We start from the raw sequence: 56119 nt of genomic DNA, 5'->3' as shown, positions 1-56119 counted from the left end.
CGCGAGCTGGGGATTTTCATGCAGCCGACGGGGGATTTTCTGAACGTGCTCAAGATTAAGCCGCCGATGGTGACTTCGCGGCGGAGCGTGGATTTCTTTGTCGACATGCTTTCGAAGGTGTTGGGTGAAGGGTTGTAGGGCTTGCCCGCGATGGCGTCTCTGAAATCGACGCAAAATATCGATTGTTATCGGCTTTTTCTGGGTTTTTTTAGACGGAAGGCATGTGATCAGCTTTTAAAGCCGATATTTATCGGCTATAAAGTCGTCATTGCCTACCTATAAAAAGACCCAGGAGATGATTCATGAGCCGTATCGTTACCGTCGCCGCTACCCAGATGGCTTGTTCCTGGGACCTTGAAGCCAACATCGAGACCGCTGAGAAGCTGGTCCGTGAGGCCGCGGCCAAAGGTGCGCAGATCATCCTGATCCAGGAATTGTTCGAGGCCCCGTACTTCTGCCAGAAGCCGAACCCGGATTACCTGCAATTGGCCACGACCGTTGAAGACAACGTCGCGATCAAGCACTTCCAGAAAGTCGCCAGGGAACTGCAAGTGGTGCTGCCGATCAGCTTTTACGAACTGGCCGGCCGCGCGCGTTTCAATAGCATTGCGATCATCGATGCCGACGGCTCCAACCTCGGGACTTATCGGAAAAGCCACATCCCGGACGGCCCTGGCTACCACGAAAAGTATTACTTCAACCCGGGCGATACCGGTTTCAAAGTCTGGAACACCCGTTACGCGAAGATTGGCGTCGGCATTTGCTGGGATCAGTGGTTCCCGGAGTGCGCCCGCAGCATGGCGTTGCTCGGCGCGGAAATCCTGTTCTACCCGACTGCCATCGGCAGCGAGCCGCACGACAAGACTATTTCTTCCCGTGACCACTGGCAGCGCGTGCAACAAGGCCACGCCGGCGCCAACCTGATGCCGCTGATCGCCAGCAACCGCATCGGCAACGAAGAGCAGGACGGCTACGACATTACTTTCTACGGCTCGTCGTTTATCGCCAACCAGTTCGGCGAGAAGGTGCAGGAACTCGATAAGACCGAAGAAGGCGTACTGGTGCAAAGCTTCGACCTCGACGAACTGGAGCACATCCGCAGCGCGTGGGGCTCGTTCCGTGATCGGCGTCCGAACCTATACAATGCGCTCAAAACCCTCGACGGTTCCCTGGAGTCCTGAGCCTGATGACCACTTTAAACAGCACCCCGCGCGCCGACGGCTTCTACATGCCCGCCGAGTGGGCGCCACAAACCCAGACCTGGATGATCTGGCCCGAGCGTCCGGATAACTGGCGTCTGGGCGGCAAACCGGCGCAAGCCGCGCACGTCGCGGTGGCCAAGGCCATCGCCCGTTTTGAACCGGTGACCGTCGCGGTGTCCGCTGGCCAATACGAAAACGCCCGCGCCCGCCTCGATGTGCCGAATATTCGCGTGGTCGAGATGTCCAGCGACGACGCCTGGGTCCGCGACACCGGCCCGACCTTCGTGATCAATCACAGCGGCGAAGTCCGTGGCGTGAACTGGGACTTCAACTCTTGGGGTGGTTTCGACGGTGGTCTGTATTCGCCGTGGAATCGTGATTCGCAAGTCGGCGGCAAGATCCTCGAGATCGAGCGCAGCCAGCGTTACCGCACCGAGGGCTTCGTGCTTGAAGGCGGGTCGATTCACGTCGATGGCGAAGGCACGCTGATCACCACCGAAGAATGCCTGCTCAACCGCAATCGCAATCCGCACCTCAACCGTGCCGACATCGAAGCGGTGCTCAGCGCCAATCTGGCGGTGGATAAAATCATCTGGCTGCCGGACGGTTTGTTCAACGACGAAACCGACGGCCATGTGGATAACTTCTGCTGCTACGTGCGTCCGGGCGAAGTACTGCTGGCCTGGACCGATGACCCGCAGGACCCGAACTACCCGCGTTGCCAGGCGGCAATGAAAGTGCTGGAAAGCAGCACCGACGCCAAGGGTCGCCCGTTCACGGTGCACAAGATGCCGATTCCGGGGCCGCTGTATGCGACCGAAGAAGAATGCGCCGGTGTCGATCCGGTGGACGGGACTCAGGAGCGCAATCCTACGGTTCGCCTGGCGGGTTCCTACGTGAACTTCCTGATCGTCAACGGCGGCATCATCGCGCCGAGCTTCGACGATCCGCTGGATGGCCCGGCCAAAGAGATTTTGCAGAGCCTGTTCCCGCAGCACGAAGTGGTGATGGTGCCCGGCCGCGAACTGTTACTGGGCGGCGGTAACATCCACTGCCTTACCCAACAACAGCCCGCACCGCACAACGAATGAGTGCAGTTGTAACAGCCTGAGTTGATTGCATAATCAGTCTCACAAACGTTTTCCCGTTTCGCCTTACAGAAAGCCCGCAGCCCGTCAGGACCGCGGGCTTTTTTGTATCCGCTTATCGACAGCTCCGAAACATTGGCACAGCTCTTGTATCTGTCATGGGGCAAAACAGGGAGGGGAGAACGGCGACGTTCTGTCATAAACCTTGGATAAGTTAGCCGCTCACAAACCGGGAGAGAGCGCTGAAATGAACGCCGAAGTGAACGTAGTGAGCGAGCGGACATTGCATCCCCTGGCAGTCAATAGCGAATCGCTACAGATCCTTGCGCACTGGTTGAAATCCAATGGAACGCGTCAGATCAGGGAACCTGATCCGCGCCGGATGATGATCGAGCGCTACCCCGCTGGTTTATTCAGCGAAGCGGAGCTGGAAGCGTTGTGGGATGTGATGGAAGGATAAGAAGAACAACAACGGATTGATAAAAGCGCTGCCGGGAAGGCGGCGCTTTTTTTATGGGCGAAGATCGTTCCCACGCTCTGCGTGGGAATGCAGCCCGGGACGCTCTGCGTCCCAAATGGACGTGGAGCGTCCGTTGAGGCATTCCCACGCGGAGCGTGGGAACGATCACGTTAGAGCAAGGTGTTTAGAAGCTGTAGGTTCCGGTCACAACCAGGCTGCGCGGCTCACCCGGCTGAATCTGATACTGGCTGGTGGACGACGCGTAGTAGTTCTTGTCGCTGATGTTATTCAACGCCGCGCGCAAATCCCAATCTTTCTGCCGGAACCCGGCCAGGGCATCCCAGCGGCCATACCCCGGCAGGACCGTGGTGTTGAGGTTGTCGGCGTAACGCTCGCCGACCAGGGTCAGACCGGTTTCGGCGTACCAGCCCATTTCCGGCTTCCAGGTCAGGAACAGGCTGCCGTTGTGCTTGGCCACGTTTGTGACGCGTTTGCCTTCAAAACCATTGTTGTCTTTCACGACGGTAGCGTCCTGCACGCCCACGCCACCGCGCACGTACCAGTTGCCACCAAGTTTGCCGGTACCGGTCAACTCGATACCACGGGAGCGTTGCTCGCCGGTGAGCAGGGTGATGGTCGGGTTGAGCGGATCGCTGGTGCGGCGGTTGTAGAGTTCCAGTTCGTAGATCGCCAGGGTGGTGCTCAGGCGATCGTCGAGCCAGTCGCTCTTCACCCCGATTTCCTTCTGCTTGGTCAGTTCCGGGCTCAGGTCGTTGCTGTTGCCGGTCGCTCCCGGGGTAATGCCGATCAAACCACCGCCCACCGGCGAGAACGTCTTGGTCCAAGAGGCGTAGAAGGAATGATTCGGCAGCGGCGTCCAGACGATTCCTACACGAGGGCTGGTGCTGTGGCTGTCACGATCCTCGGAAATGTCCTTCAGCTTGTTGGTCGACTCGATGTCGAAGGTGTCGTAGCGCAAGCCGGCCAGCAGTTGCCACTGATCGTTCAGGCGCAGTTGATCCTGCACGTACACCGCACGGCTTTCGACTTCGGTGTGGCTGTCGCTGAATGTCTGCATGCGACCGGTGTGGCGTAGATCGCGGTTCGGGTTGTACAGGTCCAGCGCCGGAACCGGCGAACTGCCCGGCCCGGAAGTCGCGGCGTTGTACAGCTTCGGATCGCGACGCTGGCTGCCGATCTCGATACCGGTCAGCACGCGATGTTCAAGGCCGAAGGTGTCGAAGCCACCCTCCAGTTCAACGTTGTTGAAGACGTTGCGGGTGGTCAGGTCCTGTTGCCAGTGCTGGCGCAGGACTTTGTTGGTCTTCGGGTCGTAACCCGTCGAGTAGGTGTTATCGAAATCGCTGTCGAGCTTGAACACACCGAGGGTGTGGCGCAGTTGCCAGTTGTCGCTGAGTTCATAGCTGAGTTTCGAGCGTAGGGATTGTGACTTGTCGTCGATGAAATCGTGATCGTTGCCGTAGGTCGTATCCCGCCCTACATCCGCCGGGCGTCCGTTTACCCCAGGGATGCCGCGATCCGGCGTACGGTTGTAACGGCTGTATTCGTACTGCACCAGCCAGTTCAGGTCCGGCGTCAGTTGCCAGTTCATGGACGGCGCGAACAGTTGGCGATTGCCACTCACGCCATCGCGGAAACTGTTCTGATCCATGTTGCCCATGTTCAGGCGCAGGCTGATGTTCTCGGTTGGATCAGTGCTCAAGTCTGCATACAGGCTGCGCAAATCGTCGCTGCCGCCCTGGGCCTCAATAGTCGAGCGGCGGCCGAACTCCGGTAGCTTGCTCACTCGGTTGACGATCCCGCCCTGGCTGCCCCGGCCATACAACACGGCGGCCGGGCCTTTGAGCACTTCGATGCGTTCGATGTTGTGCAGGTCGCGCACGTATTGACTGTCGTCACGGATGCCGTCGAGGTAGAAGTCGTTGCTGGCGTCGAAACCACGGATGCGCAGGCTGTCGAAACGCGTGTCGGCGCCGCTGCTGACGTTGGGGATGCCGCTTAGCGCAGTGCCAAGGTCGTAAGTGCCGTAGTCCGCGATGTTGGTGGTTTTTATCGAATCGATCGCCTGAGGCACATAGCGCACCGGCGTTGCTGTGCGGGTGGCAGTGCTGGTTTCTTTTACCCGTGGGTCATCCGCTTCGGCTTCGGCACTGATGGACGTTTCAGGCAGCGTTGTAGGAGCAGCGTAGGAAAAACCGGCAGACAGCAGAGCAGAGAAGCCAAGGCTGTAGGAAGTAAGGCGAAAAGGGGCAGGCATTGAGGAACGCATCCGTAGGATTTTTAGGCAATAGCGTGTAGGGCGCGAATGGTAATGCTTGCTATTTACTTTCGTGAGCTATTCCTAATACGTATCCCGGAATGATTGTTTCTATTTGTGTCGATGCTGATACGAAAGCTCGGCGAAGTGATTCGACCGATTCATGAAACAGTCTGAAAACCAATCCAGCGTTTTTCCGAAACGATCTGCGGACTAGTCTGCCGGCATTGCGTTTTCCTACCTTTGTGCCGGAGCTTTCCCATGAACCTTCACTACATTTACGACCCGTTGTGCGGCTGGTGCTACGGCGCCGAACCTTTGGTGCAAGCGGCCCAGATCGTCCTGCCGGTGATCGCCCACGGCGGCGGCATGATGACCGGTGCCAATCGCCAGACCGTTTCGCCACAACTGCGCAACTACGTGATGCCCCACGACCGGCGCATTGCCGAATTCACCGGCCAGCCGTTTGGTGAAGCGTATTTCGAAGGTTTGTTGCGCGACGAAACGGCGGTTTTTGATTCCGCTCCGCCGATTGCCGCCGTGCTCGCCGCCGAGCAGATCGCCGGGCGCGGACTGGAATTGCTGGGGCGTTTGCAGAGCGCTCATTATCTGGAAGGACGGCGCATCGCTGATGAAGCGGTCCTGTTTGAGCTCGCGACAGGCCTGGGCCTCGAACCGCACGCCTTCGAGAGTGCTTTCCACGCAGCCGATACTGAGCGCCATATCAAAGAGAGCCGGGCACTGCTGGCCGACGTCGGCGGTCAGGGTTTCCCGACTTTCGTTTTGGAATTGAACGGCCAATTCACCTTGATCGACATCGGCCCGTGGATCGGCAAACCGGAAGCCTTCGCGGCGTGGCTGCGTCAATCGCTTCCCGCACCCGCCTCGGCGCCCGAGTTTCAAGCCTGTGGCCTTGGCGGCTGTATCCACTGAAATCTTCCGAAATCATGCAACTGAAGCTCGCCGCCAAGGGGTTTCTTAGACGATTTTTGCCTATTCTCAGACGATTCATGAAATTGACACAGGCTTAAGGGCGCGGATAGGATCCACGCCAACGCCTGTGGCTAACCGCCATGACTCACAAAACAATAAAAAGGCCCGCCGCGATTTTTCGTGGGCGGGCCTTTTTGTTTCGGGGTGAAAAAAGAGCGCAATAGCGCCATTTCAGCCGTTCGGCACAGCGCGTATCAACCAGTAATAAGGAAAACAAAATGTTGAATAAGCGAATCAGCCTGATCGCTCTGGGGATGTTGAGCGCTACACAGGCCATGGCTAACGACCAGGCCGAAACCAAGGGATTTGTTGAAGACAGCAGCCTCAAAGTGCTGCTGCGCAACGCCTACATCAATCGTGACTACAAGGACGGCAACCCGGATAGATCCGAGTGGGGCCAAGCGGCCATCGGTACGTTCTCGTCCGGTTTCACCCAAGGCACCGTCGGTGTCGGCGTCGACGCTTTCGGTCTGTACGCACTTAACCTGGAGCGCAGCGAAGACCGCAGCGGTGCCCAGGGTATCGACTTCTTCAAGAAGGGCGACAGCGGCAACCCGGCCAACGACCTGTCCAAGGGCGGCGCAGCGGTCAAATTCCGTCTGTCCAGCACCACGCTGACCTACGGCGACCAGATGCCGGAATTGCCGGTGCTGAACTACGACAACTCGCGCCTGCTGCCAGAAAGCTACACCGGCACCCTGATCACCTCCAAGGAGATCAAAGGCCTGGTCCTGAACGCCGGTCGCTTCACCGCCGAGTCGCGTAAAAGCGCGGAAGGTCGTGACAGCGGTGGCTTGAAGTCGATCAACGTGTTGGGCGGCAGCTACCAGTTCACCGAGCAGTTCAAGGCTGCGGTCTACGCTTCCGACGTCGAAGACGTGCTGAAGAAGCAATACGTGAACGCTAACTACGTGTTCCCGATCGACAAGGATCAGTCCCTGACCCTGGACTTCAACGGCTATCGCACCAAGCTGGACAATTCCTACGTCCGCGAAAACGGTATCACCGGCGACGACAACAAAATCTGGAGCCTGGCCGCGACCTTCGCCACCGGCCCGCACTCGTTCACCATCGCGCATCAGCGCAGCACCGGCGACAGCAACCTGGGCTACGCCTACGGCGGCTATCAGAAAGACCAGGGGCGTGTCGGCGACGGTGGCAACACCATCTACCTGGCCAACTCCTACTGGTCCGACTTCAACGCCGAAGACGAACGCAGCTGGCAGCTGGGCTACGGCCTGGACTTCAGCACTTTCGGTATTCCGGGCCTGAGCTACAACGTGGCTTACGTGCGCGGCGACAACATCACCACCTCTACCAGCGAGGGCGGTACCGAGCGCGAAATCTTCAACCAGTTCAAGTACGTCGTGCAAAGCGGCCCGGCCAAAGACCTGAGCGTGAAGTTGCGCAGCTCGATCCTGCGTGTGTCGCAGAAGTCCAGCGAGTACAACGTCAGCGGTAACGAACTGCGCGTGTTCGTCGATTACCCGATCAACATCTTCTGATGATCAATTGAGTGGCTAACACTCAATAAAAAACCCCGACTGGCTCGGGGTTTTTTTTTGCGGCATTTTGGTGGAAACGTTCTAAAAGCGCTTTTTTTGGCATAAAAACGTCAATTCAAACGATCTTTTTATGGCGCTTCAAGCAACGCTTGAGATGCCTGAAATTCTTTCTCATGGACGCAAATCCTGCACCTAATAGATTAGGCCGCTCAATGCAGCGGAGACTTGTAATGATCGTGTTAAACAGAGAAGTTGGCGAATCGCTAAGACGCGACAAATTTGTCAACGTCCAGGGTGGTGACTTCAATCTCTACGGTCATTTTGCCGACTTCGTCCGACTGACCAAAAGTTGGGAAAACATGGAACCGGACAGCTACTACGGCCAGGCCGAATCCGGTATGCGTTTTCGTCGCTACAGTGACTTCGAATACAACCCGGTAACCCGCGAGCTGACGCAACTGGAGCATCGGGCCTATGTTCAGTCCAAGGCCAACAACAGCTACGTCGGCGGCATGGTTCGCCACTTCCAGGACTTCTCCGACGAAGTGATCAACTCGCCGGTAATGCGCAGCCTGATCGACATCGATTTTGAAGTGTATAAAAACGTGCTGCCGCCGGAGTTGCACGATGAAATCTGGCAATGCCAGATCCATCAGATCCGTATCGAGATCAAGCCAGGCAAGCAACTGGAAATCACCCCCGAAGGCATTCATTGCGACGGTTATCCGTTCAGCGGCGTGCACTTCTGGGGACGCAACAATGTGGACGGTGCCGAAAGCCGTCTCTACAGCGCCCACGAAGAGCAACTGGCGTCGACGACGTATCAGGAAATCCTCGACACCACGTTCTTCCTCGACCGCGACATGCGCCACTACGTAACCCCGGCCCGCAATACCCATTCCCACGACATGGCGTACCGGCAAATCCTGGCGATTTCCTTCTCGCGGCCCGGGACCGCTTTCGACATTGTTCGCTGAACAGCTCGACCCCATGGACAGCCCCTCCACATCAGTGATGATGTGGCGGGCCAACGCAAAGGATGCCGTGCGCCTGGAGCGCTTCTTTCGGCAGTTCGACGAAGTGTCGTTCTGCGACTGGCAGGATGCCAAATGCCTGCGCGGTGTGTTGGTGCAGAAAACCACCACCGCGTACCTGGCGCTCGACCTCAGCGGCGAAGTGGTCGGCGCGGTGCTGGGCGGTATGCTCGGCAGCCGTGGCACCATCAACCACTTGGCGGTGAGCCCGCTTTATCGCGCCCAAGGCGTGGGCCAGCGCCTGGTGGAAGCGGCTTCGGCGGACATGAAACGCGTGGGTGTACTGCGGATGTTCCTGTTCGTCGACGATGCTAACCTTGCCGGCAAACGTTTTTGGACTGCCCAGGGTTTTTGCGAGCCGCGTGGCGAAACGACCTTTGAGAGGGACCTATGAATGAGACGTCCAGCAGCCAGCCGCTGATGGTCGAGCCACAGCCTTCGCGCACGTTTGCAGAAGCCAGTCCGGTAGTGGCCGGCTACTTCACGGTGTCGTTTGTGTTTGGCTTGATGGCCGTCAACGCGGGGTTGCCTGTGTGGTTGCCGGTCGCAATGTGCCTGTTCGTGTATGCCGGGGCTTCGCAGTTCGCCGCGTTGGCGCTGATCTCCAGCGGCGCCTCGCTGACCACGATTATCCTCACCACGTTTTTGATCAACGCGCGGCACATGCTGATGTCGGTTTACATGGCCAAGGCCTTGCGGGCGTTGGGGCTAAGTCGTTTTGAGCGTTGGTGTTATGCCGGCGGACTGACCGATGAATCCTTCGCTTTCCACAGCGTGAAACTGGGCAGCGGCGCGCCGGTCAATGTGCGTTACCTGATCGGCTTCAACCTGTTTTGCCACACCTCGTGGGTGCTTGGTGGATTGCTCGGGGCGATCTGCGCGCAGTACGCGTCGCACTTGATCAAATATCAACTCGACTATGCCCTGACCGCGATGATGCTCTACGTGCTGGTGTCGCTGTGCAACACCCGCAACAAGCTGATCGCCGCACTGGCCGCAGTCGCCTGCATGGGCGCCTTGAGCCTGGTCGGCAGCTCGCCATTCAACGTATTTATCGCCACATTTGTGGGTTGCGGGGTGGGTGTATGCCTGACCAAACGTTCCTGATCCTGGTCGTGGTGCTGATGATGGCCGTGACCTTCCTGCCGCGCGCATTGCCGCTGCAGGTGAACACCGACCACTGGCCACCGTTTGTTGCAAGGGCGTTGGAATACCTGCCAGTGGCGATCGTCGCTGCGATCAGCCTTACGCCCTTGTTGATCAAGGACCAGCATGTGCAGCTCGATCGCCCGGAATTCTATGCAGCGATTCCGACGTTGTTATGTGCGTATTTCAGCAAAAACCTCTTTCTCAGTGTGGCGGTCGGGACGGCTGCGTACATTGCGCTCGGCTCGTTCATGTAGGCGCAAGTCGACCACATCGCTCAAGGCCTGGCCCGACAACTCAGGGTTATTGACCGCCAACCGCACTTCGAGGAAATCCTCGAAACCGGGGAAAATGGTCAAGCCGTTACGCTGTGCGGCGTCGCGAGACACCATGCCGATGCCGTCCATTTGCGGGATCAGCGACAGGGTCAGGGTTTCGCTGCAGGAATAAATCATCCGTTGGCCGGTTTCGTAGTTGCCGAGGCCGGCGTCGAGAAAGCGCAGGAAGCTGTGGGAATACGGACAATCATCCGCAGGACGAACCTGAAACTTGTCGCCCAGCATCACCAGCGGATCGTTTTCCTGACCACAGTGAGCGCCGACCACCTGAACGTGTACGTCCGGCAACAAAATGCTCGGCATCCCCGGTTTTTGCGGTCCGATCAAAACGGCCAGGTCGAAGTCTTCATTCTTCAACTTGCTCAGATTTTCCATCGACTCGGCGTAGGAGAATTCCAACTGATGGTCAGGAAACACCTCAAACAGGCGTCCGATCATGCGCCGGTTGAAGTCCTCCGACAGCGTGGTATTCAACGCCACCTTCAGCGTGCGCTGGCCGGGTACCTTCAGCGCCGCGACTTTCTCTTCCATCTGCCGCGTCGCCACCAGGACCTTGTCCATATACGGCGTGAGCTCCGTGCCCTGCGCAGTCAGGGTCAGGCCCTTGTTGGAACGTCGAAACAGGCGAAAACCAAACTGCTCTTCGACCTTGTTCAACTGCGCGGCCAACGCCTGCACGGTCAAACAGGAATGCTCTGCCGCCGCCGACAACGAGCCGGTCTGCACGATGCGCATGAGGTTGCGTAAGGTTCTGCTATCCATGGGGTAATGCCCTCTAAAGTGGGCTGGCAATTGTTGTGTACTTAGCGGCCGATCCTGCACCTATGCCGGCTATATTCCTGCACCTGAGCATAGTTGTCGCGGGTTTAGTAGCGAATTGATTCCGCAGCCGATGGCTGGAGGCTTACACAGGATCGGGGTTTTTGGTGATGGTGGGGTGATTGGGATCAAAAAAACGCGGGAGGTGTGCGTCTTTTCGATTAGGTGCAATAAAGGCTCTTTATTCGCTTATGGATTAAATTCACATATTTATCCGTATCTGTACTAGTCTGACTCTAGACATTGCTACGGAGGCGATCCCATGCCTACCTCATCACCCGCCCTCAGCCCACAGCAACAACTCGACTCCCCCGAAGCCGGCCGGGTTGCGCTCAAGTTCTTCTTCAACCTCATGGAACGTTGGGGTTGCAGCGCCGAGCAGCAACGCACGCTGCTGGGCAAAGTCGGCAACACCACGTTCTACAAGTACAAACACCTACCGCCCAACGTGCGTCTGCCCCACGACACCCTGGAACGCATTTCCTACCTGATGGGCATCCACAAAGCGCTGAGCATCATCTTCAGCAATAGCCGCGAGCGCGCCTATAAATGGGTCAGCAGCCCGAACACCGCCGCGCCGTTTAACGGCCAAACTGCTTTGGACTACATGCTGGTCGGCCGCGTGGTGGACATCGCTGACGTACGCCGCTACCTCGACGGAGTGCGCGGTTGATGGCGCCGGAACTGGCCGATCCGCAATGGTCGCGAGCCTATCGGATCGTCAACAGCTGCTTCCCGCCGATCTCGTTATTTGAAGATGTGCTCGATCCGGAAGACCTGCCTACCGCGTACGCCCTCGAAGCACTCACCAACGACCGATTGATGGAAGAGGCCGGCGTGCTCTCCCGGGTGCGTCCTGAGGATCGAATCTCTGGACCCGGCTCCACGCCGGTGATGGCTGCGTTTACGCATATCGGCAAAACCAGTCGCTTTACCGATGGCACATTTGGCGTCTATTACGCCGCTAGCAGCCAGGCTGCGGCTATCGCCGAGACGAGCTATCACCAGGAACGGTTTCTCGCTGCGACCAATGAGCCAGACCTTGAGTTGACCATGCGCACTTACGTCAACAAGGTCGTCAAACCGCTACATGATATTCGCCAAAACTATCCGCAGCTTCATGATCCAGACCCGACTGCTTACGGCCCGTCCCAGGCGTTCGCTCGGCAACTTCGCGAAACGTTGTCATGGGGATTGCTCTACAACAGCGTTCGGTTGCCGGGGCATGAGTGTGTTGCGGCGTTTCGACCGCCGGCGGTGTCGATTCCGAAGCAGGGGAAGCATATTCGGTATGTGTGGAGTGCGAGCAGTCGGAGGATTTCGTTTGTGTTTGAGGTGAGTGAGGTTTGAGTGGGAGGGGCAAAAATTGTTAGATCTTGAGACTGCTTGGCCGGTTTCTAATCGTTTTTAAGCAAAAGGTCAGTTTTGTAATCGTTTTTATGCAGGGATAATCGATTTTATGCATGGAGCTCAAATTTTTAATGATTCCAGCACGCAAAAAGCCCCGATTGATTCGGGGCTTTTTTATGCGTGCGCGACTACGTTGGACGGCGGTTGTTACATGGTGCGTCGAGAACCTTCACCACGTCATCGATGATCGCCTTGCTCATTTCCTGCAAATAATACGACGCCCAGGCATGCCGGTCGGTTTCGCGAACCATGGCAGCGTCAGAGGCGAGCAGTTTGGCGACGTGGAGCAGGTTGGAAGCATGGGAAAGGGCTTCGATCACCGGGACACCGGAGTTGATGCGAAACAGCGCTTCGTTGGCGTGGTAGGAGAACGGGGTGAGGCCGATGGTTTTCAGGTCTTGAGGGATGGTCATTGGGCACCTCCGGTTTTTGGGCGGTGGTGGGTGATGACCGGTGCAGCAGTGGCGCAAATTTTGGACGGACTGATGGCAAGCATTAGCAAAACTCCTACATATAAGTGAGAGCTGCCACGTTCGTTCTCAGGCGAATGGGTGACAGCTGTGCGCAGGCTGAGAACCGGAAATGTAGGAAACCGGCAGACCCGAAGGCCTCCCACGCACAGCCGCCATAACACGGAAATGCAGGCACAAAAAAACGCCGACAATCGTGATTTGGTGGCGCTCGTGCGCCTACATATTACCCGGGTTCTCAGGCCCGGTCGCTGAATTGGCAGCGACGGCTTGAAGGTAGCTTGAGGCGGGAGGATGCGCAATTGTGGCGAGGTGGTGGCGTGGGGTGAACGGTTTAGTGTTTTTTATGGCTGAGCAATAATTATTGCCCGGGCATAATTTTGATAATTTGGATGACCTACCAATAGGGTTGTCGATTTGCTCGAGGAGCATCAGCAATGGATGTAGAACTGAATCAGTTTCAGAAGGATTTGCTGGAATCTGTGCGTGAGATGAAAACGAGACAAGTCCTTCCTGCCGCTGAGAAAGAAGACTTAAACAGTGAGAAACGGTTCGAATCGCGCAGAGACACGTCGCCAGAACGCGTCGAAAAAGCTGAGAAATAGCGACAAGTAACCTGGCGGATTACATGAAACGGAAATGATTGCGAAAAAATGGAGATTGGCCGATTCAACATTTTTGAAGCAAACAGTTTTAGCGCCTGCCGCTGCCGTAATCATTACACCAAGTAACTAATGAAGTACCCACCCCCACCTTTATCCCCCTGACCCAACCTCCTACATTTATCTCCAACGCCTCCCCCTCATCCCGACGGGGCAGGTCACTGGAGATTCCCTCATGCCTTTCGTCAGCGTTCGCATTACCCGCGATGGCGTTACCTCGGAGCAGAAAGCTCAGGTGATCGCCGAAATCACTGAAACCCTGCAGCGCGTCCTCAAAAAGGATCCGCACCTGACCCACATCGTGATCGAAGAAGTCGACACCGATAACTGGGGTTACGCCGGCATCTCCACCACCCAGTACCGCAAGCAGCTGGCTGACGCGGAGGGCAAGTCATGACCGCGACTGTCGCTATCGATTTCATCTCCGACGTGGTGTGCCCGTGGTGTGCGTTGGGTGCGACGGCGTTGGAGCAGGCGATCGAGAACGTGGCCGGTGAGGTGTCGGTCGAGTTGACTTACAAGCCTTTCGAGTTGAACCCGGACATGCCGGCAGTCGGCGAGAAAGCGGTCGAGCATTTGATGCGCAAATATGGACGCACCGCCGAAGACGTCGCCGCCGGTAAAGCGACGCAAATCGCTCGCGGCGAGGCCCTCGGTTTCACCTTCGATCTGGAGAAGCGCAGCCACTTCTACAACACCTTTGATGCGCACCGATTGCTGACGTGGGCATTGCGGGAAGGGCGGCAGGTCGCACTGAAGAAAGCTTTGCTGCGTGGCTATTTCACTGACGGCCAGAACCTGAGTGATCGCGAGACGCTGGTTCGACTGGCGGCAGAAGTGGGGCTGGATGCGGGGTCTGCCCGTGAGGTTCTGGCATCCGGAGCGTTCGCCACGGAAGTGCGTGATCTTGAGGAGTTTTATCGCGAGCGCGGCATCAATTCGGTCCCGGCCATGGTGCTGAACGGCCGTCACCTGGTGTCCGGTTCGCAGTCGGTCGAGTACTACGAACAGATGTTGCGGCAAATGGCGCAGGCGCCTGTTGAAGCCTGATTCATCACTTTTTCAAACCATCATTTATTAGTTGAGGTTCATCATGAGCAACTCGAAAAAAGTCATCGTTATCACGGGCGCTTCCCAAGGTCTCGGCGCCGGCATGGTCAAGGCGTTTCGTGATCTGGATTACAAGGTGGTCGCCACTTCGCGTTCGATCAAACCGTCCACCGATCCGGACATCCACACGGTGGCGGGCGACATCGGCGATCCGGCAGTAGCCCGGCAAGTGATTCGCGAGGCGATTGAGCGCTTTGGTCGTGTCGATACTCTGGTCAATAACGCCGGGATCTTCGTCGCCAAACCGTTTACCGCTTACACCGAAGAAGACTACGCCGCGGTGCTGTCGGTGAACTTGAATGGCTTCTTCTACATTACCCAACTCGCGATTACCGAGATGGAAAAACAGGGCAGCGGTCACGTCGTCAACATCACCACCAGCCTGGTGGATCACGCAATTGACGGTGTGCCATCGGTACTGGCGTCGCTGACCAAGGGTGGCTTGAACGCGGCGACCAAGTCCTTGGCCATTGAGTACGCCAAGCGTGGGATTCGAGTGAATGCGGTGAGCCCTGGCATCATCAAGACGCCGATGCACAGTGAAGAAACCCACGCGGCCCTGGGCGCACTGCACCCGGTCGGGCACATGGGTGAAGTCCACGACATCACCCAGGCGATCGTCTATCTCGACACTGCAAACTTTGTCACTGGCGAGATTCTGCACGTCGATGGTGGGCAGAGCGCGGGTCACTGAGACCTGGTTTCACTCGCCGCTTAAACGCCAAAGCCCTCGCATTTCTGCGAGGGCTTTGTTGTGTTCAAACATGCTCTTCCACGCGTTCAACCCTTTGGGTTCCTTCTATCCATTCCATCGCGTCCGCGCAGCGGAAGGCGTGTCGCCCGTTGATTTCGAGCGCCGAGGTGAAGAACAGCTGGCCAACGGTGAGTTCACCGACCGCATAAATATGCCGTGCCGAGCCCATCCTGCCCTGAATGCGATAAGTGTCCGGGTCGATGCAGATTCCGCCCATCGGATGACAGGTTGCCGTGCCGTTCTTCAGGAGCGAGGCCAGCAACGTCGACTCCAGCAAGTTGGCGTCCCGCGGGAAGCCGATCGCGTAGATCACGCGGTTATAAACATACGCCCAGCCAATCCCCCGAATGGCCAGTCCCTGTGAATCATCTGGCGCGGGCGCGGCGAATGAGCCGGCTACGAATTCGAGCTGGCCACTGCGAAGGTAACTGAGGATCTTGCGCGCGTTTTCCACCGGGATCGAGACGCGGTAGGCCATGAAGAAGCTGAAATACTCGCTCATGAACCTGGCTTGCGCGGTGTCGTCCAGCGACTGCCAAAGGTACTCAATGAAGCCGTTGGTCGCGTAGAGGATGGCTTGCCAGATACGTGGCGATTGCGAGAGCGTGATCTCGTTTTCGATGAAGCTGATGACGTCGGTCGGAGGGGCTGGCAAGGGGATCACGACGCTTGCCGAGGTCGGGTCCTGAGCGGCCAGTTCCTTGCGAAACAGCGCGACCAGGTCGCTGATCTGCAAGGGCCCATTTTGCGCGACGAGCGCGCGGATGCCTTCCTGGGTCAGGTGCTTGAGTTCGACACGTTCCTGGGTGCCGCGAGCCACAGGGAAATAGCCACTGCGCGAATGCATGCGAATCACACCGCGATGCCCGCCTTCGATGAGCGCGATCACGGTATCGATAGCGCTCAATCGCGCGCCGATCACCGCCACGCGTTCATCCGGGGAAATCTTTTCGAGAAGGCGCGAAACCGGATAAGGCGTATCCAGCGAGCGCTCGTCCTGCTGGCCGGGATCGGTTTTCTTGCTCAGGGCGCCACAGAACAGGAAGACCTTTTCGGTGCGGATGCTCAACCCGCAACGCGTGCGCACGGTCTCCGCGCTATCGATCAGGTCGATCGCACAGACCTCTGCATTCATCAGCACTAACTGACAGCCTAGGGAGGCGCCGCGCAGCACGATTTTCTTGAGCTGATCCTGCAAGTAAACGCCGAACAACGCCCGCGGCGCATAGCTGTCCGGTAGCGGGTTAAAGGCGGGGAACGCACGCCGCCACGCGGCTGGATGTTTTTCGAGCCAGCCCTGGAAATGACCTGGGAGATGGGGGTAGGGCGTAATCAGGCTGGTCTTGGTGTTGAGGATGTTGCTTTCGAGATCATCCTCATAGGCCGCACCGCGTCCGAAGTCATCGCGTTTTTCGAAGAGATAAATGGTTCCGGCCGGAGCGACACAAGCCGCGACGCGATCGAGGTGACGCTGCAGGAAGGCAATGGCCGTCGCGCCGCAGCCGACGATTGCAAAGGCATTTTTCATCAAGGTATTTCCTTATATAAAACCGCTTCCCTACGTTCGCTTCGGCTTGGCAGGAGAGGGGCGGCGGCGCGCCACCACCCTTTCCCAATGAAACGCTGAGCTGCTCGCGGTCACCCGCAACGCACGAACTTCACCGACAGTCACGACAGGGCTGCCAGGAACTCTTTCAAGCGCACGACGCCGGACTTGACCTGCCCGGCATTGCCGGAATACGACAATCTCGCGTGGCCGGGCGCGCCAAAAAAGCTGCCGGGGATCAGCGCCACGCCGTATTCCTCCAGCAGCACGGAGCAGAACGCTTCGTCATCCGCAATCAATCGGCCCCGGTAGGATTTGCCGAGGGTTTGGCTGATATCCATAAACAGATAAAACGCCCCCGAGGGTTCGCAAAACCTCAGGTGCGCGGCGCCCTGCAAGTCGGCGAGCAACGATTGGCGTTGCGCGAGCAAACGGTCCCGTGCCGCGTGGGAAAACGTCTGGTCGCCACCGAAGGCCGCCGCTGCCGCTGCCGCTGCGATGGGTGGAATGTTCGAGATCGAATTGGAATTGAGCGTGGTGACCGCATCGGCAATCCGTGGATCGGCCGCCAGCAGGCCAACTCGCCAGCCCGGCATCCCATAGAGCTTGGATACGCTGTCGATCTTGATGATGCGGTCGCTCAAGTCTGGCGCCACCGACAGGAGGCTGGGGCAACTCTCCATGCCGTAGACGAAACGCTGATAGACATCATCCGAGATGATCCACACATCCTTTTTGCGCAACACCTGCGCCAGAGACGCGAGTTCGGCCGCGGTATAGACGGCCCCGGTAGGGTTGCCAGGCGAGTTCAGCATGACCACCCGCACCTTGTCGCAAAGCGCGCTTTCAAGGGCTTGCGCCGTCATCTTGAAATCGGTTTGCGCCGAGCAACTGACGTTGACGACACCGGCTCCGACCAGGTCGGCGATGTCGAAATAGGTCGGCCAGCAAGGGGTGGAAACAAGGATCTCGTCGCCGGGGCGAATGATCGCTCGCAGCACGCTGAACAGAAGGTGCTTGGCGCCGAGGCCGGCCACCAGGTTCTGCCTGGAATACTGGGTAAAACCCAAGTCATGCAGATAGCCCAGATACGCCGACAGCAGCGCCTCGTCGCCGCGGCTCGAGCCATATCCGCCGGTGTCTTCGTTGGCCGCCCTGACAGCGGCCTCGACGATATGAGGGGCGGGCAGGAAGCCCGGCACGCCGACGCCGAGATCGATGACCGGCCGCGGCGCTTCCCTGACCTTTTGGGCGACACCGAGAATAGGGCAAAACCGCGCAAATTCGAGATCTGGCGAAAGAGTAGGCATGGCAATGTCTCCTTTACGCTGAGTCAGGCGGCGCGCTCGGCCTGGCGGCCTCGAGCCATGAGCGCAGCCATGTACGTTGCCGTCGCCGTGATGATGTCGAGGTTGCCCGCGCTTGGATCGAGGAAATGCCCCGCGCCTTCGACCCGCACCATGGTGAACAAGCGGCCTTCGCTGTAATGGAGGTCGACGATCACCTCATACCCCGGCACGGCCGATTGAACCTGGGCCACGGCACGCTCGACTTCGCGTCGAGTCGCGGCCAGATCGACGTCGTCGATCAGCGCCGAAACCGCGGTCTGCATGTAGACGTTGGGTTTGGCGGGATTGACGTTCAGGATCGCCTTGACGTCCTTGCACCCGGTGAAATGGATCAGCGCATTTTCAGTCGTGGAGATGTAGTTGCTCAGGTTACGCCGAGTGGCCGGGCCGGCGCTTTCGGCACTGATCGAGGACACGACTTCGATATAGCGCACACGCGGATTGGCCCGGGCGATGGCCGCCGCGAGCGGGATGGACGCCTGGCCGCCACAGGTGATCATGTTGATATTGCTGGCCCCTGTCAGCTCCATTCCATTGAGGGAGGGAACGCACAACGCGCCGAGGGCCGCCGGGGTCAGGTTGATGATTGTTTTTCCGGCTTCGATCAGGCGGGACGCATGGGCTTCATGGTCTGCCGCCGAGGTGGCATCAAAAACAAGATCGAATTCGTTGAGGTGTTCGAACAGACCGTCGACGCCGTTCGCGGTCGTCGCGACCCCGCGCTCGCGCGCAAAAGCGAGGCCGGATGACGCCATCGAGCGACCGGCAACCAGCGTGCAATCCAGGTCCGGGTGGGCGAGCACCTTGCAAAGTACATCGCAACCAATATTGCCACTTCCGATAATGGCAGTTTTCAAAGACATTTTAGCTCCAGAGTCAGGCGACGGCGGGTTGAGAAAGGCGGCTTGCCACCGAGATGATCAGGTCCTCTTGGCCCGCCACTGCATTGCATCGCGCAAGCTCTTCGTAGATTTTTCGAGGCTCGACACGAAACTCGGACGCCGCGCGGGTCACGTGCTTCTCGAACCCGCTGCAGACGCCATAGAGGCCGCTGATCAGATTGGCGGTCTTCACAATCGTGGGGGTTTTGACGGGCGCGAAGTCTTCGAGACTCTCGACGGCCCGGCAAAGATCAAAGACCTTCACTCCGGTCTCGAATGTGTAGCGCTCGAGCACCGCGCACAAAACCTCCAGCTGGGTATTGCCGGCTCCCGCGCCGAACCCGCGCATGCATCCGTCAATGATCGTCGCACCGGCCTGGGCGGCAGCCAGCGAGTTGGCAATCGCCAGGCCAAGGTTGTTGTGGCCATGGAAGCCCACGGGAATGGCGAGCTCCCGGACCAGCAGGCCGATCTTTTCCCGGGTGCTGTCAGGGTCGAAGTGCCCCGCGGAATCCATCAAGACCAAGGCGTTCGCGCCGTAGGCCTGCTGCTTGAGTGCCTCTTCGAGCAGTTTCTCCGGGCTGGCCATGTGGGTCATCATCAGGACACCCTGTACGTAGGCGCCTTTGGCACGTGCATGCTCGATATAGCTTTCGGTCAGGCTGGCCTCGGTGCAATGGGACGCGATGCGCAGCACGTCGACCCCGATCTGCAGTGCCATATCGATGTCGCTCAACCGCGCAAATCCGGGGATCAGATGGACCCCGAGTTTGGAGTGAATCAGGTTGGCCCGTGCCGTTTCGAGCATCTCCGCATCCTTGTGCCGCGCGATGCCGAGTTGCAGAGAAGAGGCCCCCAGGCCGTTGCCGTGGCCCACTTCCACAACGCTGAGCCCGCATCCGTCCACGGCTCGGCAGTAGGAGGCAATGTCCTCCAGGCTCAGGGAATGGGAGACCGCATGATTTCCGTCGCGCAGCGTGGGATCGTGAATTGCAATGGCATGAGTCATCGAGATCAAGTCCTTATCATTCGAAGTGGAGAGGCAATCACTGTTCAGGCTGAGGGTTTTCCTGCAACAGCCGCTTGGGAAGGAACACGGGCGAAATATGGATGATCGACATCCGTACGACGTGATTGAGCATCACGAAGGCCGGATCAAGTTTCAGCAGCAGCGCCGCTGCCGTCATGACCTCGACACCACCGGGAACCCAGGACATGAACAGGGCGAGGAAGGGCTTGCCGGTCAGCTTGCTGAAGGCAAAGGCGACCAACAGCGTCGTGCAGAACGTCAGGGCAGTGACCACCAGGCCTGCGCGGATGTAGCGCACGAAATCCTTGAAGGTAATGTCCTTGAGGCGAATACCGATCAGGCCGCCCAGCAGAATCAGCGCGACGATCGCGAAGGGATCGGGAACGTGCAGATTGGCTTGAGGAAAGCCGACATTGACCGCGGCGGTGCAAATCAGGCCGGTCAACATGTAAGGCGCGGGAACGTCAAAGCGCTCCAGCAGATAGCCAAGGGCGACAGCCGCGATCGCAGGCGGGATAACACCAAGGTAGTTATCAAAGGAGCCCAGGACTGGCGCCGCGCTTTCGGCATGTCCGCCGGCGATGATCGTCACGACCAGCAGCAGCGCGAGCAAACGAATAATGTGCACGAACGCGATGCGTCCAGAGGCGGGGCCGTCCTCCCCGGAGACGGTCATGACAGCGGCCATCGCGCCCGGAATAGAACCCAGCAGGCTCTCGATATGGCCCCATTTCTCCATGCGTCGTAACCAGTTGTAGCCGACGAAGATCTGCGTGGTCATGCAGATGAGAAGCCCGACCAGAATGCTGAAGTCGGTCAATTCACGCATCATCGAAGCGGTGACGATGGAACCGACGCTGACCCCGAGCAGAAGCTGGACGGTTGCCACGAACGGGTAGGGCATCCGCATCGGCACGCCCATTTTGCTCAGCGCCGTGACCACGCAGATCGCACCGATCAACTCGCCGAGCGGAAGCCCGGTCATGTAGCCGATCCACGCCCCGAAGGCCGCCACGGGAATGGGGATAAGGCTTTCAAACAGAGTCTTCATTGAATTTCCAACTTATCTGAAGGCGTGACAATTCCATCCAGTCCAGGAAGGTCAGCGCATTTATTTGGAAAGGATGCGAGGTGCCGGTCTAGACCGCTTGCGCGATTTCGCTGCCGGCCCAGTCGCAACGCTCATGGAACCAGCTCTCGACCTGTTGAAGCTTCTCCCGCAACTCAGCCTCATCCCGCCCCGCCACAATGGCGTTCAGGATCTCGGAGTTGGTGAATTCCATACCGCCATAGGCCGTCATCTTCTTGGCTGAAATGCGGTATTCCAGGACACCGTCGAGCGGGCAGTTTTCCGGTACGTCGCGCAGGAGGCCGACGCGTGGGGGAATGCTGATATGTCCGACCATCCGCAGCGGTGCGGCCAGTGGTTCGGGGCGATAGAGCGGATCACGGAGCGCATGCAGCAGGGTCATCCGCGGATCAATGCCCCAGGCATGAGTGAGTTCCTGATTGAAGAAAACCCCACCCAACCGAGAGGCAATTTCGCAGAGAATGATCTCGCCATCTTCGGCCACGAAAAGCTCAAGGTGAAACAACATGGTCGGCTCGGACGGCAGCACATCCTCGACGAGCAACCGCGAATAACGGACCAGCCGATCACACATCGGATTGTCGGAGTTGAGCATGTGCAGGTCATGGGATTTCCCGCCGAGGAAGTCCAGGGCCGAGGTCATGACGCGCACCGGGGAAATCAGGATCGGCTGTCCATCGATGTAGAGCCCGTTGACGATGTAATGGCTGCCGTGCACAAACTTTTCGATCATCAGGTTGTGGAACGTGCTGGAAGTGCGCTCGGACAGCCACTCCCTCAACTGCGCCATGTGCCTGATCACTTCCACGCCGTTCGAGCCGCGACCGTCTCGAGGCTTGATGACCACCGGGAAATCGAACTGCTCACTGAAGCGAACCGCCTCGGTGGCGTTGCCGATCGACGCCATTTCGGCGATCGCAAGCCCGCAATCCTTGGCGCGTTGCTTCATCAGGAACTTGTCCCGGTACAACATCGCGCGGCCTTCTGCGCCCTGGCTGACCCCGAGCCGATCATTGATGCGCGCCACCCGCAGCACATCGACCTCGGCCAAGGCCACGCATAGAGGCGTCTCGAGTCCCCGCGCGATCTGATAGGCATCGATCTCGACGAGCGCGTTGTCATTGAAGTTGTCGAAGAGCTGGTAGCGGACCTTGTCGCCAAGGTGAGCGGCAATCTCTTTGGTTCGAGAGGTGCAGCTCAACAGGATGCCACCGCGGCCAAGCGCGGCAGACCAACTCGCGGCGTCGTGCTGGAGAAGAATTTTGGGCGGGCAAAAAACGATCAGCTGCATATGGCCTTCCTGGCAATCTGGCATAGCGTGTAAAGCTCCAACAAAAATTGATCCAAACCCTCGACGTGGAAGGGCAACGGTACTTTCTGTTACTGAAGTAGAACGTCATCCGTTCGTGGCGCAGGCTTGATGCCTGGAAACCATCAATGCCTCCAGGCACATCAAATCCATGCCAACTCCGGTGCTTGGAAACATCCTGATGAAAACTTTATTCGCAGGCCAATACCGTTTCGGTCGTTATTGATACCCGAGACCTGGTTGTTCAATAGGGCAGGTGCCGTCACCGGTGTTTGTTCTATTCGTGGTATCGGCTCGACCGCTGACGCGCAATCACGCGCACAGCCCGCTAAAGCAGTGTGGGTCAGGCGAGTTTTTGAGGGTGTCGAAGAAGGGGGAGCGCCGACGAGGCTGCCGAAACATTTGAATGTGGACGTTTTGTGGACGTTTTCACGTTTTGACGTGAGAGAGTTCCGAAGCCCAGAAACGACAAAGCCCCTGCATTGCTGCAGGGGCTTTGTTTTGTGTGGTGCGGCACCAGGAGTCGAACAGCGCTACAACCCATTGTAAAAAAACATATTTGTTATATGTGTTTTTTATTCTATCTCTAAATGTATCCTTTTTGATGGGGCTATCTGTTGGCGATATTCCGGGCCAGAACGAGCAGTCCCCTATCATTTATAGAATTCGTTTCAGGCCTTTGGGTCTACGGGGTCGTATAAAAAGGACTTTAGTATTTCCGAGAATTTCGTTATTTCGTCAATGTAGATACGGCACAAGTACTCAAAGATTTGAGCTTCTGACATTAGCCGTCTACTAGTTAACTTGCTGAACATGTCTTTGTCGTCATGAAACGTAAGACCGGCGGACACTCGTACTAGTTCTTCTGCACCTGACAGATAATCCTCGTAAATTTTCTTCTCCACGCTGCTAAGAGGGATGCAATGAACATTCTTAAAATTAAGAGTGTGCTTTTGGTCTGCTTGGTCTCCATCCAGTATCGAAATTACGTTATCTTTTGTCGACAGAAATTCTTCGTCAGCATTTCTTTGCATTAAATTAACTACATTGGGCGCTCCGCCAATGTAAATAATTTTGAATCGATAAAAAGTTTCTGCGCAAAATTTATTAATAATGAATTCTAAAAAGCGCTGCAGTACTTTGTCTTCAGTTAAGATGTATTTGTCCCATCCCTCGAATCCAAATAACAAACTTTTGATGAAGTTGTAAGAGACTGGAAGTGGGCTTACAATTCCGTCTACCTCCTCCAAATGAAATAGCTCGCCGTACAGCAGTGTCTTCATTAACGGGAGGGAGTGCGTGGTGAAAAAAATGTTAACCTTATACTTTTCACAGAACTCTCGTAGCTTTCCAGCTAGTTTTGTTTGTGCGGCAGCATCCAGTGAAATATCTATTTCGTCAATAGCAATGAGTTTTGCCCCGCCCTTTATTTTTCGATAAAGGCTGATGAGAAAAAACTCTCCGGAGCTCAAGTAGTCTTCTCGGATATATTTGCTATCGTCTAACAAAACGCAATAATAGTTTGTTTTTTTGATTTTTATCTCTACTAAGGTGTCAAATCTTGAAGTAGAGTAAATCTCATTCAGCATTTTTATAAGCTCTAACGGACGCTCATGATTATCCAATACGATAGATCGTCGAATATCTAGGTCAGCTGAGATGATATTTTGGAAAAAGTTAAACCTCTGGCCATATGGCATAGGCAATTCGGCATCAATGCTTGCCTTGATTTCGTCTGGTATTATATCTTTTGAGTTGAGTGTCCTGATCTCCGGATCATAATAAAAGCTATATTTATCATCTTCTGCAGTATAAATTACGGCGCTGTCTGTATTGAAGATGCTAGCCGGGGATGTCCGTGCAAATGTGTCAGCAAACTGGAGGTTTTGAATAGCCTTGACTAACGTGGTTTTGCCTGCGCCGTTTCTTCCTACGATACAGGTTAACTTGCACGAACTCAGGTCTAAATCTACAAGCATGTTTCGAATGTGTTGAATGTTGGAGATCTGGATTCTCAACTTCATGGCTACTTCACCGTGCCGCGAATGAACGCGTCAACAACTGAAGTTCCATATTTTTTCCGTAGTTTATTTAAGTAGTGGGGGTCGGTAGTGTTTACGTAGTTCAAATAACCCGATATCTGTAAAAGGCCAACACTGTTGTCTCCTTTTAGTTTTGAACTTTCTGATTCTAGTCTATCATTGAATTTGGTTTTATCACTCGCGTAGAAGTGAAGTAGAACCTCAATTGTATTTTTTAGTTTTGAATCAATGGTGACGGCCCCATTGGGCAAAATAACCATCCCCAAAATTTTTATTTTATTTCCTACAGACGAAAATTTGGTTTTGCTGAAGTTTAGGTTTAGCTTCTCGCCGAAACACTCTTTCAGCATTTCTCCAACTGTAGTATCGATCCCATATAGTCGGGTGTCCCCACTGCTAGACAAGATAATGTCGTCAGAATATCTAGTGTAAATTAGATTTTGAGCGATACAGTAATCTTCAAGTATGCTGTCAAATTTTTGAAGACACGCATTGCTAATGATAGGGGATGTTGAAAACCCAATGGGCAGCATGTCATTTACGGTTGACATTTCTATAATTCTATCTAAATATCTGTCTATGTCGGAGACAGGTATAGAGTCGAAATTGTTTTTTACTGTTTCTCTTACTAAGGCGCTATCAATACTGTTAAAAAAGCTTTTCAGGTCTGTTTGAAAAAAATGACGGCTGCCGGCATGTTTTTGTACTGCACTTGCAACGTTCACTCCTTTTCTGTAGGAATAAACAACATTTTCATTTACTTTTAAAAATTCAAAGACAAATAAATTTAGAAATTTATGGTAGGCCTTCAGTTTTTCGTCGGTCTTGTATAGTTCCATGCCTTTGAGGGTGGTTACTTTATAGCGTGTTGTTATATCTCCCGCCAAAAAATCCTGGAAATCATGTTTTCCATGATACATGGCGTCAAATATCGAGCTTAATTCTTTCTTTGCCATAACAGCCCCTCAAACCTTCGACTCACTATTTGTTACGCGAATTTTTTATTCGTGACAGCAAAACTAATACTGTTGTGGTGTTTGCCTCAGTCTATATATGTACAGCAGACTATGGATTCAGGCTGGGGTCACTGTAACAAAAAAAAGGCGCATAAGCAGGTATTAAGCCAGAATGCACCATAAGTGCACAGCTAATTGAACAGTTGAAAGTGATCTTTAGGTGCAGGCAGGAAGGGGGTTACGGGTAACGCAAATTTTACTGTTCGTGCGGCTTCCCTCAATCAGCAGATTGGGGAAGTCACACAAAAGTAACTCGGATACAGGCCTTTAGAGGTCAGCTTGAGACTGGAGATGCTCCTAGTCACTGACATGAAGAGATCCTAAGCCGCATTCCCAAAAAAAACAAGGGTAGGCAGGTCATCCCTGAGTTCTAGCTCTGAGATATGTACAGTCATATTCTGTGAGTCTAAAGCTGACCCAGTGCTGATGTACGTCGCCTGCCGAGACGAATGTCCGCTATTGGGTCGTTTCTGCCGAACTCCTATTTTTTTTGCGATGGTCGGTCTTTACGTCCTCTATGGATGGTGGAACTGCACCTATCACTTTGAATTGCCAAGGCTTCCCTAGACGAGCAGTGATCAACTGCATGGTCAGTAGATAGTAATAGCGCGTTGATTCGGCGTGTTGATTGAGGTGGTTTTTTAGAAACCATGCGAGATGCTTTCTCTGCCAGGCCCATGGGTTCTCTCAGTGCCAGCGATCAGAGATCGCCGCTTGAATGGCCTTTGCTTGGCGTAGGTGACGTTCGCGAGTGGCATGCGACCCGGTGAGAACGCCCGCCAGAAAAATCTCCATATCGAATGGCTTGCTCATGCTCGAGCGCCAATGTACGCCGATACAACGTCGATTCGACCGTGCCCCAGCTCATAGCTGATTTGTGCTCGAGCCTTCTGATCGAGGTGGTAACAATTGCCTCCATTGATGGGGGCGGGATGAAGGGTGATTTGCTCGTAGCGTTCGCATGCATAGGCCGCCCGCAGTTCGTGGAAGCCTTTGAGGTTGTGCGTGTGGAGGATGTCTCGAGCGGGGCGAACAGTGCCCTGTAAGAAATCCTGGTAGCTTTCGTGCGGAGCTAATACGTTGCGGCTAGTGTCAGGCGAGGCCTGTTCGGCAAACCTCAGGGCATCACGAATATGATTATCTACCCCGATCCAGCGAGGTGCCGAAGCACCTGCGCGACCACCTTTGGTGCCATCCTGGATGTTGATCTTCCCGTATTGTTCGGACTCGCGCTTCAGGCGCGGAAGGTCGGCTAAAATCGCCTCGCGCAAGCGCATGCCGGTGGCTCGCGCCAACTGCGCGATGGCCGCAGCGCGCGGCATTTGGCGTTCGCAGAGCACGGCGACGAGCCGCTTCACGTGTTCGCGGTCTTGGCCTTGCGGCACCGAGCGACGAACATTGGTGCGCTGCATTTCCAACGCCTTGCTCGGACTCGGTACTTTCACGTACTGATCACCGCGAAGCGCTGCCATGGTCCGGTTCACGCTGGATAATCGATTTTGTGCGGTGGCGATAGCGAGGTCGCCGCGCTCGACTAAGTGACTCAGATGCGCCGCGTAATCCGACAAGATCTGGCGATCTATCTGCCGTGCATCGTTGAGCCCTGGTCCATCGTCTGAGCGGCACCAGCGCACAAACGCCTGCCAGCGATCGCTGTGCGCTTTGACCGTGCCGTAATGCCCTCCGCCGAACATGTCTTTTAACGCCTGCGGTCCGGCATAACTCAGTTGCCGACCATACCCAAAATTACGCCCATCCCGTCTACCGACCAATCCCATGACCATACTCCTCTCGAAGCCACACTTGTAAAACCTTCCCCACATCATCCCGCCAAGAATGTTGAGTGTTATCAGGGATCAAGGCCCCTGCGACCTGTGAGGGTTGTCCACTAACGCGGGACTGGCGGCTCCTTACGACCGGGAGCTTGGGCATCTCATGATCTGGCCTCCTGAGCACTTCCGAAGAAGTGGGCGGGTGGAGGCTGCGCTGGCTGACGAGACCAGCGCCGCGAGATCCTGAGTCGGGTTAAGGCAGTGAAGCGATGACCGGGGCATGCCTGACTGTCAGTCAGGTGAAGTCCATTCCGTGGATTGCGGCACCATCATCTGCATCGCTGTTGCTGGTGACTTCGGTGTTTGTCACGCCGATTGTCACGAGGGGAAATGCCGCAAAGCCTTGTACGAGGTGGGCTGCAGCAGCGGTAGGAGCGCCCGTCTCTTTCCGGAAGAAAGAGACGGGCGCAGGTTGGCGCAATGAAATGGCCAAGCGGATAGGTTGCTGCGGGGCAGTTATGAAAGAGTATGAGTTGCCGCAGTGGGCACACTGATAAAAGTAGGCATCCATCACATCGCTGTGACCGTGCGAGCCGCCGGACGCTAATCGCACTTTGGGTGAACCACCACGGTGTGGCGTAGCCTCAAAGGTTCTGACAACCTGGGTTGCTGTCAACGACAGTGCTTTGCCCGATCTTTTCTACGCCTGTGGATAATTTGGGTCAAGGCTCGAATTATTGGGAGTTCTGCGGTTGTGGATTAAATTATCCACCGGTGGAAATCTGTGGTTTTCCACAGACGATTATCTAGAATTTGATTTTTTAATAAGGTCCTCCCAAGTCGGGCGGCTACGCAGCCCGGCTTGGGAGGACCCATATGAAAGCGGTTGAAGGAGCGCAGGAGTGGCTTGGGATTTTCCGGTCTGCTTTTGAGTGGCAACGACCAACTAGAGATCTTAACAAACAGCATTTGCTCCTATTGAGGATGTCACTGGACATGATGATGTCAAAATAGTAGCGTAGCGCGGGATTTCACAAGAAGTCGGGTAGGACAAGACTCGCCGCAATACCCATCGTTAATAATGTTTGCAAGGATGAAACATGAATTCCGCTGCGCTTCTTTCGAAAGAAGAGATCTATGAGAAATTTCCACAAATTAAGTTGCGTTACCAAATAATTGGAGATAAAGCCATTGGCGAGGCCAGCGGTTTTGGCGCGGTATGGTGCGCAACTGATAAGTGGGTGAATTCTCTTGTCGCGTTAAAGATAAGTGACGGCGATTTACTCGCTGAGGTAAAATTGTGTAGGGATATTGACGGTGAAACCGTCCGAGTCTTCGATTTTTATAAAAGCGAAGATGGTTGGCATGCATTCGCGATGGAGCATCTCGGCGGATCTTGGGTCACGCTATCTGCATACATATCGAGGCATCGTTATAAAAATAATGATATCCAGCATTATTTTGATTCTTTTGAGATTATCCGTTCGGTGCTTCATGGCTTAAGTTCCTTGCATGGGAAGCCATACCAGCGATTGAATTCTGTTATTCATGCGGATATAAAGCCTGCAAATTTGTTTGTGTTGATCAATCCCAAAAAACGCCCGCACACCGTGTTCCGCATGCCGTCCTATATGGATATGATTAAGATAATAGATCTCGGAGTTGGAGTTGGCCGAGGGAAAGAGTTGCGAGGTTATACACCAGCATATCGACCTGAGGGCATGACTCAGGCGGCGCATGGTTATGACCTTTATGCCGTAGCAGTTTCGTTTGTCGAACTTTTGACCGGTCGAAGACCTACACATCAGCAAATGGGTGATAAACGGCGATTACGAAAAGCTTTAGCGAAAAACTCATCAGGCTCGGAGTATATAGATAATCTTGCAATTGATTTCGTGACCACATGCAAAAATGCAGCAAGCCAGAATGCCACAACCGCAAAAAAATTAATAAAAATTCTTGATGAAAAACTTTTTGATAAAGAATCGCTTCGTTTGATGAGCCTTCGAGGTCTGGTTAAAAACGGTGGTGATGATAGTACTAAAGCGGATTTTGCGAAAATTTTGTACCCCATAATTGCAAGTTATTGGGGGTGGATGCGCCGCACCGAAAAGCGGTGTGAAGTAGTGAAAGACTTCGTTGATGACCTCCTTAAGGATGGAATAATATTCAAAGGTAGCAATTTAAAGAGATACCGTGTTGCTCGAATTATTGTTTAAACTAAAAGAGAGAAGTTTATGAAGTGTTATTTTCAAGATTGTAACGAGGATGGAGAGACGAAGGAGCATATCCCCCCTCGCTCTTTTTTTCCAGAAGGGGAAAAATTGCAGTTGCTTACTGTCAGGTCTTGCAAAAAACATAATAACGCCAAATCGACAGATGATATTTATGTTCTAGCACAGATATGTATGAATGCCTCGCCGAGCAATAGGGCAAGAGAGGTGTTTCTTAGTAAAGTTGCGCCTCAGTTATCCTACAATAATTACGCATTACGCAATCTATTGGCAAAAGGCGCAGTTCAATCGGAGTGCGGAGCAGTTAAGTATCACGTCGACTCTTCGCGGTTTGATGATTTCTTTACTGCTCTTTCATGTGGAATAATCTTTAAGTCCTGTGGTTCGTCGCTGCCGGTGAACTATAGTCTTTCACATGTATATCATAATTTCCAAAATGATTCGGATGTTCAGTTGCGTAATTTAGAAGATGCTATTGGTAGATTTTACTCCGGTAAGCCGATGGATTTTATGGAGTTCGGCGATCCCGAAACAAAAAATGAAAAAATCTATACTGTGACTATATTCGGTATCCCAGGATTTAAATCAAGTATCACACTTGTTCATAATTTTTTTGGAACCTTTAAGGTTACGTCAATGCTAACGAATTTGATCAAGGTTGGGGTGTAGCAAAAAGTAATAAATAACAGTTCAGTAAGCTATAGAGGTCTTCGTATTTCCTTTCTAGGAGCTAGGTGTTATACGGTTGACTGTTTTGGGTTGTTTTCTCCATCGCGTATCGCCTAGTGTGTTCAAGATTTATATCCGATTAATTGTCTAGAATTAAATTGTTTAGTGAATCGAATATGACGAGGTGTTCGATTTGCTACGGTGGCCTAGGGAATGCATTTACGCGATCGACCCACGTTTTACCTTCATCCGGGTGACGTTGGTGCCAGTCTGATTAGCAAACTCGTGGGGAGTGACATGCTCCTGCCGGTTGGCCTCCAAGTACCGGCTCCACCAGTTCATGATCAGCCTGCGCTCCTCAATGAACTCGGCCTTGTGGATGTAAGCGGCGCGGACGTTGTTGCGTTCCTTGTGGCTCATCTGCCTTTCAATGGCGGTCTCGGACCAGAGTCCTGACTCGATCAGTGCGCTGCAGGCCATCGAACGAAACCCATGCCCGCAGATATCGGTTTTGGTGTCGTACCCCATCGTCCGTAGCGCATTGTTCACGGTATTTTCGGACATGGGTTTCCAGGGTTTGGCATCACCTGCGAAGACCAATGCGAATTTACCTGTGAGTGCATGGATTTTTTCGAGTAGCGCCACTGCTTGCGGCGATAAGGGTACTAAATGGATATCCCCTGCCATCTTCGTACCCCTTGTGGAAAAGGGTACTCCCTCCAACGCGGGTCGAGTGTCCGGTACTTCCCAGGTGCCGCGCTTGAGGTCGAACTCGCTCCAGCGGGCGAAACGCAGCTCGCTGGATCGTACAAACACATGCAGCGACAGCATCACCGTCAGACGGGTAAGTGCCCGACCTTTATAGGTGTCGATCCGCTCCTGCAGTTCCGGCAGTCGCGATAAGGGTAGAGCGGGGCGATGGACCACCCGCGGGGCCTTGATCGAGCCTTCGAGGTCGTAAGCAGGGTTTATGGTGATAAGCCGGAGGCGCTTTGCCTCGCGCATAATGCTCTGCAGGTAGTTTTGTACCCTTAAAGCAACGTCTATCGTTCCGCGCTTCTTGATCGCTTCCAAGGGCTGCATAAGGTCATGGGTGTCGAGATCAACAATGGCGCGTGCGCCGATCAGCGGGAATACGTGGGTTTTGAGGCGGCTCATCACAGTCTTGGAATGGCCTGGTGCCCACTTGGCCGACATTTCCGTATGCCAGTCGAGCGCAACGCTTTCAAAAGTTCTGCCTTTGATTACGGCTTCCGCCTTGGCTTGGTGTTTGGTCTCTATGGGATCAATGCCATCCGTCAGCATTCGCTTGACCTCCAAGCGCTTGCGGCGCGCATCGGCGAGGCCAATGACGGGGTAGTTGCCGAACGAGGTCAGTCCTTCCCGTCCGTCGGGTTTGACGTAACGGAGCCGCCAGCCTTTGCGGCCATTGGGTTGGACTAGGAGGTAGAGGCCATCGCCATCGAAAAGCTTGTAGGCGCGGTCTGTAGGTTTTGCCAAGCGGCAAGCTGCGTCGGAGAGCGGAGCTGTGGTGCGCGACATAAGGGTACTCCCTTTTATCGAAGTGACCTGTATCCCAAACTCTACCCTTAAAACGGTTGGAATCCACCAGTTTCTGACGGAAACCGATGGAACGCCAAAACGAAAAAACCCGCCAGAAGGCGGGTTTTTCGGGGGTTTCAGAGATTTTGAAAGCCTTCTCTGGAACCTTGTATGGTGCCGGCACCAGGAGTCGAACCCGGGACCTACTGATTACAAGTCAGTTGCTCTACCAACTGAGCTATACCGGCGTGTTAGGGCGACGATTATAGCGATTGGATTGGTTCTGTAAACCCCTGAATTCAGACTATTTTTACGCGGCCTTCAGGTTAGCCTCGAACCAGGGCTTTCCTGAGTTTCTGAAGGGTGCGCCAGCCCCGGCTATTTTGCATGGCGCGCAGCTGCGCTTCGGCGGTTTCGGCGCGTTGTAGGGCGATGGTGAGTTGCTTTTCAGCGTCCGGATCAGCGGCGCTGAGCGGGTGGGCGAGGGCATGACCCCGACACAATTGGAAGTTGTCGAGGTTGCACGGCGGGATGTCGAACGCGGGTTTGAGGTCAAGATGTTCGTTGGGCAGGAACCAAGTGTTGATGCCGTCGAACAGGACGGCCTGATAACCGGCGTCGGTGACGAGGTGTTCCCAGGTGTGGTCGCGGGCCCATGGGGTTTCGATGAGGATGATCCAGGGGCGCCAGGTGGCGAAGTCCATGCCGCGCAGGACGGTTTCTTCGTGGCCTTCAACGTCGATTTTCAGGAAGTGGATGGGACGGTTCCGCGCGTATTGCTCGCAGATGGAGGTGAGGGTGCGGGCTTTGACGGTTTGGCGGTGGATGTCCATGCCCAGGGCTGTACGCTCTTGCGCGGTGGCCGGGTCGACGGTGGAGAGGCCGGTGCCGGGGATGCCGTAGAAGGTGAGATCTTCGGCGCTGTCGCTGGCCACGCATTGCAGGTTGGTGTCGTTGGGCCGTTGTTGGCACAGCGCATCATGGAAGGCTTGCATCGGCTCAACGTTGATGCCGGTCCAGCCGCGGTCGTAAAAGGCTTTGGTCACGGAGTCGTGGGTGGGGTCATTGGCGCCGATGTCGATGTAGAAGCCGTTTTCGAACTGTTTGAGGGCGCGCCACAGGCGGATGTCTTCGAAATTCTGTGCGTAAGAAATGAACGTCACTGTCGCTTCCTGTCATTCGCTCGTGGCCGCGCTGTTGGCGCCCTTGGCCTCTTTTATAGCAAGGGTGGGTGCCAAGTGCGATTTTCCTTTCATGGCGTCCGGTATTCGGCGGTTATGTCGTTTCGATTGAATGCTTATGCACAACGCGACGCCTGATGAGCAGGCTCAACGGCGCTTTTGTGGACTCGTTCTCATTTGTTCGCAAATCCCTGTTTTTAGGGTTTTTTATTTATATGTACGAAAAATGAACAGTTGTGTTTCAGCCGCGAAACAGCGCATTTATTGGATCCACGAGAATTTCATCAACAGAGTTATCCACAGGCTGCGACTGTTTAAGGGCGTTCGGCCAGAAGCAGGAAGTTGCGCGGTGTGAGCGGGGTTTCGCAGAAGGTACCGAGACGAACGGTGTAACCCTGCTCGGCGAGGAAAAGTGCCCGATCAAGTACCAGCCACAGCTCCAGAGGACGTCGGAAAAGGCCACGCAGCAGCTCCAGATTGCGCACTTCGGCCAATCGCTGCCAGCCGGCGGCTTCGAGGGCTGGCCAATCCTGCGCGCCGATTGTGGATAACTCCTTGTGTGCGGCCAAATGATGGCAATAGTCGGCGAAGGATTTATCCAGCCAGGTGCTGGGCAGGGACGGAGTGGGCAGGTATTCGTCGACGCCGCGCAGTTGCCGTTGCAGCAGGTCAAAACCCAGGCGCCGTGCCATGGAAGTGTCCCGTTGACGTCGGACCCGTGCACCGGCGGTGACGGTTTCGCTCATCGGCAGTGCGAGATCTTCGAGGGATAGCTGTAGGCCGGATCCCATACCCGCCGAGGAAAGCGCCTCATAACTAGAAAGACTGATCCGGTTATAGCAGCACGGTGCAATGGCCAATTGTTTACATCCAGCCTCACTGGCGAGTCGGATCAACCGCACATGCAGATCACCACAGGCGTGCAGCGCTACCGGGGTGTGTTCGCTCTTCAATAAAGAAGCCGCGCCGGCGGCGAGTACATCTTGCTCAACATGCAGCGCATGCAACTGATGACGCTGGCTGAGTGTTTGCCCGCTCAACACCAAAGAAGGATCGTATTCCAGACAGGTCAGTTGCTGCCCGGTTTGCAGCAGGCGTCGGCCCAGGTGGCCTTTGCCCGAACACCAATCCAGCCACTGCGTCGGCGGCGCAGCAAACGACAAACGACTGGCAAACGCCTCAATCTGCTGCCACTTGCGCCCCGGCACATCGACGTTCAACCGATGTCCGGCCGCCTCAAGCGCATGCGCCGGCAGCTCAGCCACCGAACTCAGCTCAAGCGACAACGCCGCCAATGAAGCAAACGGCTCCGGCGCATCCAGCAAGCAAGGTTGGTTATGACTGTTTTCCGCTGCTTCCAGCGACCGGCCGCGTAGCCAGGAAGACAACGAAGGGTAGGACGTTTCCCAAGGCAGCTGCAGATGAGTAAACGGTCGAGGCTTCCACAGTGCCTGATGCTCAATCAGAAAAGCATCCAGCGCCATGAAACGGGCGAGTAGGGCCTCGCCCGTCAGCACGCAGGAGGAATCAACGCCCTTGGCAGGCATCGACGCGTAGCCAGCGCTCCAGCAGCTTGAAGCCGCGAACCAGCACGTAAGCCATCAACAGATAGAACATGCCCGCGGCGAAGAAGATCTCCACCGGCAAGTAGGTGCGAGCAATGATGGTGCGGGCCATGCCGGTCAGTTCCAGCAGGGTCACGGTGCTGGCCAGGGCGCTGGCCTTGAGCATCAGGATCACTTCGTTGCTGTAGGCCGGCAGGCCGATGCGCGCGGCACGGGGCAGGATGATGTAGAACAGCGCCTTAGGCTTGGACATGCCCAGCGCCCGCGCGGCCTCGATCTCGCCCGGTGGAATCGCCTGGATCGCGCCACGCAGGATCTCGGCGATGTAGGCAGCGGTGTGCAAAGTCATGGTCGCCGTGGCGCACCAGAACGGATCGCGCAGGTACGGCCACATCGAGCTGTTGCGCACGGCATCGAACTGCGCCAGGCCGTAGTAGACGAGGAACAACTGAACCAGTAACGGCGTGCCACGGAAAAAGAAGATGTACGCGTAGGGCAATGACCGCACATACCAGCGTCGCGACGAACGCGCGATGCCCAGCGGAATCGCCAGCAGCAACCCGGCGATCACAGCGATGGCCACCAGTTCCAGGGTCAGCGTCGCGCCCTGGGCCAGTTTCGGCAGCCACTTGATGATGACTTCCCAGTTCATTGGGTGCTCCTCGCGAAGCCGCGAGCGGCGCGTCGTTCCAGGAAGTACATGCCGGTCATGGCCAGAATGGTCAGGCCCAGGTACATGAATGCAGCGACCATAAAGAAGGTGAACGGCTGTTTCGACACAGTCACGCCGATTTGTGCGTGACGCATGATTTCTTCCAGGCCGATCACCGACACCAGCGCGGTGTCTTTCATCAGGATCATGAACAGGTTGCCCAGGCCCGGCAGGGCGATGCGCCACATCTGCGGCATGATCAGTCGGGTGAAGATGCGGAATTTCGACAGGCCCAAGGCAATGCCGGCTTCACGGTGACCTTTGGGGATCGCCAGGATCGCGCCGCGAAACACTTCCGTAGCGTAGGCGCCGAAGCACAGGCCCAACGCGATCACGCCGGCGGCGAAGGCATTGAGGGCGAGGTCGGGGTTGCCGAAAAACTCGCCCAAGGCACGCATCAGATTGACGGTGCCGAAGTAGATCAACAGCACCCAGAGCAATTCCGGGATACCGCGAACCAACGTCGAATAAGTGCCGCCCAGCCATTGCAGCGGCTTGTGCGGGGATGTCTTGGCCAAGGCGCCGAGCAGACCGAGCACCAGCCCCAGGCACAGCGCCGAGAGTGCCAGTTTCACAGTCATCAGCGCACCAGCGGCGAGCGCCGGGCCGAATCCGTAGAGGTCGATAATCATGGGTTTCTTTTCAATCGCGGCAGGCAATGCCAAGGACTGGCGCCGTCAGCGAACGGCGCCGGTCAGGCAGGTCAGAATCAATAGATGCTGAACGGGAAGTACTTGTCGTTGATCTTCTTGTAAGTACCGTCTTCGACGATTTCTTTCAGCGCAAGGTTCAGCCTGGCGCGGATGGTGTCGCCTTTACGTACAGCGATACCGATCTTGTCGCTTTCTTCCACCGGGTCACCCTTGAATTCGTAAGGGCGGCCAGCGTCGCTTTTCAGCCATTCGTAGTTGACGTACTTGTCGGCCAGGATGCCGTCCAGACGACCGGAAGTCAGGTCGAGGTAGGCGTTTTCCTGGGTGTCGTAGAGTTTGACTTCAACGCCTTCCATGTTGTCTTCCATCCAGGTGCCGGCGAGGGTCGCACGTTGTGCGCCGATCACTTTGCCTTGCAGGGAAGCCTTGTCGGTTTTGAAGTCGACGTCTTTCTTGGCGATGAATTGCAGCTTGTTGGAGTAGTACGGGTCGGTGAAGTCCACCGCTTGCTTGCGCTCATCGGTGATCGACATCGAGGAGATCAGGAAGTCGAATTTCTTGGCGTTCAGGGCCGGGATGATGCCATCCCAGTCAGACGTGACCACGGTGCAGTCGACTTTCATCTTGGCGCACAGGGCGTCGCCGATTTCTTTGTCGAAGCCGACGACATTGCCACTGGCATCTTTGTTGTTGAACGGCGGGTAGGCCGCTTCGATGCCCATCTTCAAGGTCTCGGCGACAGCGCCGGCGCTGAAGGCCAGGGTGACGGCAGCAGCCAGGAAGATTCTCTTGTAGTTCTGCATGCGGGTAGCTCCGTTAGCGGTTGCTGGACATGAATTGTTTGCAGCGCGCCGAAAGCGGGTTGTCGAACACCTGCTGTGGCGATCCTTGCTCTTCTACCAAGCCTTGGTGGAGGAACACCACTTCGCTGGAGACCTGACGGGCAAAGCCCATTTCGTGGGTCACGAGCAACATGGTGCGGCCTTCTTCGGCCAATGCGCGGATGACATTAAGTACTTCCTGGACCATTTCCGGGTCAAGGGCGGAGGTGGGCTCGTCGAACAGGATCACCTTGGGCTGCATCGCCAGCGTGCGGGCAATCGCTGCCCGTTGCTGTTGGCCGCCGGACAATTGCGCCGGGTAGGCGTGGCGCTTGTCGGCGATGCCGACCTTGGCCAGCAAGGCTTCGGCGACTTCGATGGCTTCGGCCTTGCTCTGGCCGAGTACTCGGCGCGGGGCTTCGATGATGTTGTCGAGCACGCTCATGTGCGGCCAGAGATTAAAGTTTTGAAACACAAAACCAATCTCGCTGCGCAGGCGATTGATCTGTTTGCCATCGGCGGCAACCAGTTCGCCGTTCTTCGCGGCCTTGAGTTTGAGTTCTTCGCCGGCCACCAGGATCTGGCCCTGGTGCGGGTTTTCCAACAGGTTGATGCAACGCAGGAACGTGGACTTGCCGGAACCGGAGGAACCCAGGATCGAGATCACGTCGCCGTCGCGGGCGGTCAGCGAGATGCCTTTGAGCACCTCAAGCTTTCCGTAGCGTTTGTGCAAGTTGCGGATTTCAAGCGCGGGCGTGGCCTCAGCCATGTGCGTTCCTCATAGTGTTTCACTCCTGCTGTTGGCGGCCTTCCTGGCGAGGCGGCCAAGCTAGCATAGCGTTCGAATGGCAGCCAACAGCGCTACGGGCGGTAAACGAATGGTGTGTGGCAGGTTGTCGCATCGGTACAGCAGTGTGTCGCGCTGCTATCAACCGAACAGCCGTTTGAACCAGCTGCCCCGCGGGTGTCGCGTAAAAAAAGGCGCGATGTTGCCAGCTTTGGCGGGGTGTTGGAAGCGCTAACCGGCCAAACGTACCCGATCTGCACTTTTATTGTGCGTCCCGCTTTTTTTCAGTGTGTTTCTGGTGCACTGCTTCGTCCTTAATGTGGGTCGCTGGGTAACGCTCTGGCGAATTGCCATTAATCTCAATGACTTGCGATGACCGTCCGGTCCAGCGGAGAGCCGCGGATCCGGGGACTTTGTAACATTTTGGCGCAATTATTGCGTGCAGAATAAGGAACGCCCCGTTGGATTCTTTTTACGAGAAAGAAATGCCAGACGCGGTGGACTGAATCGCTTTCCTTGCAAAGGTAGTTTCAATGAGCAGCACCCAAAGCTCCAATGGCCTCGAACAGGGGCTCAAACCGCGTCATGTGACCATGTTGTCGATCGCCGGGGTTATCGGCGCCGGCCTGTTTGTTGGCTCGGGCCACGCTATCGCAGCGGCCGGCCCAGCCGTGCTGTTGGCTTACGCTGCCGCCGGTGCACTGGTGGTGCTGGTGATGCGCATGCTCGGCGAAATGGCCGTGGCCTCGCCGGACACCGGCTCTTTCTCGACATACGCCGATCGCGCGATCGGTCACTGGGCCGGTTTCACCATCGGTTGGTTGTACTGGTGGTTCTGGGTGCTGGTGATTCCGCTGGAGGCCAACGCCGCCGCGACCATCCTGCACGCCTGGTTCCCGAATGTGGCGATCTGGGCCTTCACGCTTGTGATCACGCTGCTGCTGACGGTCACCAACCTGTTCAGCGTGAAGAACTACGGTGAGTTCGAGTTCTGGTTCGCCCTGGTCAAAGTCATCGCGATCATCGGTTTCATCGGCCTCGGCATTCTGGCGATCTTCGGCTTCCTGCCGAACAGCCAGGTCAGCGGCGTTTCGCACCTGTTCGACACCCAAGGCTTCCTGCCAAACGGCATGGGCGCAGTATTGGGCGCGATCCTGACCACCATGTTCTCCTTCATGGGCACCGAGATCGTCACCATCGCCGCCGCAGAATCGAAGAACCCGGGCCAGCAAATCTCCAAGGCCACCAACTCGGTGATCTGGCGGATCGGCTTGTTCTACCTCGTTTCGATTTTCATCGTTGTGGCCCTGGTGCCATGGAACGATCCAGTGCTGGCCGCTGTGGGTTCCTACCAGACCGTGCTTGAACGCATGGGCATCCCGAACGCCAAGCTGATCGTCGACATCGTGGTACTGGTTGCTGTAACCAGCTGCCTGAACTCGGCGCTGTATACCGCCTCGCGCATGATGTTCTCCCTGGGCAAGCGCGGCGATGCGCCGGCCGTTTCCCAACGCACCAACAAAAGCGGCACGCCGTACTGGGCCGTCATCCTGTCCACCGCTGCTGCGTTCGTCGCGGTATTCGCCAACTACGTGGCCCCGGCCGCCGTGTTCGAATTCCTGCTGGCCACCTCCGGCGCCATCGCGCTGCTGGTGTACCTGGTGATCGCTATCTCGCAACTGCGTATGCGCAAGCAGCGTATGGCCCGTGGCGAGAAAATCGCCTTCAGCATGTGGCTGTTCCCGGGCCTGACCTACGCGGTGATCGTCTTCATCGTCGTGGCCCTGACCATCATGCTGTTCCAGGAAGCCCATCGCGTGGAAATCCTCGCGACGGGTTTCCTGAGCTTGATGGTGGTAGCGGTCGGGCTGTTTGTGGCCCGTCGTCGTCGCAATGAAAAGTTGATCGCCGCAGTCGCGCGCTGAGTGTTCTGACTCAAGCCAAGTGCTGTTGAAACACGAAAACGACCGCCATCAGAAATGATCGCGGTCGTTTTTGTTTTCAGTCAGGCGCTTGTTCAAGTGGCTATCTGATGGACACAGTGATGGCGAGATAGTAGCCTTCGCAACGAATGTGTATCTCGCTGTTGCGAGATGCGATGGAGTTCCAGGACACGGATTGTTCGACGCCCCCAGCCTTCCTGGCTAAAGCCCCCGACCCTTTCATGCCTGCTCCCTCATCTGACGCGCGTCACAGATGCATTTGCGTGTGCCTGCCGATTAACCCGGCAGATCAGAATCAGAGCTGCATGGAGCTAACCCCGCCATTCAGCCAATCCATTGGGGCATCAAGGAGATAGACATGGCGTTTACATCGGTTGTGTTCAAAAACCCTCAAACCGGTGCCATGAAAGAAGCGCCAATCGGCTTTTCGTGGACCGTGTTTTTCTTTGGCTTTTTCCCGGCATTGTTCCGTGGTGACATCAAGTGGGCAGCGATCATGTTCGTCGTGGCCTGCTTCACCTTCAGCCTGAGCAATCTGGTGTTTATGTTCATCTACAACAAGCTGTACGTGCAGGACCTGATCGGTGCCGGCTTCAAGGCTCAATCCATCGCCAAAGGTGACCTGAGCTACGCCAGCTCCAAGATCGGCATTGAAATCCCGCGTATGGAAGGTGTCGCTGCCTAAGATTTGATCTTCGGCGGACAAAAAAAACGGGCGCAATCAGCGATGATTGCGCCCGTTTTGTTTGTCCGGGATTCAATTGATCAAACGGACTCTTCCTTGGCCTCGCTGTCGTCCAGCGTCTGGCGATAGCTGTCCAGCGCAGTACCGAAGTCAGTGATGAACTGCGGATCGGTCAGCCACGCCTGGGCGGCGTCGCGGTCCATGCCGTCGGCCCACATGCGGTAGTCGATCAGCATGTCGGCAGCCAGGTGAGTGGCGGCCATGGCTTCGTTGTCGGCGTTTTCCATATCCAGCAGTTCTGGATGGTCACTGATGATGCCAGCGAGGTCCGACAGCAGGGCCAGCAGCATGTCGTTACGGCCGATGGCTTCCGCGTCGCGCATTTTGCTGAACATCGCCAGGGTGTATTCCGGGATCGGCTCGCCGATTTCGCCCAGGTCATCATCCAGATCTTCGTCCAGCGTGGCGGGTTTACGGCCGTGGATGTTGATTTGCTTGGCCTTGATCTTGGCGCGTTTGGCGCGTTTCTGTTGCTTGTTCAGGGATGCCATTAATTTCAGTTCGCTTTCGGTTGTGTTTGGGCCGCGATGGCGTCGGACGCCGCCACGTAGTCAGCCTGGAAGATTGGGGATTCGATCCACGCCAGGGCGGCTGCTTCGTCCACTTCGGCGGACCACTGGCGATACTCGATCAGTGCGGCGAGGATAAAGTCTGTCGCTGTTTCCTCGCCTTCCTGCTCCAGCACCAATGCAAGCAGCGGGTGTTCAAGAAATGCCGCACACATCGCCTGTTGGCTGATCTTTTGTGCATCGATCATTTCTTTGAACAGTTCAGTCAGGTCCACCGATTCGAAGTCGATACGATCATCGTTCGGGTCCAGCTCGACGGGGGCGGCGGCCCGTTGGGTGCGGTTCTGCTTGGCCTTGGCTTTGGCACGGGTGGCGCGTTTTTGCTGCTTGTCGGCGGAGGCCATGGGCGTCGTTCCGTATTTCGTTGAGAGGGCAGGTCACTCAGTTGCGTGGCACTCGCCGCCCGGGGGTATCGGGGGCCAGTTCGCCGTTTTGCAGCCAGGACAATGCAATGGGCCATAGTGTGGCTTGGTATGGGCTACGAAAAAAGGCGAAATGTCCGACTTCTTCTTCGCCGATGTCTTTCGGCTCGATTCGCAGATGGATGGTCGTGTCGCCGGTGAGGTAGTCGAGCAAGCGCTCGATGGCCGGGACGGTGCCGTAAGGATCGTCGCTAATGCTGATCGCCAGGGTTTTCGCCGTGACATTGGCGAACGGCAGCCGGCCGTGCTTTGCGTGGATCACCCGGCCGCTGGGGCGCGTCTCGTACCGCGACGTGGGCGTGCTCCAGTCACGGACGACGCCAGCGGGGGTGTCTTCCAACCAACCGAGGCGTTTACCGGGGAAATAACCGCAGATCATCGTCACCATCGGCATCACCAAGTGCCACTTGCCGAACATCCTCCAACGATGAGCAGGTGCATAGTCGCGCCAGTAAGCGAACTGCGCGCCGACGGTCACCAGGCGCCGGATCAAGTGCCCGGAAGCCCCGAGGCCCGCCGCACAGCCGCCGAAACTGTGGCCAATCACGTCGATGGGTTGGCCGGGGAATTCACGTTCAGCGCGCTTGAGCATCGCTTCAAAATCCAGCGCACCCCAGTCGGACCAGGTGGCGTCGAGTTTTTTCAACGACGCCGGTCGTGATTCGCCGATGCCACGGTAGTCGTAAGTGATGACGTCGAAGCCGTTGGCAAACAGGTAATCGGCGAAACGCGAGTAGTGGCGGCAGCGGACTGAGGTGGCGGCGTTGATGATCACGACCGGGCGGGTGCTGTCGTGATGGGCGTGGCGCCAGGTGAAACCGCCAAGGAGGAAGCCGTCGGGGGCGGGTTCCTTGAAGGAGGCACCGGGAGCAGATGGCGCCAACTCTGTTGGGGCCAGTGAGGACATGTCCTGCAAATTCATCGACTTCGAACCTTTGCGGGTAGCTGCCAACGATAGTCTTCACGCAGCCTGTGAACAATCCGTCAGCGCTAACATGTTTGCTGGTTGAGCAACCGTTCCTCAAGCGCCGCTCGTTCCCGATCCAGCTCCGCCCGCAGTTCATCCTCACTCGGCAGCACCAGTTTGTACTTGCTGGCAAACAGTTGTTCGTTGCCCTGCAACACCGAGTAACGCACCACCGACTCGTTTTTTTGCGCGCACAGAATGATGCCGACGGTCGGTCCGTCTTCTGCGTTGCGCTTGAGGTCGTCGTACATGCGCACATACATGTCCATTTGCCCGACGTCCTGATGGGTCAGTTCACCGCGCTTGAGATCGAAGATGACAAAGCATTTGAGCAGGTAGTTGTAGAACACCAGATCGATGTAGAAGTCTCGGCCTTCGGTGCTGATGCGTTGCTGGCGGGCGACAAAGGCGAAACCATTGCCCAGTTCCAGCAGGAAGCCCTGGAGTTGCTCGATGAGGGCTTGTTCGAGTTCAGTTTCCTGGACGAGCCCTGCATTGGGCAGGCCAAGAAACTCCAGCATCACGGGATCCCGGATGAATTCCCGGGGGTTCTCGGCCATCGCATGGATGTTGGTCGCGGCTTCCGTCATGACGGGCGCCTTGTCCCGGCTCATCAACAGGCGCTCGTAGTACAAGGTGTTGATCTGCCGTTCCAGGGCGCGGCTTGACCAGTTCTGGTTGGCGGCTTCGTCCATGTACCACGTGCGTGCCTTGTCACTGTCGACGCGCAGCAGCCTGCGGTAGTGGGTCCAGCTCAATTCGAGACGCAGTGCGTCTCGAATTGGAAACGCCTGATAAAACAGGCGCATTTTTCGCAAATTGGTCTCGTCAAACCCCTTGCCGAACTCCGTTGTCAGACTCTGGGCCAGCGTCAACAGCAACTGCTTGCCATATTCCGCCCGCCGGGCCCCCTGCTGCTCGAACTCAACAATATGCCGCCCAATCTGCCAGCAGGTTTGCACCTGAGCGGTATCGACCGCTCTCAACACTTTCTGGCGTGCCTGCCGGATCAGCTCCCCAAGATTGCCAAGCAGTGAGGCGAGTTGTGGGTCTTGAGTGTTGTCGGGTTTGAGGTTGCTCATGAAGTTTTCCGCCGCTGGATGAACTGGCAGAAAAGGATGCCAATGACGGGCGGGTCAGCGATGCCGGGCGTTGCCGGTAGATCGGAAGGAAATGCCGGATTCGTTTTGCAGGATCATGCCGACGACACCCAGGAATTCGGAATACACCCTGTAGTCCCATTCGCAGTGATTCCAAGTGCCAATCAATCTAAAACTCGAGCATCCCGCCAGAAATCTAAAAGAGGTAGCGATTGGGTTCCATGGAACCCGGGAGTCGCCATCATGAAATACGTCCATTCCCTCGTATTGCTGCTCGCCGCCCTCGGCGTGTTGATGTTCCCGAACCTGTCCTATGCCGCCAGCCTCGACGCGGTCGATAGCTCGGGCGTGCAGGTCCAGCCGCAACTGCAAAACGGGATCAGCTACCTGTCCGGCGGTATCGGCGAGGATGAGGCAAAGGCTATCCAGCAGGCCAAGGGTTACAACCTGCACATGACGTTTTCCGTGGGTGCGCTGAATGAATACATACCCGACGTGGATGTGGTCATTCAAAAAGCCCAGGGGCAAACCGTGTTGACGATTAATCAGGCCGGCCCTCTGGTTTATGTCCAGTTGCCCGCCGGCAAGTACACCGTGGTTGCGACTCGTAACGGCGAGGTGCGGCGTGACGTGACGGATGTCGGGGACGGCACGGCTCGCAATCTGGTTTTCCACTGGAATGGTGACAGCTAGAGGTGCATTTTCTGCCGCACCGGCGAGTTGCCCGCCGCCAGGTGCGCGCATTCGGCAATAACGCTCAAGCTCTGCATGACTGGCGGCGACAGCGTTGTCCCCAGGCATATTCTGAGTCCGGTGGTGGGATGGCCGTTGGCGAAAAAAATCCCGCTGCCGGCGACATGGCAACCTCGTTCGCTCGCCAAACGTTCCAGCGCCGACATGTCCGTGTGCCCCGGCAGTTCGATCCAGTGGATGAAACCTCCGCGTGGAGGAACGTAGAGCGTACCCACGGGAAAATCCGATCGAACCCGTGCTTCAAAAAAGCTGGAGAGCGAGGACAGTTGCGCTCTGAGCCTGGCGCAGTGCTCTTCCAGGTACCCGCGGCCGATGAACTCACTGAGTACATGTTGCGCAAGACTCGAGACCGCCAGGTTGCGGGAAAACATTTGCGCAAGAATCGCATCGCGGTACTTTCCGGCGACACACCAGCCCACGCGATAACCCGGGGCCACCGTCTTGGAGAATGACGAACAGTAAATCGTCTGGCCGCTGGTGTCGTAACTCTTGATGGCGCGCGTGCGATCCCTTTCCGGCACCAGATCGAAAAAAATATCGTCTTCGATAATGGGCACATCCGCCGCGCGAGCCACCCGTGAAAGTCGTGCGCGGGTTTCATCGGGCATGATGAAGCCGCGTGGGTTTTGCAGGGTTGGATTGAGAAAGATCGCCGCGACCTTTTTCTGTTTCAGGGCCTCTTCGAGATGGTCGACATCGATGCCCAGTTTGCCGTGAGTCCGAATGGGCAGGGCGCGCATACCCAGGCGTTCAATGGTCTGCAGTATTCCGTAGTAGGTGGGCGTCTCGATGGCGACAGTCGAACCCCTGGGCGCGATGGCCTCGAGGGCCAGTTCCAGGGCGACAGTGTCGCCTGACGTCACGAGGATATCGTCCGGCCCGCAGACGACACCGCGTGCCAGCATGAGTCCGGCAATTCGCCGTCTCAGCGCCGGCAGGCCGGGAGGGGCCACCAGCCCGGTCAACGCGTTGTCGGCTTTGGCCGCCACGGCGCTCAGGCACTTGTTCAACAGAACGTGCGGGGTGAGATCGCTGTGCAAGACGGCGGAACTCAACGATGCCGTGGCGCGGGAGGCCGCCTGGGAGAGCATTGTGACGACGGCATGATTGACGTTGACGGAGACGCTGGAGAAATCAAAACCGCTCGCAGGTTTTGTCTGTGCAGTTGCCGAGACGAAATAACCGACACGCGGAACGGTAAAGACATAGGCATTGGCTTGCAGATCCGTCAGGGCTCGCTGAACGGTGGTGATGCTGGTTTCAAACAGTCGCGCCAAGGAGCGAATTGAGGGCAGTTTTGATTCGGCCGCCCATTCACCCCCTTCGATTTGGCGAATCATCCAGTCGTTGACTATCCGCCAGCGTTTGTCGGCTCTATCAAACTTGTCCATAAGTTCTCTTGGGGCGAATTCGGAAATTGCGTCAAAGAAAATAAAGTAAAACCACCCCGGCCGCAGCAACGACGACGATATTGAGGCAAACAAGGCCAAAGGCAAATCGGATCAGATGGTGCTCTTCCTGCCGATTGGCTGCCGCCAACCCTGTGATCAGAGACAGGATGGATAACGATCCCAGCGCCCCATGCCCGGCAGCGCTGTTGACCATCGCTGCCAGCCAAGGCCCGTGCCCCGTTGTCAGTGCCGCGATCGATGGCATGACCAGGGTGTTGCCGCCCACATTGGACCCCGTGACATAACCGGCTATACCGGCCAGCAACGCGATCGTCGGAGCCAGTGAAAGACCGGACAGCGATTGCAGTGTGTGCTGCGCTTCCAGCAGAAATCCGGCGTTGACCATGACCTGGGACAGCAGCAGAAACAGGAAAATCGTGCCGACCGGAAACTTGGCCCGATTGAACAGGGCGCGCCAGGGAAAGCCCGCCGTCGCGCCGTGCATTATCGACATCAGCAAGGTGACAATCAGCAACGCCAGCCCCGGTGACGCCAGCGGTTTCCACGAAACATGCTCGCCTTTGACGATCCAGAGCGCATCCCAACCGGTAAAAACAAATAACCCGCGCGACGCGACGATAACCCCCAGCAACGCGAGGTAAGGCCATGCCGCGCTCGGCCAGCGCACCTGCTTTTTGCGCTGGAAGAACGAGATAGCCAGGCCCACGCCCGCAACGGTAAGTCCCGCCAACACGCCGGACACTTCCGGGCCGATCCACAGATTGACGCCATAGAGCACCGCAACGAACAGCGCCGTCACCAGCATGAGCCCGAACCACGGCGCGACGGTGCGTATTCCTGCTTGCCACAAGGCGATGGCGGCCAGGCAGAGGAAGACTGGCGCGCTGATCAACGCCGAGTGGCTGCCGAGTGTTTCAGGCGGCAAATCCGCCAGCAGCGAACCAATCACGGTGGCAAGACCGAGGGTTCCCCACGGCATTATGACCATGCCGGCGAGGGCGATTTTCATCCCGGACTGGCGAGTGAACAGGCCCATCAATAAGGGCACGGTAGCGATCAGCGACACACCGAAACCAGTCATCGATTCGAGCAGCGGGGCCAGGCCCAGCACGATGAAGATGACTTGTGCGGGCGGTGTCCAGCCAAGCTCCTTGACCCAGTTGCCAATGGCCTGGGGCGCGCCACCGCGTTCGACGAATATGACGAAGGCCAGGCCCGGCACAATCACGCAGGCGGTACTGAGGAACAGGATCGAAGTGTCCTGAAAAATGGCCATTGTGATTGCAGTGGACAGAGGACCCGCAGCCCCCGATGCCCACAACACAAACACCAGCGCGACACCCGCCAGCGCTGCCTGGACGGGAGGCCTGCGCATGATGAGAATCAAGGCGATCACCAGGCCGATGGGCGACATTTGCAGCAAGAGTGGAGCCATGCGCTGTTTTCCTTAACCGTGAGCCTGTCCGCAGTACTCGGTCGCTTGCATTGGTGGGGGATTTTCCGTGAGACGTCTTGTGTGCGGCGTGGGCAGCGAAGAGCCAAGCCAATCAGTGACTCGCCGAGGCTTGAAGAGGTTGGCGATTTTTTCTGCGAGGGGAGAGACACAGGTTTAGTGTTTTTTTCAGTACACCTGAAATCCCGTGCTGTTCGTGCAGGTATGATCGCGTCCTTTGGCGATTGATCAGGGACGATAATGATAAAGCGGCATTCATGGATGGGACCGGCGCTGGCGGCGTTATTGAGCGTAACCGGACAGGCGTGGGCGAGCGAGCCGTCCTCGGTGTACCTGCGTTGCACCATGGACCCGGCGCAGTACGCCAAGGCAATGGCGGCGCCCCCTGGTTCGGCGCACGCGTACAGCGACTGGCAACAGTGGTTCGACGGGGTCGACATGTCCGGCTCGGGCAAGGTCGATGCCGAGTCGCTACGTGATTCTGGCGCGCAGAGCCTGGAGGAGCTGGTGCAAGCCTGGGGTGGGCTGTCTCGCTATGACCAGGCCACGGGCAGTTGGCAGTACGTCTTGCCGCAATTCAGCGAGAACTACGGCGAGATGATCAAGCTGCTGGCGCCGCTGCGCAGCGTTGCACCTTACTGCGACGCCAACTCCGACAGTTTCCTGTTGGTCTATTCGTATATCTGGGGCAATGGTGACAACGCCTACCTGACCCTCGACAAACAGCGCAGCCGATTTGCAGCCGCGCCAACGCCTGCCCAGCGTAAAGAAGCCGACGCGGCACTCGAGACGCTGATGGATTCAGGTGCGGACTAATGCCGTCTCAGGCGCTGTTTGGACTGTCGCGACACCACATGACTTAAAAAGGATGCTGGATTGAAACGGATTTTACGCGTGGGTTCTGTGGTGAGCCTTGCTCTGGTGCTCGCCGGTTGTGGAACGCTGATGGGCCGACTGAATGGCGCATCGGAAGAAAATTACTACAAAGGCGTTGATGGCGATCTCCACTTGCTGGGCGCCAGGGGGGGCGGTAGCAGCGGAATGCCGGAGGCGGTCATTTGCTACTTCATGATTGTGTGTCCGCTCATCACGGTGGTGTCCCTGCCGGTGGATGCCGCGCTGGACACCGTGTTGCTGCCGGTGGATTACATCAACACGTTATGACGCAGCCTCAACCTGACGCGTCCTGTGACGCGTCAGGCGGGCAGTCGGGCTAATCGACGAGACCGATTGCGCATTGGCTTGTCCGACGCTGCTATCACGATTCTATGCAGCCAGAACGCTGCTGTTCCCATGGCAAGCAAACCAAGGGCGCTGATGCTGTGCCTGACAATCAGGAACCAGTACGTCCGTTCGAACGCTGAAGCCGTACCGGACCAAATCGCAGGCATAAAAAAACCCTGAATCTTGCGATTCAGGGTTTTCGGTATTTGGTGCCCAGAGACGGAATCGAACCGCCGACACGGGGATTTTCAATCCCCTGCTCTACCGACTGAGCTATCTGGGCAACGGGGCGCATTAAACTGGTTTTTCAGGGGGTCGTCAAGAAAGTTTTCAAAAAAATTTTAATTATTACCGTCGCTTACGTTCCGACCCCCGAAAAATCGGGATTATTCAGCCGGTGGAACGTAGCCTTCGGCCTGGGCGTATTCCTCGCCGGAAAAGAACTTGTCCATCTCGCCCTGAAGATATTTACGATCTTCGGCGTTCATCATGTTCAGGCGTTTTTCGTTGATCAGCAGGGTCTGGTGTTTCTGCCAGTCGGCCCAGGCCTTGGCGGAGACGTGGTCAAGAATGTCCTGACCTTTGGCGCCCGGGAACGGCGCGTGGGCCAGGGCGGGCAATTCTTCTTTGTACTTGCGGCACATGATGGTGCGGGTCATGACAACTCTCCTGCGTTCAATACGGCGGCCGCGCGTTCGAGCAAGGTTTTGACCGGGGCGGCAAGGCCCAGGCGCGGCGGGGTGGCGAGGTTATACCAGAGCCAGTCGGCCTCGGCCACGTGATGGCCGGCCTCCTGGACCTGAACCAGCCAGGGTTCGATGGACAACTGAAAGTGGCTGAAGGTGTGCACCAGACTCGGCAGCGCCTGTTGGCTGCCCAGTTCCAGCGAGTGTTGCGTGGCGAGGTGTTGCAAGTCATCGAGGTCATCGAGTTCCGGCAAGCTCCACAAACCGCCCCACAGCCCCGTGGAAGGGCGACGGTAAAGCAGAATCGCGCCTTCGCCGTTGGCGAGCATCGGCATCAGCGTGCGCTTCTGTGGCACGGCTTTGCGCGGCTTGGGGATGGGGTAGCGAGTTTCCAGGCCGAGCATGTGCGCTTCGCAGCCCTTTTCCAGCGGACAGAGCAGACAACTCGGTTTGCTGCGAGTGCAGAGCGTGGCGCCCAGATCCATCATTGCCTGGGTGTAGGCGTTGACCCGATCATGGGGCGTAAAGCGCTCAGCGTTGGCCCAGAGCTGTTTGGCGACCTTCGGCTCGCCCGGATAACCCTCTTGCGCGGTAAAGCGCGCCAGCACCCGTTTGACGTTGCCGTCGAGGATCGGCGCCCGCAGGCCCATGCTCAGGCTGGCGATGGCGCCAGCGGTGGACAAACCGATGCCCGGCAGCTCGACCAGCTTTTCCACATCCCGGGGAAACTCGCCGCCGTGTTCAGCGACGACGATTTTTGCAGTCTTCTGCAAATTGCGCGCACGGGTGTAGTAACCCAGTCCGGTCCACAGGTGCAGCACTTCGTCTTCCGGCGCGGCGGCCAGGGCCTCGACCGTCGGCAGCGAAGCCATGAACCGGTCGAAGTAATTCAGCACGGTGCTGACCTGGGTTTGCTGCAACATGATTTCCGAGACCCACACCCGATACGGGGTGATGCCCTGTTGCCAGGGCAAATCGTGGCGGCCGTGGCGGTCGTACCAATCCAGCACCGCCGATGAAAACTGCTCGGCTCTCATCGCTTGAACAGCCCCTTCAACGCGTTTTTCAGTTCAGGGCTGACTTTGTCGCCGAGCTTCTCGTCGATTTTGTCGCTGAGTTTTTCGCCAGCCAGTTTGGCGGCGACCTGGCCCATGCGCTCGTTATCCACGCGGCAGGCCTTGGCGCCCAGTTCCAGCGGACCACGGCAGCGCAGTGGCCATTCGATGCCGACGTACTTCTCGCCGACCTGGCAGGCCGGATCGGGCATGGCGCCGGTGTCGCCTTCGACGATGATGCCGACGCGGTAGTCCATGCCCAGCACCCGCAGATCGACGTCGCCGTCACCATTGACGGTCATGCCGGGGATGCGCACCTTCATGTCCGGATTGCTCGCCACGCCATTACGGAAGGTCAGGTTGCCCTTGAGTTCCTGGAAGGGCGTGTCCTTGCCCCGCGGTTCGCCGCTGAGGGTTTTGCGGTTCAGGGTAGCGATGCCTTTGCACAGTTGCTGTTCAAGGTTGGCGTTGAGCAGCACGCCATTGTTGATGACAAAACTGGCGTTGCCGTTGAGCGTTTCGATCAGCGCGCTCTGGCTATTGCCGCTACCGGTCAGCGCACTGTTGAGCGTCACCAGGCCTTTGACCGGCGGATTCTTGCCCTGGCTTTCGAGGATTTTCTCTACCGGCACTTTGGTGATGCGGGTTTGCATGCTCAGCGCTGGTACCGGCTGGCGCACGTCGAGGGTGCCCTTGGCTTCGAAGTTGCCGTTGTACAAGTCGCCGCGCAGGTTCTCCAGGGTCAGCAGGCCGGCCTGGCCGGTGGCCTTGAGTGCTGCGTTCTGGATTGGCAGTTTGTCGAGGGTCAGTTGGCCGAAGGTCAGGTCGGCGTCCACGTCGAGTTTGGCCAGGCGCTCCACCGGCAGCAGGCGCTCGGTGCTCCACGCGCCTTTGGTCGGAGATGGCGGCAGCGGCGTGGTGCCCGCGCCCGCCATGGCGTCGGCCTCGGTGCTGGCCACTTCGGCCTGGCGCACTTGTGTCGCACTGTTGGCTTCGGCTGATTTTGGCGGCAGATAGCGATCGACGTTGAAAGTGTCAGCCTTGAGGATCGCCCGCAGCGATTGCTTGGCGAAATCCTCGACGGCGATACGACCGCTGAAGCTGCTGTCGTCGACTTTCAGGTTAATGTTGTCGAACGCCAGGCTGGTTGGCGTCCCGGAGAGACGGCTGACCAGCTCGACTTTACTCAAACTGCCTTCGCCCATGGCTGGCAGTTTCTGGCCGATGCTGTCGACGAATTTGGCCAGGTCAAACTGGGCAATCGACAGGCCGCCGTTGATCTGCGGGGTCTTGTCGAGGTCATTGACCTTCAGTTCACCCAAGGCGCGCAACTGGTTGGCAGAGAGCTTGATCCCGGTCCATTCGGCGACGTTGGCCGCTTTATCCAGCAGCAACTGGCCTTGGGCGGCAAAAGTCATGGTCTTGCCTTGCAGCGGATCGCCGGTCACTTCGCCCGACAGTTTCATGTCTTCGAACTGGTAACGCTGGAGCGCGCGGGCGATGCGCAACTCGCCGTTCAACTCGGTTCGCACGCGTAGCGCCGGCTGGTTGGACGACAGGAATGCAGTGAGCTTGAGCGGAATATTGGTCGAGTCGTGGACCGCGCCGGTGCTCATCTGGATGCTTTCGGCGCTGTAGATCTTGCCGGTTTTCTCATCGTTGTATTCAACCCGCGCGTTGTTCACGGTCAGGCTGTCGATGTCCAGGCGGATCGGCTGCGGCGGTTTTTCCGCGACGACGGGGGCTTCCGGTGCCGGTTCGCCAGCGGGAACCGCAGGCGGGGTCGCGTCGGTATTGGCCGGCGCGGGGATCTTGCCGATGTCTTCCCAGTTGCCATGGCCATCCTTGTCGCGGTTCAGGCGCAGGTTCAGGCCTTCGACGCGTACATCGCTCATCTGCACTTCACGACGCAGCAGCGGCAACACGCGGACCGACAGGCCGAGCATCTGCAAGTCTGCAAACGGCTCGGTGGGTTTGACCAGGGTCGCGACACTGGCTTCGTGCAATTCCAGGCCCAGCCACGGGAACAGGCTCCAACCGATATCGCCATTGAGCGTCAGCTCGATGTGGGCCTTGTCGCGGGCAATCTGGCGAATCTCGTCTTTATAGTCGTTGGGATCGAAGAGGTGGGTCAGGGCAAAGCCCAGCGCCACAATGATCAGCAACAGCCCGAGAAGTACCAGACCCAGGATTTTGCCGAACGCTTTCATGGGCGAGTCCTTGTAGTTAGTCGAATTCGAAATTTAGCCGGGGAGTATAGCGCTCCGAAAGTGACGACCGGTCAGTTCATATGGGCAGCACGTCCAGCGGCACGTTCAGTTTGGCTGCCAGTGCCTGGGCTTCCAGATGCCCGGCGGGCGCCAGCAAGCGCAATGTAGCGCCCGATTGCGACGCCATTTTCTGCGCTTCGTTCACCAGGCGCTCCGCCACGCCACGGCGACGGGTGATTTTTCGTACGCAAATTTGGGAAAGATGCCAGACATCCGGAAGACGTTGCAGACGTGCGGCGCCCAGCAGCCGATCATTGAAGCGCCCGGCAATCAGCGAACCGTCGCACAGGCAGCCTTCGATCAGTTGCACCTCACCGGCAAACGGCGCAAACAACCAGTCTGGAGCGTCGCGGTAGATTTTCTGCAGGTCTTGCTGATCCTGGTAAGTGGCTTCAGTCAGCGGCTCGACAATGATCGGCATGGCGGTTCCTGTCAGGTTTTATAAATATCGATCCTGCGCCTGAAAGCATGTGCTTTCAGTCATACGAGAACTGATGACACAGAAAAGGTGATGTCAGTTTGGTTTTTCTGTCACGAGCAAATGGTAACCTCTCCCGGTTCGTCCGTCCTTCTGCGACTTAATGTCACGCCCAACTGGGTTTCACCCGAAAAAAAACGGTCATGTCTGCGTGCATAAAGGCTGTGAGTGAGGAGTGGCTGGCGAACCATACTAATAATTGGGGGATACACAATGAGCACGAGCATCACGGCGGACGGCGTCATAGCCGGCCAGCCCGCGTTCCTGTCCAAGGAACGCATAATCGCCAAGCCCGGTTTCAACCGTTGGCTGGTACCACCGGCCGCATTGGCCATCCACCTGTGCATCGGCATGGCCTACGGCTTCTCGGTGTTCTGGTTGCCGCTGTCCAAGGCTCTGGGCGTCACCGCTCCAGTGGCTTGCGCGCCGGACATGAGCTTCATCTCGCAAGTCTTCTCGTCCCAATGTGACTGGCCGATCTCGATGCTCGGCTGGATCTACACCCTGTTCTTCATCTTCCTCGGCTGCTCGGCGGCGATCTGGGGCGGCTGGCTGGAACACGCCGGGCCGCGCAAGGCCGGTGTGGTATCGGCACTGTGCTGGTGCGGCGGTCTGCTGATTTCGGCGCTGGGGATTTATACCCACCAGATCTGGTTGATGTGGATCGGCTCCGGGGTCATTGGCGGTATCGGCCTGGGCCTGGGTTACATCTCGCCGGTCTCGACCCTGATCAAGTGGTTCCCGGACAAGCGCGGCATGGCCACGGGCATGGCGATCATGGGCTTCGGCGGCGGCGCGATGGTTGGCGCTCCACTGGCAGCAGCATTGATGAGCCATTTCGCTTCGCCAACTGGCGTAGGCGTCTGGCAGAGCTTCCTGGTGATGGCCGCGATCTACTTCGTGTTCATGATCGGCGGCGCACTGTCCTACCGCGTTCCGCCAACCGGCTGGAAGCCTGAAGGCTGGACTGCTCCGGCGAAAAAAGCGTCGAACGCGATGATCACTCATCGCCACGTTCACGTGAACGTCGCGTGGAAAACTCCGCAATTCCGTCTGGTGTGGCTGGTGCTGTGCCTGAACGTATCGGCCGGTATCGGCATCCTCGGCATGGCTTCGCCATTGTTGCAGGAAGTGTTCGGCGGCAAATTGATCGGTGTCGACCTGCCATTCGGCCAGCTGGACGCCGGGCAACTGGCCTCGATCGCAGCGATTGCCGCCGGTTTCACCGGTTTGCTGAGCCTGTTCAACATCGGTGGCCGGTTCTTCTGGGCTTCGTTCTCCGATTACCTGGGTCGTAAAAACACCTATTTCGTGTTCTTCGCGCTGGGTTTTGCCCTGTACGCGCTGATCCCGAACCTCGGTCATTTGGGCAACGTGGCGCTGTTTGTGGCGGCGTTCTGCATCATCCTGTCGATGTACGGCGGTGGTTTTGCAACCGTTCCGGCTTACCTGGCGGACCTGTTCGGCACGCAAATGGTCGGCGCGATCCACGGTCGTCTGCTGACGGCATGGGCCGCGGCGGGCGTGTTGGGTCCGGTATTGGTGAACTACCTGCGTGAATATCAACTGAGCATCGGCGTTGAACGTGCCGCGGCTTACGACATCACGTTGTACATCCTCGCGGGCCTGCTGGTGCTGGGTTTCATCTGCAACCTGCTGGTGCGTCCGGTGGCGGACAAGTACTTCATGACCGACGCCGAACTGGCCGCCGAACAGGCGCTGGGCCACGACAAGGGGGCTGACAGCAGCACCGTATTGGAGTGGAAAGCGGATGCGGGCACCAAGCCTTTGGCAGTGGCAGCGTGGCTGGTGGTGGGGATTCCGTTGGCGTGGGGTGTGTGGGTGACCCTGCAGAAAACGGCGGTTCTGTTCCACTAAGTTCGCTTACACCTGATCGTTCCCACGCTCTGCGTGGGAATGCCTCCCGTGACGCTCCGCGTCACATTCAGAGCGGACGCGGAGCGTCCAGGGCTGCACTCCCACGCAGAGCGTGGGAGCGATCAGCGGTCTTGGGATGCTTGTACTGACATGTACATCGCCAGCAGCACTGAATTCACTCCGTCAGCGATATCACCTCCCGTGTTTCTGTTTCGGCCCCGCGCCCCTATAATGGCTGCCTTTTTCGCCCAATGATTTTGCGGAGCTGGTGATGGCCGAACGTAAGGCGTCTGTCGAGCGCGACACTCTGGAAACCCAGATCAAAGCCTCGATCAACCTGGATGGCACCGGAAAGGCCCGATTTGATATCGGTGTTCCTTTTCTTGAGCACATGCTGGACCAGATCGCCCGTCACGGGCTGATCGACCTGGATATTGTCAGCAAGGGCGACCTGCATATCGACGACCACCACACCGTGGAAGACGTCGGTATCACCCTGGGTCAGGCCTTTGCCAAAGCCATTGGCGACAAGAAAGGCATCCGTCGCTACGGCCACGCCTACGTGCCGCTCGATGAAGCGCTGTCGCGCGTGGTGATCGACTTCTCCGGCCGCCCTGGCCTGCAGATGCACGTTCCCTATACCCGCGCCACCGTCGGCGGTTTCGACGTTGACCTGTTCCAGGAATTCTTCCAGGGCTTCGTCAACCATGCCCTGGTCAGCCTGCACATCGACAACCTGCGTGGCACCAACACCCACCACCAGATCGAAACCGTGTTCAAGGCTTTCGGCCGCGCCCTGCGCATGGCGGTAGAGCTGGATGACCGCATGGCCGGGCAAATGCCATCGACCAAAGGCGTTCTGTAATGCAGACGGTCGCGGTTATCGATTACGGCATGGGCAACCTGCACTCGGTGGCCAAGGCCCTCGAGCACGTCGGTGCCGGCAAGGTCTTGATCACCAGCGACGCCGCTGTGATTCGCGAAGCCGACCGGGTGGTTTTCCCCGGCGTCGGCGCGATTCGCGACTGCATGGCGGAGATCCGTCGCCTGGGTTTCGACTCGCTGGTGCGTGAAGTCAGCCAGGACCGTCCGTTCCTCGGCATCTGCGTCGGCATGCAAGCCTTGCTCGACAGCAGTGAAGAGAACGACGGCGTCGACTGCATCGGCCTGTTCCCGGGCGCGGTGAAGTTCTTCGGCAAAGACCTGCATGAAGACGGCGAACACCTGAAAGTCCCGCACATGGGCTGGAACGAAGTGAAACAGACGGTGGATCACCCGCTGTGGCACAACATTCCGGACCTGGCGCGTTTCTACTTCGTGCACAGCTACTACATCGCTGCCGGCAATCCGCGGCAAGTGGTGGGTGGCGGTCATTACGGTGTCGATTTCGCTGCAGCGCTGGCCGATGGCTCGCGTTTCGCCGTGCAGTTCCACCCGGAGAAGAGCCATACCCATGGCCTGCAATTGTTGCAGAACTTCGCCGCGTGGGATGGTCGCTGGTAAATGGCCGTCAAGAAGAAGCCGCCGATCCTGACCCTCACTCCCGAACAGGAGAACGAGGCCAATCACAAGATCAAGCGCTTCATGGAGGATCGCTTCGAACTGGACCTGGGTTCATTCGAAGCGGCCGAAATCCTTGAACTGTTTACCCGCGAAATTGCGCCGCACTATTACAACAGGGCAATTTTCGATGTGC

General features: G+C 57.0%; 56 protein-coding genes, 2 tRNA genes and 1 pseudogene (2 of these 59 cut by a window edge). 27 read left to right on the top strand and 32 right to left on the bottom strand.

Annotated elements, in window-relative coordinates:
- From HKK53_RS18990 to HKK53_RS18975, 4 genes are all read left to right on the top strand, one after another.
- Window positions 1-138 carry the final stretch of an aminotransferase gene (locus HKK53_RS18990; RefSeq protein ID WP_169372094.1) on the top strand. 2775 nt of this gene lie to the left of the window's left edge, so the window shows 138 of its 2913 coding nt (coding positions 2776-2913); the start codon falls outside the window, past its left edge; its stop codon occupies window positions 136-138.
- Window positions 139-302: 164 nt separating this feature from the next.
- Window positions 303-1181, top strand: coding sequence for an N-carbamoylputrescine amidase (gene aguB / locus HKK53_RS18985; RefSeq protein WP_169372093.1), 879 nt, complete (start codon window positions 303-305; stop codon window positions 1179-1181).
- Window positions 1182-1186: 5 nt separating this feature from the next.
- Window positions 1187-2293 (top strand): agmatine deiminase, encoded by a 1107-nt coding sequence (gene aguA, locus HKK53_RS18980; RefSeq protein ID WP_169372092.1) that lies wholly within the window; start codon window positions 1187-1189, stop codon window positions 2291-2293.
- A 244-nt stretch (window positions 2294-2537) separates the two neighbouring features.
- Complete coding sequence (locus tag HKK53_RS18975; protein WP_123598111.1) at window positions 2538-2750, top strand: hypothetical protein; 213 nt, start codon at window positions 2538-2540, stop codon at window positions 2748-2750.
- A 184-nt stretch (window positions 2751-2934) separates the two neighbouring features.
- On the opposite strand, the gene HKK53_RS18970 is transcribed toward HKK53_RS18975, so the two are convergent.
- A complete protein-coding gene (locus HKK53_RS18970; protein WP_169372091.1) occupies window positions 2935-5028 on the bottom strand; it encodes a TonB-dependent receptor in 2094 nt (697 codons plus the stop codon).
- Window positions 5029-5289: 261 nt separating this feature from the next.
- On the opposite strand from HKK53_RS18970, the gene HKK53_RS18965 reads away from it, so the two are divergent.
- The 6 genes from HKK53_RS18965 (at window position 5290) to HKK53_RS18940 (ending at window position 9963) form a co-directional block, all read left to right on the top strand.
- The gene (locus HKK53_RS18965; RefSeq protein WP_169372090.1) at window positions 5290-5961 is read left to right on the top strand and encodes a DsbA family protein; all 672 of its coding nucleotides are present in this window, start codon (window positions 5290-5292) and stop codon (window positions 5959-5961) included.
- 278 nt (window positions 5962-6239) lie between these two features.
- Window positions 6240-7526, top strand: coding sequence for an OprD family porin (locus HKK53_RS18960; RefSeq protein ID WP_169372089.1), 1287 nt, complete (start codon window positions 6240-6242; stop codon window positions 7524-7526).
- Between the two features lie 230 nt (window positions 7527-7756).
- The gene (locus HKK53_RS18955) at window positions 7757-8503 is read left to right on the top strand and encodes a 2OG-Fe dioxygenase family protein (RefSeq protein WP_133837792.1); all 747 of its coding nucleotides are present in this window, start codon (window positions 7757-7759) and stop codon (window positions 8501-8503) included.
- Window positions 8504-8516: 13 nt separating this feature from the next.
- Window positions 8517-8954, top strand: a complete 438-nt coding sequence (locus HKK53_RS18950) for a GNAT family N-acetyltransferase (RefSeq protein WP_178117459.1) — start codon at window positions 8517-8519, stop codon at window positions 8952-8954.
- Entirely contained in the window at window positions 8951-9667 is a 717-nt protein-coding gene (locus HKK53_RS18945; protein WP_169372088.1) for an AzlC family ABC transporter permease, read from the top strand. Before HKK53_RS18950 ends, HKK53_RS18945 begins: the two co-directional genes overlap by 4 nt.
- Window positions 9646-9963, top strand: a complete 318-nt coding sequence (locus tag HKK53_RS18940; RefSeq protein ID WP_010464672.1) for an AzlD domain-containing protein — start codon at window positions 9646-9648, stop codon at window positions 9961-9963. The genes HKK53_RS18945 and HKK53_RS18940 overlap by 22 nt, the downstream gene beginning before the upstream one ends.
- Here the strand turns inward: HKK53_RS18940 and HKK53_RS18935 are convergent.
- Window positions 9880-10806 carry a LysR family transcriptional regulator gene (locus tag HKK53_RS18935; RefSeq protein WP_169372087.1) on the bottom strand — a complete coding sequence of 309 codons (927 nt, stop codon included), beginning with the start codon at window positions 10804-10806 and terminating at the stop codon, window positions 9880-9882. The genes HKK53_RS18940 and HKK53_RS18935 overlap by 84 nt on opposite strands.
- A gap of 319 nt (window positions 10807-11125) precedes the next feature.
- Between HKK53_RS18935 and HKK53_RS18930 the strand changes: the two genes are divergently transcribed.
- Window positions 11126-11536 carry an MbcA/ParS/Xre antitoxin family protein gene (locus HKK53_RS18930; RefSeq protein ID WP_149659072.1) on the top strand — a complete coding sequence of 137 codons (411 nt, stop codon included), beginning with the start codon at window positions 11126-11128 and terminating at the stop codon, window positions 11534-11536.
- Complete coding sequence (locus HKK53_RS18925; protein WP_169372086.1) at window positions 11536-12213, top strand: RES family NAD+ phosphorylase; 678 nt, start codon at window positions 11536-11538, stop codon at window positions 12211-12213. Before HKK53_RS18930 ends, HKK53_RS18925 begins: the two co-directional genes overlap by 1 nt.
- 188 nt (window positions 12214-12401) lie before the next feature.
- Here HKK53_RS18925 and HKK53_RS18920 read toward each other — a convergent pair whose 3' ends face one another.
- Window positions 12402-12686: a DUF3077 domain-containing protein gene (locus tag HKK53_RS18920; protein ID WP_123598117.1), complete on the bottom strand. Its 285-nt coding sequence runs from the start codon at window positions 12684-12686 to the stop codon at window positions 12402-12404.
- A gap of 494 nt (window positions 12687-13180) precedes the next feature.
- On the opposite strand from HKK53_RS18920, the gene HKK53_RS18915 reads away from it, so the two are divergent.
- The 4 genes from HKK53_RS18915 to HKK53_RS18900 all read left to right on the top strand — a co-directional run bounded on the left by HKK53_RS18915 (window position 13181) and on the right by HKK53_RS18900 (window position 15209).
- Window positions 13181-13348, top strand: a complete 168-nt coding sequence (locus tag HKK53_RS18915; protein WP_169372085.1) for a hypothetical protein — start codon at window positions 13181-13183, stop codon at window positions 13346-13348.
- 232 nt (window positions 13349-13580) lie between these two features.
- On the top strand, window positions 13581-13802 hold the full coding sequence (locus HKK53_RS18910; RefSeq protein WP_169372084.1) for a tautomerase family protein: 222 nt from the start codon (window positions 13581-13583) through the stop codon (window positions 13800-13802).
- On the top strand, window positions 13799-14455 hold the full coding sequence (locus HKK53_RS18905) for a DsbA family oxidoreductase (protein ID WP_169372083.1): 657 nt from the start codon (window positions 13799-13801) through the stop codon (window positions 14453-14455). The genes HKK53_RS18910 and HKK53_RS18905 overlap by 4 nt, the downstream gene beginning before the upstream one ends.
- 43 nt (window positions 14456-14498) lie before the next feature.
- Window positions 14499-15209 (top strand): SDR family NAD(P)-dependent oxidoreductase, encoded by a 711-nt coding sequence (locus HKK53_RS18900; RefSeq protein WP_169372082.1) that lies wholly within the window; start codon window positions 14499-14501, stop codon window positions 15207-15209.
- Window positions 15210-15273: 64 nt separating this feature from the next.
- Here HKK53_RS18900 and HKK53_RS18895 read toward each other — a convergent pair whose 3' ends face one another.
- From HKK53_RS18895 to HKK53_RS18855, 10 genes and pseudogenes are all read right to left on the bottom strand, one after another.
- On the bottom strand, window positions 15274-16797 hold the full coding sequence (locus tag HKK53_RS18895) for an FAD/NAD(P)-binding protein (RefSeq protein ID WP_169372081.1): 1524 nt from the start codon (window positions 16795-16797) through the stop codon (window positions 15274-15276).
- Window positions 16798-16937: 140 nt separating this feature from the next.
- Window positions 16938-18125, bottom strand: a complete 1188-nt coding sequence (locus tag HKK53_RS18890) for a pyridoxal phosphate-dependent aminotransferase (RefSeq protein ID WP_169372080.1) — start codon at window positions 18123-18125, stop codon at window positions 16938-16940.
- 23 nt (window positions 18126-18148) lie between these two features.
- Window positions 18149-19021 carry an acetaldehyde dehydrogenase (acetylating) gene (locus HKK53_RS18885; RefSeq protein WP_169372079.1) on the bottom strand — a complete coding sequence of 291 codons (873 nt, stop codon included), beginning with the start codon at window positions 19019-19021 and terminating at the stop codon, window positions 18149-18151.
- Between the two features lie 19 nt (window positions 19022-19040).
- Window positions 19041-20054 carry a 4-hydroxy-2-oxovalerate aldolase gene (gene dmpG, locus HKK53_RS18880; RefSeq protein ID WP_169372078.1) on the bottom strand — a complete coding sequence of 338 codons (1014 nt, stop codon included), beginning with the start codon at window positions 20052-20054 and terminating at the stop codon, window positions 19041-19043.
- Between the two features lie 37 nt (window positions 20055-20091).
- Window positions 20092-21126 (bottom strand): AbrB family transcriptional regulator, encoded by a 1035-nt coding sequence (locus HKK53_RS18875; protein ID WP_169372077.1) that lies wholly within the window; start codon window positions 21124-21126, stop codon window positions 20092-20094.
- 88 nt (window positions 21127-21214) lie between these two features.
- Window positions 21215-22456, bottom strand: a complete 1242-nt coding sequence (locus tag HKK53_RS18870; RefSeq protein ID WP_169372076.1) for an ATP-grasp domain-containing protein — start codon at window positions 22454-22456, stop codon at window positions 21215-21217.
- 689 nt (window positions 22457-23145) lie between these two features.
- Entirely contained in the window at window positions 23146-24498 is a 1353-nt protein-coding gene (locus HKK53_RS18865; RefSeq protein ID WP_169372075.1) for an ATP-dependent nuclease, read from the bottom strand.
- Between the two features lie 2 nt (window positions 24499-24500).
- Complete coding sequence (locus tag HKK53_RS18860; protein ID WP_169372074.1) at window positions 24501-25472, bottom strand: reverse transcriptase domain-containing protein; 972 nt, start codon at window positions 25470-25472, stop codon at window positions 24501-24503.
- Between the two features lie 516 nt (window positions 25473-25988).
- Window positions 25989-26345: pseudogene (locus HKK53_RS32660) on the bottom strand (hypothetical protein).
- Complete coding sequence (locus tag HKK53_RS18855; RefSeq protein ID WP_169372073.1) at window positions 26342-27310, bottom strand: integrase domain-containing protein; 969 nt, start codon at window positions 27308-27310, stop codon at window positions 26342-26344. The pseudogene HKK53_RS32660 and the gene HKK53_RS18855 overlap by 4 nt, the downstream one beginning before the upstream one ends.
- A gap of 1094 nt (window positions 27311-28404) precedes the next feature.
- On the opposite strand from HKK53_RS18855, the gene HKK53_RS18845 reads away from it, so the two are divergent.
- Window positions 28405-29523, top strand: a complete 1119-nt coding sequence (locus HKK53_RS18845; RefSeq protein ID WP_169372071.1) for a serine/threonine protein kinase — start codon at window positions 28405-28407, stop codon at window positions 29521-29523.
- A gap of 18 nt (window positions 29524-29541) precedes the next feature.
- On the top strand, window positions 29542-30207 hold the full coding sequence (locus HKK53_RS18840; protein WP_169372070.1) for a hypothetical protein: 666 nt from the start codon (window positions 29542-29544) through the stop codon (window positions 30205-30207).
- A 219-nt stretch (window positions 30208-30426) separates the two neighbouring features.
- Here the strand turns inward: HKK53_RS18840 and HKK53_RS18835 are convergent, their stop codons facing one another.
- From HKK53_RS18835 to HKK53_RS18800, 8 genes are all read right to left on the bottom strand, one after another.
- Window positions 30427-31749, bottom strand: coding sequence for a tyrosine-type recombinase/integrase (locus HKK53_RS18835; protein WP_169372069.1), 1323 nt, complete (start codon window positions 31747-31749; stop codon window positions 30427-30429).
- 172 nt (window positions 31750-31921) lie between these two features.
- Window positions 31922-31997: transfer RNA gene (locus HKK53_RS18830), tRNA-Thr, on the bottom strand.
- A 78-nt stretch (window positions 31998-32075) separates the two neighbouring features.
- Window positions 32076-32912 (bottom strand): FkbM family methyltransferase, encoded by an 837-nt coding sequence (locus HKK53_RS18825; protein WP_169372068.1) that lies wholly within the window; start codon window positions 32910-32912, stop codon window positions 32076-32078.
- 332 nt (window positions 32913-33244) lie between these two features.
- Entirely contained in the window at window positions 33245-34477 is a 1233-nt protein-coding gene (locus HKK53_RS18820; protein ID WP_169372067.1) for a methyltransferase, read from the bottom strand.
- The gene (locus HKK53_RS18815; protein WP_054054362.1) at window positions 34458-35147 is read right to left on the bottom strand and encodes an ABC transporter permease; all 690 of its coding nucleotides are present in this window, start codon (window positions 35145-35147) and stop codon (window positions 34458-34460) included. Before HKK53_RS18815 ends, HKK53_RS18820 begins: the two co-directional genes overlap by 20 nt.
- Window positions 35144-35839 (bottom strand): ABC transporter permease, encoded by a 696-nt coding sequence (locus HKK53_RS18810; protein ID WP_169372066.1) that lies wholly within the window; start codon window positions 35837-35839, stop codon window positions 35144-35146. The genes HKK53_RS18815 and HKK53_RS18810 overlap by 4 nt, the downstream gene beginning before the upstream one ends.
- A gap of 77 nt (window positions 35840-35916) precedes the next feature.
- Window positions 35917-36663, bottom strand: coding sequence for an ABC transporter substrate-binding protein (locus tag HKK53_RS18805; RefSeq protein ID WP_169372065.1), 747 nt, complete (start codon window positions 36661-36663; stop codon window positions 35917-35919).
- A gap of 13 nt (window positions 36664-36676) precedes the next feature.
- A complete protein-coding gene (locus HKK53_RS18800) occupies window positions 36677-37450 on the bottom strand; it encodes an ABC transporter ATP-binding protein (RefSeq protein WP_133837806.1) in 774 nt (257 codons plus the stop codon).
- Between the two features lie 551 nt (window positions 37451-38001).
- On the opposite strand from HKK53_RS18800, the gene gabP reads away from it, so the two are divergent.
- Window positions 38002-39393, top strand: coding sequence for a GABA permease (gene gabP, locus HKK53_RS18795; protein ID WP_169372064.1), 1392 nt, complete (start codon window positions 38002-38004; stop codon window positions 39391-39393).
- Window positions 39394-39769: 376 nt separating this feature from the next.
- Complete coding sequence (locus HKK53_RS18790) at window positions 39770-40096, top strand: hypothetical protein (protein WP_169372063.1); 327 nt, start codon at window positions 39770-39772, stop codon at window positions 40094-40096.
- A gap of 80 nt (window positions 40097-40176) precedes the next feature.
- Here the strand turns inward: HKK53_RS18790 and HKK53_RS18785 are convergent, their stop codons facing one another.
- The 4 genes from HKK53_RS18785 to HKK53_RS18770 all read right to left on the bottom strand — a co-directional run bounded on the left by HKK53_RS18785 (window position 40177) and on the right by HKK53_RS18770 (window position 43196).
- Window positions 40177-40647 carry a hypothetical protein gene (locus HKK53_RS18785; protein WP_169372062.1) on the bottom strand — a complete coding sequence of 157 codons (471 nt, stop codon included), beginning with the start codon at window positions 40645-40647 and terminating at the stop codon, window positions 40177-40179.
- A gap of 5 nt (window positions 40648-40652) precedes the next feature.
- Window positions 40653-41069 (bottom strand): hypothetical protein, encoded by a 417-nt coding sequence (locus HKK53_RS18780; RefSeq protein WP_169372061.1) that lies wholly within the window; start codon window positions 41067-41069, stop codon window positions 40653-40655.
- 37 nt (window positions 41070-41106) lie between these two features.
- Window positions 41107-42069, bottom strand: coding sequence for an alpha/beta hydrolase family protein (locus tag HKK53_RS18775; protein WP_169372060.1), 963 nt, complete (start codon window positions 42067-42069; stop codon window positions 41107-41109).
- A gap of 68 nt (window positions 42070-42137) precedes the next feature.
- On the bottom strand, window positions 42138-43196 hold the full coding sequence (locus HKK53_RS18770) for a PDDEXK nuclease domain-containing protein (RefSeq protein ID WP_169372059.1): 1059 nt from the start codon (window positions 43194-43196) through the stop codon (window positions 42138-42140).
- A 261-nt stretch (window positions 43197-43457) separates the two neighbouring features.
- Here HKK53_RS18770 and HKK53_RS18765 point away from each other — a divergent pair, with 261 nt between their 5' ends.
- Window positions 43458-43907 (top strand): carboxypeptidase regulatory-like domain-containing protein, encoded by a 450-nt coding sequence (locus HKK53_RS18765; protein ID WP_169372058.1) that lies wholly within the window; start codon window positions 43458-43460, stop codon window positions 43905-43907.
- Here HKK53_RS18765 and HKK53_RS18760 read toward each other — a convergent pair.
- Window positions 43904-45358, bottom strand: coding sequence for an aminotransferase-like domain-containing protein (locus tag HKK53_RS18760; RefSeq protein ID WP_169372057.1), 1455 nt, complete (start codon window positions 45356-45358; stop codon window positions 43904-43906). The two genes, HKK53_RS18765 and HKK53_RS18760, sit on opposite strands and share 4 nt — an antisense overlap.
- A gap of 31 nt (window positions 45359-45389) precedes the next feature.
- On the bottom strand, window positions 45390-46814 hold the full coding sequence (locus tag HKK53_RS18755) for an L-lactate permease (RefSeq protein WP_169372056.1): 1425 nt from the start codon (window positions 46812-46814) through the stop codon (window positions 45390-45392).
- Between the two features lie 303 nt (window positions 46815-47117).
- Here HKK53_RS18755 and HKK53_RS18750 point away from each other — a divergent pair, with 303 nt between their 5' ends.
- Window positions 47118-47648: a hypothetical protein gene (locus tag HKK53_RS18750; RefSeq protein WP_237150578.1), complete on the top strand. Its 531-nt coding sequence runs from the start codon at window positions 47118-47120 to the stop codon at window positions 47646-47648.
- 60 nt (window positions 47649-47708) lie between these two features.
- Window positions 47709-47996: a YceK/YidQ family lipoprotein gene (locus HKK53_RS18745; protein WP_237150577.1), complete on the top strand. Its 288-nt coding sequence runs from the start codon at window positions 47709-47711 to the stop codon at window positions 47994-47996.
- A 267-nt stretch (window positions 47997-48263) separates the two neighbouring features.
- Here HKK53_RS18745 and HKK53_RS18740 read toward each other — a convergent pair.
- The 5 genes from HKK53_RS18740 to HKK53_RS18720 all read right to left on the bottom strand — a co-directional run bounded on the left by HKK53_RS18740 (window position 48264) and on the right by HKK53_RS18720 (window position 52488).
- Window positions 48264-48339: transfer RNA gene (locus HKK53_RS18740), tRNA-Phe, on the bottom strand.
- A gap of 103 nt (window positions 48340-48442) precedes the next feature.
- On the bottom strand, window positions 48443-48715 hold the full coding sequence (locus HKK53_RS18735) for an oxidative damage protection protein (protein WP_123511225.1): 273 nt from the start codon (window positions 48713-48715) through the stop codon (window positions 48443-48445).
- Entirely contained in the window at window positions 48712-49779 is a 1068-nt protein-coding gene (mutY, locus tag HKK53_RS18730) for an A/G-specific adenine glycosylase (RefSeq protein ID WP_169372055.1), read from the bottom strand. Before mutY ends, HKK53_RS18735 begins: the two co-directional genes overlap by 4 nt.
- Window positions 49776-52007 carry an AsmA family protein gene (locus HKK53_RS18725; RefSeq protein WP_169372054.1) on the bottom strand — a complete coding sequence of 744 codons (2232 nt, stop codon included), beginning with the start codon at window positions 52005-52007 and terminating at the stop codon, window positions 49776-49778. The genes mutY and HKK53_RS18725 overlap by 4 nt, the downstream gene beginning before the upstream one ends.
- A gap of 76 nt (window positions 52008-52083) precedes the next feature.
- On the bottom strand, window positions 52084-52488 hold the full coding sequence (locus HKK53_RS18720) for an acetyl-CoA sensor PanZ family protein (protein WP_169372053.1): 405 nt from the start codon (window positions 52486-52488) through the stop codon (window positions 52084-52086).
- Window positions 52489-52758: 270 nt separating this feature from the next.
- Between HKK53_RS18720 and HKK53_RS18715 the strand changes: the two genes are divergently transcribed.
- From HKK53_RS18715 to HKK53_RS18700, 4 genes are all read left to right on the top strand, one after another.
- Window positions 52759-54423, top strand: coding sequence for an OFA family MFS transporter (locus HKK53_RS18715; protein WP_169372052.1), 1665 nt, complete (start codon window positions 52759-52761; stop codon window positions 54421-54423).
- A gap of 271 nt (window positions 54424-54694) precedes the next feature.
- Entirely contained in the window at window positions 54695-55288 is a 594-nt protein-coding gene (gene hisB / locus HKK53_RS18710) for an imidazoleglycerol-phosphate dehydratase HisB (protein WP_003218037.1), read from the top strand.
- On the top strand, window positions 55288-55926 hold the full coding sequence (gene hisH, locus HKK53_RS18705) for an imidazole glycerol phosphate synthase subunit HisH (protein WP_169372051.1): 639 nt from the start codon (window positions 55288-55290) through the stop codon (window positions 55924-55926). The genes hisB and hisH overlap by 1 nt, the downstream gene beginning before the upstream one ends.
- Window positions 55927-56119, top strand: the 5' portion of a protein-coding gene (locus HKK53_RS18700; RefSeq protein ID WP_008024930.1) for a DUF2164 domain-containing protein. 65 nt of this gene lie beyond the right edge of the window; the window shows 193 of its 258 coding nt (coding positions 1-193); it begins with the start codon at window positions 55927-55929; its stop codon lies beyond the right edge, outside the window. It begins immediately after the preceding gene.

This window comes from Pseudomonas sp. ADAK7, from assembly GCF_012935675.1.
In the GTDB taxonomy this organism is placed as follows: Bacteria; Pseudomonadota; Gammaproteobacteria; order Pseudomonadales; family Pseudomonadaceae; genus Aquipseudomonas.
This window is presented reverse-complemented; position numbering and strand designations above follow the sequence as displayed.

Excerpts from the sequence above, each read along its gene's own strand:
- aguB (WP_169372093.1), top strand. The coding sequence starts at position 303 with ATGAGCCGTATCGTTACCGTCGCCGCTACCCAGATGGCTTGTTCCTGG.
- aguA (WP_169372092.1), top strand. The coding sequence starts at position 1,187 with ATGACCACTTTAAACAGCACCCCGCGCGCCGACGGCTTCTACATGCCC.
- HKK53_RS18975 (WP_123598111.1), top strand. The coding sequence starts at position 2,538 with ATGAACGCCGAAGTGAACGTAGTGAGCGAGCGGACATTGCATCCCCTG.
- HKK53_RS18970 (WP_169372091.1), bottom strand. The coding sequence starts at position 5,028 with ATGCCTGCCCCTTTTCGCCTTACTTCCTACAGCCTTGGCTTCTCTGCT.
- HKK53_RS18965 (WP_169372090.1), top strand. The coding sequence starts at position 5,290 with ATGAACCTTCACTACATTTACGACCCGTTGTGCGGCTGGTGCTACGGC.
- HKK53_RS18960 (WP_169372089.1), top strand. The coding sequence starts at position 6,240 with ATGTTGAATAAGCGAATCAGCCTGATCGCTCTGGGGATGTTGAGCGCT.
- HKK53_RS18955 (WP_133837792.1), top strand. The coding sequence starts at position 7,757 with ATGATCGTGTTAAACAGAGAAGTTGGCGAATCGCTAAGACGCGACAAA.
- HKK53_RS18950 (WP_178117459.1), top strand. The coding sequence starts at position 8,517 with ATGGACAGCCCCTCCACATCAGTGATGATGTGGCGGGCCAACGCAAAG.
- HKK53_RS18945 (WP_169372088.1), top strand. The coding sequence starts at position 8,951 with ATGAATGAGACGTCCAGCAGCCAGCCGCTGATGGTCGAGCCACAGCCT.
- HKK53_RS18940 (WP_010464672.1), top strand. The coding sequence starts at position 9,646 with ATGCCTGACCAAACGTTCCTGATCCTGGTCGTGGTGCTGATGATGGCC.
- HKK53_RS18935 (WP_169372087.1), bottom strand. The coding sequence starts at position 10,806 with ATGGATAGCAGAACCTTACGCAACCTCATGCGCATCGTGCAGACCGGC.
- HKK53_RS18930 (WP_149659072.1), top strand. The coding sequence starts at position 11,126 with ATGCCTACCTCATCACCCGCCCTCAGCCCACAGCAACAACTCGACTCC.
- HKK53_RS18925 (WP_169372086.1), top strand. The coding sequence starts at position 11,536 with ATGGCGCCGGAACTGGCCGATCCGCAATGGTCGCGAGCCTATCGGATC.
- HKK53_RS18920 (WP_123598117.1), bottom strand. The coding sequence starts at position 12,686 with ATGACCATCCCTCAAGACCTGAAAACCATCGGCCTCACCCCGTTCTCC.
- HKK53_RS18915 (WP_169372085.1), top strand. The coding sequence starts at position 13,181 with ATGGATGTAGAACTGAATCAGTTTCAGAAGGATTTGCTGGAATCTGTG.
- HKK53_RS18910 (WP_169372084.1), top strand. The coding sequence starts at position 13,581 with ATGCCTTTCGTCAGCGTTCGCATTACCCGCGATGGCGTTACCTCGGAG.
- HKK53_RS18905 (WP_169372083.1), top strand. The coding sequence starts at position 13,799 with ATGACCGCGACTGTCGCTATCGATTTCATCTCCGACGTGGTGTGCCCG.
- HKK53_RS18900 (WP_169372082.1), top strand. The coding sequence starts at position 14,499 with ATGAGCAACTCGAAAAAAGTCATCGTTATCACGGGCGCTTCCCAAGGT.
- HKK53_RS18895 (WP_169372081.1), bottom strand. The coding sequence starts at position 16,797 with ATGAAAAATGCCTTTGCAATCGTCGGCTGCGGCGCGACGGCCATTGCC.
- HKK53_RS18890 (WP_169372080.1), bottom strand. The coding sequence starts at position 18,125 with ATGCCTACTCTTTCGCCAGATCTCGAATTTGCGCGGTTTTGCCCTATT.
- dmpG (WP_169372078.1), bottom strand. The coding sequence starts at position 20,054 with ATGACTCATGCCATTGCAATTCACGATCCCACGCTGCGCGACGGAAAT.
- HKK53_RS18875 (WP_169372077.1), bottom strand. The coding sequence starts at position 21,126 with ATGAAGACTCTGTTTGAAAGCCTTATCCCCATTCCCGTGGCGGCCTTC.
- HKK53_RS18870 (WP_169372076.1), bottom strand. The coding sequence starts at position 22,456 with ATGCAGCTGATCGTTTTTTGCCCGCCCAAAATTCTTCTCCAGCACGAC.
- HKK53_RS18865 (WP_169372075.1), bottom strand. The coding sequence starts at position 24,498 with ATGAAGTTGAGAATCCAGATCTCCAACATTCAACACATTCGAAACATG.
- HKK53_RS18860 (WP_169372074.1), bottom strand. The coding sequence starts at position 25,472 with ATGGCAAAGAAAGAATTAAGCTCGATATTTGACGCCATGTATCATGGA.
- HKK53_RS18855 (WP_169372073.1), bottom strand. The coding sequence starts at position 27,310 with ATGGGATTGGTCGGTAGACGGGATGGGCGTAATTTTGGGTATGGTCGG.
- HKK53_RS18845 (WP_169372071.1), top strand. The coding sequence starts at position 28,405 with ATGAATTCCGCTGCGCTTCTTTCGAAAGAAGAGATCTATGAGAAATTT.
- HKK53_RS18840 (WP_169372070.1), top strand. The coding sequence starts at position 29,542 with ATGAAGTGTTATTTTCAAGATTGTAACGAGGATGGAGAGACGAAGGAG.
- HKK53_RS18835 (WP_169372069.1), bottom strand. The coding sequence starts at position 31,749 with ATGTCGCGCACCACAGCTCCGCTCTCCGACGCAGCTTGCCGCTTGGCA.
- HKK53_RS18820 (WP_169372067.1), bottom strand. The coding sequence starts at position 34,477 with ATGCCTGCCAAGGGCGTTGATTCCTCCTGCGTGCTGACGGGCGAGGCC.
- HKK53_RS18815 (WP_054054362.1), bottom strand. The coding sequence starts at position 35,147 with ATGAACTGGGAAGTCATCATCAAGTGGCTGCCGAAACTGGCCCAGGGC.
- HKK53_RS18810 (WP_169372066.1), bottom strand. The coding sequence starts at position 35,839 with ATGATTATCGACCTCTACGGATTCGGCCCGGCGCTCGCCGCTGGTGCG.
- HKK53_RS18805 (WP_169372065.1), bottom strand. The coding sequence starts at position 36,663 with ATGCAGAACTACAAGAGAATCTTCCTGGCTGCTGCCGTCACCCTGGCC.
- HKK53_RS18800 (WP_133837806.1), bottom strand. The coding sequence starts at position 37,450 with ATGGCTGAGGCCACGCCCGCGCTTGAAATCCGCAACTTGCACAAACGC.
- gabP (WP_169372064.1), top strand. The coding sequence starts at position 38,002 with ATGAGCAGCACCCAAAGCTCCAATGGCCTCGAACAGGGGCTCAAACCG.
- HKK53_RS18790 (WP_169372063.1), top strand. The coding sequence starts at position 39,770 with ATGGCGTTTACATCGGTTGTGTTCAAAAACCCTCAAACCGGTGCCATG.
- HKK53_RS18785 (WP_169372062.1), bottom strand. The coding sequence starts at position 40,647 with ATGGCATCCCTGAACAAGCAACAGAAACGCGCCAAACGCGCCAAGATC.
- HKK53_RS18780 (WP_169372061.1), bottom strand. The coding sequence starts at position 41,069 with ATGGCCTCCGCCGACAAGCAGCAAAAACGCGCCACCCGTGCCAAAGCC.
- HKK53_RS18775 (WP_169372060.1), bottom strand. The coding sequence starts at position 42,069 with ATGAATTTGCAGGACATGTCCTCACTGGCCCCAACAGAGTTGGCGCCA.
- HKK53_RS18770 (WP_169372059.1), bottom strand. The coding sequence starts at position 43,196 with ATGAGCAACCTCAAACCCGACAACACTCAAGACCCACAACTCGCCTCA.
- HKK53_RS18765 (WP_169372058.1), top strand. The coding sequence starts at position 43,458 with ATGAAATACGTCCATTCCCTCGTATTGCTGCTCGCCGCCCTCGGCGTG.
- HKK53_RS18760 (WP_169372057.1), bottom strand. The coding sequence starts at position 45,358 with ATGGACAAGTTTGATAGAGCCGACAAACGCTGGCGGATAGTCAACGAC.
- HKK53_RS18755 (WP_169372056.1), bottom strand. The coding sequence starts at position 46,814 with ATGGCTCCACTCTTGCTGCAAATGTCGCCCATCGGCCTGGTGATCGCC.
- HKK53_RS18735 (WP_123511225.1), bottom strand. The coding sequence starts at position 48,715 with ATGACCCGCACCATCATGTGCCGCAAGTACAAAGAAGAATTGCCCGCC.
- mutY (WP_169372055.1), bottom strand. The coding sequence starts at position 49,779 with ATGAGAGCCGAGCAGTTTTCATCGGCGGTGCTGGATTGGTACGACCGC.
- HKK53_RS18725 (WP_169372054.1), bottom strand. The coding sequence starts at position 52,007 with ATGAAAGCGTTCGGCAAAATCCTGGGTCTGGTACTTCTCGGGCTGTTG.
- HKK53_RS18720 (WP_169372053.1), bottom strand. The coding sequence starts at position 52,488 with ATGCCGATCATTGTCGAGCCGCTGACTGAAGCCACTTACCAGGATCAG.
- HKK53_RS18715 (WP_169372052.1), top strand. The coding sequence starts at position 52,759 with ATGAGCACGAGCATCACGGCGGACGGCGTCATAGCCGGCCAGCCCGCG.
- hisB (WP_003218037.1), top strand. The coding sequence starts at position 54,695 with ATGGCCGAACGTAAGGCGTCTGTCGAGCGCGACACTCTGGAAACCCAG.
- hisH (WP_169372051.1), top strand. The coding sequence starts at position 55,288 with ATGCAGACGGTCGCGGTTATCGATTACGGCATGGGCAACCTGCACTCG.